Source organism: Guyparkeria sp. SCN-R1 (genome assembly GCF_003932495.1).
Classification (GTDB): Bacteria; Pseudomonadota; Gammaproteobacteria; order Halothiobacillales; family Halothiobacillaceae; genus Guyparkeria.
Map to the genome: position 1 here is coordinate 57,329 of NZ_QZMT01000003.1, position 57,440 is coordinate 114,768.

The following is a 57,440-nucleotide window of genomic DNA, read 5'->3' on the forward strand; positions in this document are numbered from 1 at the left end:
ATGTCCTCGACCCGTTCGCGCAGCGACGGCAGCTTGAGGCGAATGACATTCAGCCGGTGATAAAGATCTTCACGGAAACGCCCCTCCTTGACCAGCTCCTCGAGCCGCTGGTGGGTCGCGGCGATCACGCGCACGTCGCTCTGGATCAGCGAGGTGCCACCGACGCGGTAGAAGTGGCCGTCGGAGAGTACCCGCAGCAGGCGAGTCTGCAATTCCAGGGGCATGTCGCCGATCTCGTCGAGAAACAGCGTGCCCCCCTGGGCCTGCTCGAAGCGTCCGCGCCGCTGGGTGGCCGCGCCGGTGAACGCGCCCTTCTCGTGGCCGAACAGCTCGGATTCCAGCAGGTCCTTGGGGATGGCGGCGGTGTTCAGCGCGACGAACGGCCCCTCGCGACGCTGGCTGTGCCGGTGCAGGGCCCGGGCGACCAGTTCCTTGCCGGTGCCGGACTCGCCGTTGATCAGCACGGTGACCGACGAGCGCGCCAGCCGACCGATGGCGCGGAAGATCTCCTGCATGGCCGGGGCATTGCCGATCAGCTCCGAGCCGGACTCGGCCTCCTCCGGCACGGCGGCGTGCTGCGCACGTTCCCGCGAAGCGTCATAGGCCCGCTCGGCCAGGCGCACCGCCTCGTCGATATCGAACGGCTTGGCAAGATAATCGAACGCGCCTTTCTCGAAGGCGCCCACCGCGCTCTCGAGGTCCGAGTGCGCGGTCATGATCACCACCGGGATGGCCGCGTGCTCGACGGCCAGCCGGGTAAGGAAGCTCAGGCCGTCCTCGCCGGGCATGCGGATATCCGAGAAAATCACGTCCGGCAGATCGCCGCGATCGAGTCGCGCCTGGGCGCTCGCCACCTCGTCGAAGGACTCCACGGCGAAGTCGGTGGTGGCCAGCGCCCGCTCGAGCACCCAGCGGATGGCCTGATCGTCGTCGATCACCCACAGGCGGGGGATGGGACGTCCATTGTTCGGCTTGTCGGCGGCTTGCATGGTCGGCTCACTCAGTCGGAGAAAGAGATGTTTTCCGCCCCGGGGCGTGGTCGCCGTCGGGGTGGATGGGCAGGATCAGGGAAAACCGGGTCAGGCCGCGCTTGGGCACGAACTCGATCATGCCCTGGTGGCGCTCGGCGATGGTCTGCGCCAGCGACAGACCCAACCCGCTGCCACCGGCCCGGCCGCTGACCATCGGCAGGAACAGGGTCTCGACCAGGTCCTCGGGCACGCCGGGGCCGTTGTCCTCCACGTCGATGCGCACGGCCAGACGGTGGCGCTTGCCGTGGATGGTGAACTGGCGCAACACGCGGGTGCGGAAGGTCAGCCGCGGTTCGGGCGTGTTGCCCTCGCGCATGGCCTGGACGGCGTTGCGGGCGAGATTGAGCAGCACCTGAACCAACTGGTCGCGGTCGGCCCAGACGTCCGGGATCGACGGGTCGTAATCCAGCTGCCAGTCGAGTGGCTTGTCGCCCGCCTCGATCCTCAGCAGCTGGCGGACCTGCTCGAGCGGCTCGTGGACGTTCACCCAATGGCAGTCCGGCCGGTCAATCGGCCCGAGCATGCGGTCGATCAGCCCGCGCAGGCGATCGGTCTCCTGCAGGATGATGCGGGTGTATTCGGTCAGGCGCTCGTCGGGCAGCTCGCGTTCCAGCAGCTGCGCTGCCCCGCGCAGGCCGCCCAGCGGATTCTTTAGCTCATGGGCCAGTCCGCGCATCATCTGCCGGGTGGTCATCTGCAGCGAGTTGATGCGCGCGTCACGTGAGATGCGCAGGTGGCGTTCGATGTCGTTGAATTCCAGCATCACCCGGGCACGGGGGTAGTCCGGTCGCGGCGTGATCGCGCAGTCGGCCACGCGCGTGGACTCGTGGGCCAGCACCAGCTCGATCTCGCGCAGGGTCATGACCTGCTGCGAGACCAGCGCCTCGCGGATGGTCTCGGCGAGCAGGGGATTGGCGGCGAACACCGTGTCGAAGCCCGATTTGAGCGCGGCGCTGTAGCTGGTGCCGAGAAACTGCTCGGCCGCCGAGTTGAGATAGATCGGCCGATTGCGCTCGTCGAGCACCACGATCGCGGTGTTCAGGGTGTCGGCAAGCCGGGGCTCGGATCTCGGGTTCATGCACTGCTCCACCAGGCGCGAAACGGTCGACAGGACAAGCCTGCCGGGCGGCTGACGATTTTGGTGCAAGTAGCGTGCCCGACCGAGAACCGGTGGACGGACCATGGCGGATCGCATGGTGACGGGGTTTGCCCTGATTGCCAGCCCGAGCCGGGACGTTCGGCCAGCAAACGATTGCACCAGGTCAGTGCATGAGAATAGACGATCGCACCGTTATTGGGAGGGCGTCATCAATTGAAAGCGCACCGGCGCACTCTCCTTGACCACCTCCCCGTCGCGGTGGATCTGCGCCACCAGCACGTGCTCGCCGGGTGCAAGCCCGTTGATCAGGTGACGACGACCGGAGGAGTCACGCACGCGCGGCTCGCCATCGACGAGGATGCGTATTCGATCGCCGCCCTGCAGGTTCGGCTGCATCACCAGCGCGACGGTGATACTGCCCTGCAGCCGGCTGGCCACCTCGCCATCGGCCGGCTCGACGATGGCCAGGTGCTGGTAGCCCGCGGGTTCGTCGCCTGCCTCGCGCGATGCGGCATCCTTGCCAGCCTCCGCGCCCGTCGTCTCGCCCGATCCTGCCGGGGCGTCGCGGGGTACATCGGCAGACGGCTCGGGACGGTCCGTCGGGGTGGACTCGCCCTGGCGGGGCTCGGGCACGTCCACCGGCGTCATGGGAATTACCGGGGCATCCTCGACCTCGTGGACGGCCGCGCCCTCGACCGGCTCATCGGTGAATACCGTCTCACCGGCGCTGTTGGTGTACTGGTAGATCTTGGCGGCCGACAGGGGCTGGGCCAGCACCAGCAGCAGGGGCCAGAGCAGGTGGACGCGACGCGGCGATCTTCCAGTGACGACTCGCATGGATGCTCCCTCGATGATTAGCGGCGGGTTACGCCTCGGGCGGCTGGATCACGGCGCGCAGGCGATCCAGCCGGGACTCGAGCGCGGTACGATCCGGCGCGGTGACCGTGACATGACCGAGCTTGCGCCCCGGACGGGGCGTCTTGCCGTAGTCGTGCCACTGGGTGCCCGGCACGGCCAGCACCACTGCCGGGTCGGGCAAGCTGCCGACCAGGTTGAGCATGGCGACCTCGCCAATCGGGTCGGTCTCGCCCAGCGGCCAGCCGATCACCGCGCGGATGTGGTTCTCGAACTGCGAGGTGCGCGCCCCGCCCAGGCTCCAGTGACCGCTGTTGTGCACGCGCGGTGCCATTTCGTTGATCACCAGCCGACCATCCACGACAAAGAACTCGATCGCCAGCACACCGACGTAATCGAGCTTTTCCATCACCAGCCGAGCCGCGCGTTCGGCATCCGCCTGCAGCGGGTCGCTGGTGTGGGCGGTGGTCTGCCAGAGGATGCCGTGGCGATGTTCGTTGGTCACCAACGGGTAGACCCGCGCCTCGCCGTTGCGGCCGCGCACGGCGACGATCGATACCTCGCGCTCGAAGTGCTGCATCTTCTCCAGCACCGCCGAGGCACCCGCCAGCGCCTCCCAGGCGGAGGCCGCCTCGCCGGGGTTGCCCGGCCCGCCCTCATGGGCGGCATGGGCGGGATCGGCCAGGCGCACCTGCCCCTTGCCGTCGTAACCGAAGCGTCGCGTCTTGAGGATCGAGGCACCACCGAGGTGCGCCACGCCCTGGACGATGTCACGGACCGAGTCGACTTGCACCCATGGCGCGACCGACAACCCCAGCCCCTCGAAGAACTGCTTTTCCTCGACGCGATCCTGCGCCACGGCCAGCGCCTGCGGATTGGGCATCAGGCAATTGCGCGCGGCGACCAACTCGGCGGAAGCCTGCGGCACGTTCTCGAACTCGAGCGTGACCAGATCACACTCGACGGCCAAGCGCTCGAGGGCCTCGGCGTCATCGAACTCGGCGCGCAGGTGGCGGCCGACCGAGGCGGCCGGCGGCTCCATGGCCGGATCGAGGAAGGTAAAGCGATGCCCCATCGCCACCCCGGCAAGGCCCAGCATTTGGCCGAGCTGGCCACCACCGATCACGCCGATGTGCAGCCCGGCCGGCTCGCCGGTGCGCCCCTCGACACGCGGCACCTCGCACTGATCCTGAACGCCGCCCATCGGCTCAGCCCTCGCCCGGCTCGGGCTTGTCGAGCACCATTTGCGTCTGGCGCTCGCGCCAGGCATCGAGTCGCTCGGCCAGCGCCTCGTCGTGGGTCGCCAAGGTAGCGGCGGCCAGCAACGCGGCGTTGATGGCGCCGGAACGGCCGATCGCCAGCGTGCCCACCGGCACGCCGGCCGGCATCTGCACGATCGACAGCAGCGAGTCCATCCCCGAGAGGGCCTTGGACTGCACCGGCACGCCGAATACCGGCAGCCGCGTCTTGGACGCGACCATGCCCGGCAGGTGGGCCGCGCCACCGGCCCCGGCGATGATCACCTTAAGCCCCCGGCCGACGGCCGTATCGGCGTAGTCGAACAGCTTGTCGGGGGTGCGGTGCGCGGAGACCACCTCCTTCTCGAAGGGGATGCCCAGCGCCTCGAGCGTTTCGCAGGCATGGCTCATGGTCTCCCAGTCCGACAGCGAGCCCATGATCACGCCAACCAGCGGTTGCGCACTCATACGCCCGTCACCATGGCCGGCAGAACGTCCTGCAATTGCGGGTGCGTGTTCGCCACGCCCACGGCGGCGACGTACAGGAAGACCAGGATGGCCAGCACCCAGGCGCTGGCGCGCAGACCGCGGGTCTTGCCGAAGCGCATCGCCACCAGGCCCAGGCCGATGTAGACGATCAGCCCGACGATCTTGACGGTCAGGAAGTCGGGGTGGACGCCATTACCCCAGAACAGCAGCCAGGCGGCGACCAGGGCGCTGACCAGCAGCACGGTGTCGACCACGTGCGGGGTGATCTTCACCCATTTCCTGCTCAACATCGGCGAGCCGGAGAACATCCAGATGCCGCGCACGACGAAGCCGATCAGCGAGAGCACGGCCGCCAGGCCGTGCAGGTGAATCCAGAGGGAGGCGTTGGCCATGGGGTATCTTCCCGATTGATGTGTCCGTGTGACCGCGGGGGAAATTTCCCCGGATGCGGAAAAGGCCAAAGCATAAATCATCGGCGCCCACCCCCCAAGGTCGCTACACTGGCCTGCCTCGAACGCCTTGAGGTGACGCCATGCAGCTACCCAACCACCTGGTCTCCCTGCCGATTGGCGGGATCGGCTGGCTGATCGCGCTGACGAGTCTCGCCTGGGCGGTGCGCATTGCACCCTGGCCGGCCCTGCGCGCCGAGCCGATGCGGATTCACCTGGTCCTCCTGGCCGTCGTCTTTCTGACCGGCATGTGGACGCTCTCGGCCACGCTGATGCCGGGACTGACCCTGCATTTTCTCGGCGTAGCGACGGTCACGCTGGTCATCGGGCTGGAACTGACCCTGATTGCCGGCCTGATCGCGGCCATTCTCTCGGCATTGCTATTCGGCCATGGCCTGGCCATCACCGGCTGGACGTTTCTGCTGAGCGCCGCCCTGCCCGCCGCGATCACCTACGGCATCACGCGCGCCTCGCAACGCTTTCTGCCGCCGAACTTCTTCATTTACCTGTTCATCGGCGTGTTCCTCTCCGCGGTACTGGGCGTGCTGGCCCACGGTGGCGGCACCGCGTTGCTGGTGATGGCGCTGGGGTTGTACGACGGCGACATCGTCTGGAACAACTACTTGCGGATCCTGCCGCTGCTGGCGTTCTCGGAAGGGGTGATCAACGGCATGCTGATGACGGCCCTGGCACTGGTCAGCCCGCAGTTGGTGATCTCCTTCGACGACCACCATTACATCGACGGCCGGTGAACCGAACGATCCGGGTGGCCCAGGCCGGCGGTGCTGACGGATTGCGTCCTGATGTCTCGCATTTGCAAGATGCAACTCCCGCCGCTGTCATCAGTCGAACCGGACTGGGGTAAGCGTTTGTTTATGAACAGACGCCGACCCGCGCGCGGGTGGCATGGAACCTGCTTTACCAAGCCCTAGCCGAGCAGGAGTGAGCTCGGGTAACTAAATGACACGAGATATCAGGAGTTCCTCATGAAAAAACTGACCGCGATCGCATTCGCCTCCGGTCTGGCCGTTGCCTCCGGGCAGGCCATGGCCGCCGACGTGGACGCTGGCAAGAAGCTCTACGAGCAAAGCTGCGCCTCCTGCCACGGCCAGAAGGCCCAGGGCCAGGGCATGTTCCCGGCGCTGGCCGGCAAGGGCGCTGACCACATCGTCACCGCGCTGGGCCACTACAAGGACGGCAACCAGGACGCCCTCAAGGAAATGGGTGATCTGGGCGGCTCGAACTTCGCCATCATGGCCCCGAACGCTGCCGGCCTGTCCGACGGCGACATGGAGAACCTGGGCGCCTACATCGAGAGCCTCTAAGCTCCCGCGCCCGACACCCGGGGACACCCCGGGGCAAACGAAAACCCGGACCGCATGGTCCGGGTTTTTTTGTGGTCGACGCCGGCGACAAAAGGCCGGATGCAAGATCGGGCTCGGTCGCCTGACCACGCCCACGACGCTTCGCGGCGTAGGCGACCGGGTGGTTTCAGCGCCCGCTGCGCAGGCGGTCGAGCCGCAGGCGGTCACGCGCGTCGAACAGGCGCCGTGCGCCCAACTGCACGGCCACCAGCGAGCCGAAGCCCGTCGCCGCGGTGATCAGGAACATGATCAGGATCTGGTACTTGACCGCCTCGATCGGCGGCGAGCCGGCCAGGATCTGGCCGGTCATCATCCCCGGCAGACTAATCACGCCGGCGGCGGCCAGCATGTTGAGCGTCGGGATCAGGCCGGCGCGCATCGAATCCGATCGCAGCTCGGAGGTGGCATCACGCACCGTGTGACCCAGCACCAGCCGCGCCTCGATCTCGACGCGGGTCTGCCAGGCCGTCTGCGTCAGGTTGTTCAGTGCCAGCCCGATGCCCGTCATGGTGTTGCCGAGGATCATCCCCAGCAGCGGGATGGCGTATTGCGGCTCGTACCAGGGATCGGTCTCGATCATCAGCGTCAGGGCCAGCACGGTAACGATCAGTGCGGTCACGCTCATCGACGCCAGGCCAATGCCGTAGCCATGCCAGCCACGGATGGCCCGCTTCTGCCGCGCGACCACCTCGTAACCGGCCAGCCCCATCATCACCAGCGCGATCAGCACGATCCACGGCAGCGTGGCCGCGTCGAACACCGCCTTGAGGATCACGCCCACCAGCAGCAGCTGCAGCACCATGCGCACGCTGTTCAGGGCCAGGGTGCGGAACAGGCCCAAGCCGAGCAGTATCTGCACCACCCCGAGGGCCAGCACCAGACTGGCCGCCACGACCAGGTCGACCGGCGTCAGGCTATACAGATCCATGCAGCACCCCTCCCTCGGACGTCATTTCCAGCCAGCGATCGCCGTGGGCGTCGATCTCGCGCGGATCGTGACTGATCCACACGGCGGCTGCGCCCTGATCGCGCAGGTAGTCGAGCAGCAGGCCCGCCATCGCCTCGGCGTTGTCACGGTCGAGGTTCGCGGTCGGCTCGTCGAGCAACAGCACGCGCGGCTCGAGCGCAAGGGCCCGCAATACCGCCAGCCGCTGACGCTCACCGGAGGACAGCCTCTCGACGGGCGAGTCCCACAAGGCCGCCCGCAGGCGCAAGCGTTCCCACCAGGCCTCGGACGGCCGGGCCGGGAAGTGCTCGGCGACCGTGTCGGCCCACCAGCCGGACTCCGCCGGCACCAGGGCCACCTGGCGGCGCCAGTCGGTCGCCGGCATGGATTGCTGCTCGACGCCCTCCAGGCTGATTTCGCCCTCGTGCGGAGACAGATCGGCCAAGGCGCGCAGCATCTGGCTCTTGCCCACGCCCGACTCGCCGCGCACCGGCAGCACCTCGCCGGCGGCAAGCGCGAACGAGACCGGCGGCACATTGGGCCCGCACAGCCCCCTCACCTCGAACAACATGCAGTTCCCCTGTCGAAAAACGCGCCACACAAACAAAACGCCGGCCCTCGGGCCGGCGTCGTTGCTGCTAGCGGGCCGGCGAAACGGCCCGTCTTGCGACCTTACTGGGCCGCGGCACCTGCCGGTGCCTCACCGCCGGACTCGGCCGGGAGTTCTTCCTCGTCCATGACCGCGATGTAGGCACCCAGGGCCTCGATGTCATCATCGGTCAGACCCTTGGCCTGCGGGATCATCGCGTAGGAGTTCGGGCCCATCTCCTGCCCCTTGCGGTAGATCTTCAGCAGGTTGATGGTCTGGTCCATCTTGGTACCGGCCAGCTTGGGCGCGTTGAACAGCTCTTGGCCCTCACCCTCGGCGCCGTGGCAGATGGCGCAGGAGGAGTACAGCGCGCGACCGCGGTTGATCACCGACTCGCTGACGATACGCGGCTCGGCCGGCTTCTCTTCCTTCTTGGCCTCGTCACCCTCGGACTTGGCCTCGTCACCACCTTCGCTGGCGCCGGCATCGCCGCCACCGCCATTGGTGCCACCGAACTCGTCGGCGATGTAGACCGACAGGTTGGCGATCTGCTCGTCGGAGAGGCTGGAGGCGTTCGGTGCCATGGTGCCGAAGCGGTCACCCAGACCCTGCTCCTTGAGGTAGTCCTGATCGCCTTCACGGTAGGCGACCAGCTTCTTCTGCACGTCGGCTGCGTCCATCTCGGTGAGAACCGGGAAGGCGCCACCCTGACCGCTGCCGTCGGCACCGTGGCAGGCCGCGCAGGAGGCGTAGGCTTCCTTGCCGGCTGCAACGTCACCATCAACGGCACCACCGTTGCCCCCGTCAGAGCCGCCGTCACTCTCGCTGTCGCCAGCGTCGGCCGAACCACCGGCACCACCACCGAATTCGTCACCGATGTAGGCAGCCAGGTCAGCGATGTCCTCGTCGGACAGCCCGGAAGCGTTCGGCGCCATGGTGCCGTAACGGTCGCCCAGGCCCTGCTCCTTGAGGTAATCCTGATCGCCATCGCGGTAGGCAGCCAGCTTCTTCTCGGCCTCGTCAGCCGGGATGCCGGTCAGCACCGGGAAAGCGCCGCCCTGACCCTTGCCGTCCGCGCCGTGACAGGCGGCACAGGAAGCGTACTTTTCCTTGCCGGCCGCGATGTCACCACCGGAGCCGCCAGCAGAGGACTTCTCGTCGCCGCCCGACTTCTCGTCAGCCGAGGCGGTCTTGGTTTCCTCTTCCTTGGTTTCCGGCTTCTCGACCACCTGCCCCTCGAGCGAGTTCTCGCCCGCGGTGTTGAAGAGCGCGTTCACGAGATAGAACACGGCAACCAGCAGGACCAGCGCCGAGACGAAGCCAACCAGCTTCGACATCGGATCGACCTTGGGGGTATGTTGAGCCACGAGAGTCCTCCAGAATCTTTATCGTTTTAGCATGCGCAACGGCGCGTAGTATATCGGCAAAAATCCTCGTTTGACAGAACCGGCGCCCGCATGTCTCGCCCCGTATCCAGAAAAAACCACACATCCGGCAAGAGTACTACCTCGGGGCGCGCCAGAAAGCCGCCTCCGGGACTCTCATCGCCCGTGGCGGACCTACCGGGCGTCGGCCCGAAGGTAGCTGAAAAGCTCGCGCGCCTGCACATCGAGGCCGTCGAGGACCTGCTCTGGCATCAGCCATTGCGCTACGAGGACCGCGGCACCAAGCAACCGCTCTCACCGGAACACATCCACGAAGCGGCCCTGTTCGAGGTGCGCATCACCGAGGTGCGTCCGCTGTTTCGCGGCAAGGCTCGCCTGGTCTGCCAAGCCGTTGGGGAGGGGCCGTCGGGCCCGATACCCCTGACCGTCTGGTTCTTCGGCCGTTTCGGCCCCACCCCCCAGGCCGGACGGACCTACCTGCTGTTCGGCGAATTGCAGCATGGACCGCACGGGCTAGAGATGGCCCAGCCCGAACTCGTGGCACCCAACCAGATTGGCCAGATTCGCCCGGTGTACCCGGCCACCGAAGGTGTCGCCCAGCCCAAGCTGCGCCAGTTGGTCGAGGCGGCACTGGAAGTGGCCGTGCGCGACCTGCGCGACCCGTTGCCCGTCACGATTCGCGAGGCGCGTGACTGGCCGCCGCTGATGCGCGCCCTGCAACGCATCCACCTGCCCAAACGCAACGACGGTGTGCCCGATCGGACCGAGCCGGCACTGCAACGCCTGATCACCGAGGAACTGGCGACCCACATCCTCGCCCTGCGCCAGCGCCGCGCGGTCACCCGCCAGGTTGCCGCGCCGGCCATCCCGCCGCAGGAACACCTGTTCGAACAACTGCTCGGGCATCTGGGCTTCACGCCCACCGGCGCGCAAAAGCGAGTGATCGGCGAGATCAAGACGGACCTAGCACAGCGCCTGCCGATGCTGCGTCTGGTGCAGGGCGACGTCGGCTCGGGCAAGACCCTGGTCGCCGCGGCCGCGGCACTGGACGTGATCGACGCGGGCTACCAGGTCGCGCTGATGGCGCCCACCGCCCTGCTCGCCGAGCAGCATGCGCGCAACTTCGCGCAGTGGTTCGAACCGCTGGGGCTGTCGGTGCTGCTGCTCTCCGGCCAGCAGTCGGCGGCAAGCCGACGCGAGGGACTGGCGCAACTGGCCGACGGGCGCGCCCAGATCGTCATCGGCACCCACGCCCTGTTCCAGGAATCGGTGGCCTTCGATCAACTGGGGCTGGTGATCGTCGACGAGCAGCACCGCTTCGGCGTGCACCAGCGCCTGGCGCTGACCGACAAGGGCGCAAGTCAGGACGGTGGTGCGCGCCGACCACACCAGCTGATCATGACCGCCACCCCCATTCCGCGCACGCTCGCCATGACACAGTTCGCGGACCTCGACGTGTCGATCATCGACGAGTTACCGCCGGGGCGCACGCCGGTGACCACGGTGGTGGTACGCGCCGACCGCCGCGGCGAGGTGATCGAGCGCATCAGCCAGGTGTGCGCCGAAGGTCGGCAGGCCTACTGGGTCTGCCCGCTGATCGAGGAAGGCCAGATCGAGGCGCAGGCGGCCGAGTCCACCTTCGCCATGCTGGGCGAGGAGTTGCCGCACTTGAACATCGGCATGGTCCACGGCCGGATGTCTGCGGCGGAAAAGCAGCGCGAGATGGCCCGCTTCAAGGCCGGTGACTATCACCTGTTGGTGGCGACCACCGTGATCGAGGTGGGCGTGGACGTGCCGAATGCCTCGCTGATGATCATCGAGAACGCCGAGCGCATGGGACTGGCGCAACTGCACCAGCTGCGTGGGCGGGTCGGGCGTGGCGCGACGGCCAGCCACTGCGTGCTGCTGTTCGACGAGCCGCTCTCCGATCGCGCCCGGGCGCGGCTGGGCCTGATGCGCGAGACCGAGGACGGTTTCCGCCTGGCCGAGGCCGACCTCGAACAGCGCGGTCCCGGCGAGGTGCTGGGCACCCGCCAGGCCGGCATCGCCAAGCTCAAGATCGCCAACCTGCTGGAAGACCAGGGCAGGCTCGAAGAAGCGGGGCAACTGGCGGACGAGTTGCTGGATCGCTTCCCCGAGTCGGTCAACCCGCTGATCGCCCGATGGGTCGGAGCGGCCGGCCAGTACGGGCAGGTGTAGCGCCGCCCGGAGCAACCCTTGCTCGTATCCGGCCGCTGACATACAGTTTTCCTTATACCCCGATTCGGGCGACATCGACCCGGCACCCCGAACGGACCACAAGGACGACCACGCCACCCGACCGCGACGGTCGGAACGACCCCGCCCCAGGCACTGACGGAACCACGCGCCGGCCATGAAGCGACTCTGCCTTTCTTTACTCGGGACCTGGTTCCTGCTGATCGCCCCCGTGATTGCTCAAGGCGCCATTGCCGAGGGCGCATCGGCCGCGCCCCTCAGCGCTGAAGAAAAGGCATTCCTCGAAGAACACCGGACCGTCAGCATCGCCATGATGGTCGAGCACCCACCGTTCACCATCCTCGGCGATGGCTCGGGCAACGGCTTCGAACACGACATCCTGCACCTGATCGCCAGCAAGACCGGGCTCAGGTTCGAGAAGAGCTTCGGCACCTGGGTGGACTCGTACCGTCGCTTCCGCGAGGGCGAGGTCGACGTGATCTCCAGCATCTCCTACCACGAGGATCGCACCGCCTTCACGCTGTTCACCGAGCCGTACTACGAGTTGCCGATCTTCGTCTTCGTCCGCGACGATTTCGGCGACTACTCGGGCATCGCGGACCTGGCCGGGCACAAGGTCGGGGTGATCGAGGAGATCTTCTACGTCAACGACCTCGAGGCCGCCGACGGCATGGACCTGCGGCGCTACGGCACCTACCAGGAAATGACCCGCGCGCTGGTGCTGGGCGAGATCGATGCGCTGGTGCAGAACCTCACCAACATCAACGAGGTCATCAAGCGCCGCGCCTACACCAACATCCGCATCGCCGGCGAGCTGGCGCTACCCGGCGTGGACGAGGAAGACCTGCGCTTCGGCATCACGCCGGACAAGCCCGAGCTGCGCTCGATCATGCAGAAGGGCCTGGACGCCATCACCCCGGCCGAGTGGGGCACCCTGACCGGACGCTGGCTGGGCGTGCGCGGCGAGGGGGCGCGTCAGGGCCGAGCAGCGGCCATTCCACTGACGGACGCCGAACGCACCTACCTCGACGACGCGGGCCATATCGACATCTGTATCGACCCGAACTGGATGCCCTTCGAGCGCTTCGACGAAAACGGCCAACACGATGGCATCAGCGCCGATTACTTCGCCCTGTTCGAACAGGCCCTTGGGGTCGATTTCCGCCCCCTGCCGGTCGAGACCTGGTCCGAGTCGGTCGAACACCTCAAGGCGGGCGACTGCGACCTGCTCAGCCTGGCCATGCGCACCCCGGAACGCGAGACCTACGCCGAGTTCACCGACAGCTACATCCAGACCCCACTGGTCATCGCCACCAAGGCCGACGTCGCCTTCATCAATGACCTGGGTGACCTCAGCGGACGACCGATCGCGATCCCGGTGCTGTACGCCTTCGCCGAATTGCTCCGCGAGGGCTACCCCGATCTGGACCTGGTCGAAGTGACCGACATCGACGCCGGCCTGGCGATGGTGAGAAGCGGCGAGGTCTTCGGCTACATCGGCACGCTCGCCACCATCGGCTACAAACTGCAAACCGAATACGGCGGCGAGCTGCGCATCACCGGCGATACCGGCAAGTCCTGGGACATGGGCGTGGCCGTGCGCGAGGACCGGCCGGTGCTGCACGGCATCATGGAAAAGGCGGTCGCCAGCATCACCGAGGAGCAGCGACGGGACATCAACAACAAGTGGATCTCCATTCGCTACGACCAGCGGGTCGACTACACCCTGCTCTGGCAGGTCAGCGCGGTCTTCGTCCTGCTGCTGGTCGCCGGCGGGTTCGTCTACCTAAAGCAGGTCAACCTCAAGCGCCAGCTCGAAGCCGCCTACCGACAGACCGAACGGCTGGCCGTGACCGACAAGCTCACCGGGGTGTACAACCGCCACCGGCTCGACCAGGTCCTCGGGGAAGAGACGCGCCAGGCCGATCGCTACGGCGATGCCTTCGGCGTGATCATCCTGGACATCGACCACTTCAAGGCCATCAACGACCGATTCGGCCACCGCGCCGGCGACGCCGTCCTGCGCGAGTTCGTCGACGTGCTGCGCCGCAACTGCCGCCAGACCGACATCCTCGGACGCTGGGGCGGCGAGGAATTCCTCATCATCGCCCCACATGCCGACAAGGCGACCCTCCTCACACTGGCCGAAAAGCTGCGCACCGCCATCGAGGCAACGACCTTCCGTGACGTCGAACGAGTCACCACCAGCATCGGCGCGAGCGTCTACCAGCGCGGCGACAACCCCGACACCCTGATAAAGCGGGCCGACGACGCGCTCTACGACGCCAAGCGGCAGGGGCGCAATACCGTGGCGTTTCGCTAGGACGACAATCGCGTCGTTGACCGGCCGCTCCACTTTGCCGCAGATTTACACTATCTTTTGAATTGGCAATCTTTGCCATACGATGGCTTCACTTTCCGCGAGGTGCCCCGCCATGGCGACCATGAACGTTTCCCTTCCCGATGGAATGAAGACATGGGTCGAGCAACAAACTCGATCCGACCGCTACAGCAATGCCAGCGATTACGTGCGCGACTTGATCCGACAGGATCAGCAACGGGCGCTGAGAATCGCCCATATGCAGAAACTGGTCACCGAAGGCATCGAAAGTGGTGCAGGTGACCGGTCAATGGACCAGTTGCTCGACGCCGCCCGCCAGCAAACACCCGCCGGCTGACGCATGGCTTACCGACTAAGCCGCAAAGTAGAAGAGGACATCATCGGGATCTTCGTCAGCGGCACGTTGGAGTTCGGCCCGGCACAAGCGGAGCGGTATCACAAAGAACTCGAACGGACCTTCCGCTTCCTCGACGACAACCCGCTCGCGGCTCGTCTGCGAGAAGAAATCTCCCCGCCCGTCCGGGTTCACCCCGTCGGCTCACACCTGATCGTCTACACACAAGAACCGGACGGGCATATCTTCATCGTCCGGGTACGGCACAGCCACGAGGATTGGCAGAGTCATACGGGCAGATGAATCCCCTTCGTTCCTCTGTCAAACGGCCCCACCTCACAACTCGTGCCAGCTACGAGGCCCTGGCTTGTTCCGTGTCGGGTTCCAGTGGATTGCCATCCGCGTCGAGAAGCTGGCTATCGTAGGCTGCTTGGAGGCCGGTTTCGCGCTCGCCCTCCTCGGACTCTTCGCCGATGGTGCGCGGGTACAGGGGAGAGAGGATGGCGACCACCACCCCGATCGCGGCGAATATCGCAAACGCCTCGGCGTAGCCGAATGCCTTTATCAGCGTGCCGACAACGGGCGAACCGACCGCCTGCCCAAGCGAGACCGCGACAAACGGCAGCACCGGCCCCATCGACAGGCGCCCCGGCAACAGGCGGATGCCGGTCATCAGGTAGAGCCCCGTCAGACTCATGTAGGCCAGGCCGAACACCAGCGCTGAAAAGGCCGCCAGAAACAGGTTCTCGGGGCTGGCGGCGAGCAATGCCAGGCTAGTCGACAGCATCATCAGCATCAGCGCCTGGGTGATGGGCGGGTTGTTGCGATCGGCCAGATCAGCCACCACCGCCCCACCGAGGCCGGCAATGCCCACCGCCAACCACAGCCAACCCGTGGCCCCGGGCGGCAGTTCACCCAGGGTGACCACCAGGTCGGGCGCGAAGATCCAGTAGGCGGCGGAGACGAAGCCCATCAGGAAAGCGAACACCGAGAGCCGACCAAGACGCCACCACTGCAGGGAGCTGATCGGCGCCGGGGGTGCGGCGTCCGATGGCGTGACCCGCGACACCGACGGAATCAAGCGCCACGTGGCGACCACACCGATGACGGCCAGCACGGCAAAGGAGCCGTAGGCCAAACGCCAGGCGTCAGCCAGGAACAGCACCGCCGGCACAGCAACGGCCACGCCCACGCTGGTGCCCGCGTTCATGATCGAGCTCACCCGGCCGTGCATCGAGCGCTCGACTACCGCCTGCATCGCGCCCGAGAGCGCCGGCATCATCAGGCCGGTGGAGACGCCGCAGGCGAACACCCCCACGCCCAGCGACATCGCATCCGGGGACTGGCTGATCACCAGCAGCCCACTGGCCGCGAGCGTGCCCGAGAGCATCGCGGTATAGCGGGCACCCATCCGCTTGGCGAGAACCGGCGCGGCGAAGGAGGCGAGGATGAAGCTGATCAGCGGCAGCGCGCCGATCACACCGACCACGTCCGGAGACAGCCCCAGATCGGCACGGATCGGCGGCACGAACAGGCCGAAGGCGAAGCGCGCGAGACCGTAGGTGATGGCGATCAGCCCGGCACCGAACAGCGCGAACCTCATGCTCGAAGGGAATTGCATACCACCCCGCCAGACTCGCATCGAGAAGTGTGGCCCTCGGCGGCATGTGCACGCCGGAGGCCGAACCATCAGAGCCTAGGATTCTCCCCCGCCAGGTTCAAGCAAGCTTTCTGCTGCCCCCTTTCCCCACGGCCCGGAAGGATCGGCAATCGCGGCATTAGCCGATGCCGGCCACTTGCAAGCTCGTCAGCCGGTTTACGATCGGCGCCCTTTCACCCGGTACATTTCGTCATCCGCATGGCTCAGCAGGGTATCGGCATCCGCACCGTCCGCCGGATAACAGGCGACACCGATACTGCAGGACACGGCCTTCAGCCCACCGAACTCGGCGCCCAGCGGCTCGGCCAGGACCGCGACAATCTCGTCGACCTTCATGGAAACGGCATCCGCCGACTGGATGTCCGTCAACAAGACAGTGAATTCATCACCGCCCATCCGGGCCACCGTATCCGTCTCGCGTACGCAGCTTTCCAGCCGTCGTGCAATCGTGCACAGCATGCGATCACCCATCGCATGGCCATGGGTGTCATTGATGGATTTGAAGTCATTGACGTCCACGAACAGCAAGGCCAGCTTGCTCCGGTGACGATGGGCCGCGCGCAAGGCTGAGTCCAGGCGGTCGTTGAACAGCGACCGATTGGTCAGCCCGGTCAGCGGATCGTGATGCGCGAGGAAGCGCAACTTGTCCTCGGCCAGCCTAAGTGCCGTCACGTCCCGCGCCACACCGATGCGCACACCGTCCTCCTCGGACCAGCGGGCCGACCACAGGATGTCGACGATCGAGCCATCCTTGCGGACATAGCGGTTGTGGAAATCACTGTGCGACTGACCGCTCATGACCCGGACAATCGAGTCACGTGTCGCCTCCAGATCGTCGGGATGCATGTAGTCGGTGATCGGCGTGCCAATCAACTCCTCGGCGCGGTACCCAAGGAGTGCCTCGCAGGCATCGCTCACGAAGACGATCTGGTTGTCCGCGTCGACCACGAAGACCGCGTCCATCATCAGGTGGATCAGCTTCGGGTACAGCGCTTTGATATCCACGGGCATGGTTTAGGGCTTCGGCTGGTTCATATGGCGGTCAGTGTAGCCCCAGGGGGCAGAGCCCTTCGCCCCGTGTGTTTGGCTGTTGGTGTGAGCGCGGGGCGCCCTGTCGTGGAGGTGGTACGGTTTCGGGCGTTTGTCTCGCGTGGCGGTTTCGATCGCGGCGCGCTGCCAACGCCCGAGGCACTTTCTATTGCTTGTCCAATAGAAAGTCCCCAAAGACAAAGACACCCCGGCGCCTTGGCCCTTCGGGCTCCCCTCGTCACCGCCGGGTTGCGGCCGGGTCGGTTCGACGCGACTTCCTGTCGCGCAGAACCTCGGAGCGACCTTCCTGTCGCGCAGAACCTCGGAGCGACTTCCCTGTCGCTCCGACCCTGCAACCCGGCGGCAACGATGCAAGGCGCAGGGGCCCCGTGCGCGCCAGCCGTAAAGCTCCTTCTTCGATAACTACCCTTGGCAAACCGACAGCAGGACAGCCGCACCGCGGCTTTCGCGGCCAAGGGCCGCTACCACACATCCACCAGATCCCCCGTGGGAGCGAGCCCCGCTCGCGAAACGCGCCACCGGCAGCGTGCCCCACCAGCAACCCCACAACCAAATCAATCGCGCCTAAAGACGCTCCTACAACATTCTCCACCCCGTAGGAGCGCCTTCAGGCGCGAAGGTCCATCCAGGGCAACGCATCATCAGCCGGCCAGTTCCCCTTCGCCCTTGCCGAGCGGGCGAAAACCCAGTTGATCGAAAAGGGTTCTGACCCCTTTTCCGGTGTCAGCGCCGAGCTGGCCGACGGGTCGAATTGACGCAGGAAACCGATCAGGTTGGCAAACGGGACTCTCGTCTATTCGGCCACGTCTTCGATGCGTCGGGAGAGGTCTTCCGGAACGATAAAAACCCACGCACGACCACGCTTGGTCTTGTCCAGCAGACCGGCGTCAGCGAGTTTGAGCAGATCAGAGCGCGCCGTTGCGTAGGACACGTCATGAGACCGTTGGTGGCCCTCGATCAGGTAGTCGTATCCCGGATGTTTCAGGGCATGAGACAGCAGGGCTAGTTGTCGGTGATTCAGCTGCCCCCGGAAAGCCCGGGAGCCGCGTAGCCGCTTCTCCGTATCCTGCTGCTCCTTGCTCTTCCGGGCCAGATAATGATGAAGCGAGTCGATCGCCTCCCGGATGACCCTCAGCTGATGCAGGATGAAATAGGTGGTGTCGTTGCGATCCGTCTCGCAGTAAAGAAAAGCGCGCGCATACTTGGACGGAGCCCGCTTGATGATATGAGAGATGGACAGGTATTCCATTAGCCAGTAACCCTGTCGCGCCATACTCCAGTAGAACAGAGCCCTGGCCGCCCGGCCATTGCCATCCACAAACGGGTGGTCATACCCAATCATGAAGTGCAGCAGAATCGCCCGAAGCACCGGCGGCACGAATGGCTCATCCTCCTCGGAGCCATTGGCAAAGGCACAGAGCCACTCCACCCTCTCTGGCAATTCGGAGGCGAGCGGCGGCTGATGCAAAACTATCTGATCTCGATGATCGACGACACGGACATCATCTCTCTTCCTCAGCCGTCCGGCATCTTCAGGTGTTTCGAGTGTCCCCTCGGTCACGATTCGGTGAAGATCGAGCAACAGCTCGGGAGTGAGCGGCTTATTTTTGTGTTCCCTCACCCACTCCATCGCCCGGTAATTATTGAAGATCATGAGCTCGCCGCGGTCTTCGGGATCGCGCCCCTCGCGCAACATCTCCTCCGCCACCACCCGGGTAGTGCAAGCCCCTTCCAATTGGCTGGACGTGATGGCCTCTTCGATCAAGGAGTTGACGATGTACCGATCACGATCACTGCTGTTGGCCACCTGCTCGGGAAACAGGATCTCGCCCGCCGCCCCCTTATCGATGGGGCTCAAATGTCGCAAAACGGGTTCCGGCATGGAAAACCGAATCGGGGAACCATGCGTGTCGACCAGCGGCAATGATCTCAACTGAGCCTGACGCGCCGTGCGCACCATCGCCCACCACGTTTCATGATCCAATCCTTCCGGCGGACCACGATGACGCAGTTCATCCCAATGAAGGTAGCGCCCCTCTACCAGGGGCCCCTCCTGAGCCTGCATGGCATGAATGATCTCGTCAGCCGAAAGACGACTCAGGACTTGCGAGATATCGGGGGGCGAGAGAGGCTTTTTCATGACGAACTATCAACTCATGACAATTTGATACTTGAGTGATAGTTCCACAGCGCAATGGCACGAGTCAACAAACTATCAATTTGATATACACTAATAGTTAACTGATATCAACTCGTGGCTTGACTCCCCGACCGCTCGAGAAGCCTGAGGGAAGCTCCCAAGCGGATTGACTTGCTACTGCTACCAGGTCACTCGTCCACCAAAAGGGGCAGACCCGTTTTCGGCGCCCCTCAGTCCTCACTCTTAGCATCTGCACCCGCAAACAACTCCTCAACCAACGGCTCAATCTTGCTCCGCGTCGGCCCAAACTTGTCCATGCGCCCACCACCATTCCGCGCATCGTAGGTCGCACGCCCTTCGAGCCCATCCTGATCAAACACCTTGAGATCCGCATAAGACAGGTACATCGCCATGTCCCAGCGCCAGTTGGCGGTGTACTCGAGGTAGTGGGAGCAACCGACCGGCCGCTCGCCCTGGTACACCTCGGTATACAGCCCCTGCTCCTCGATCAATTCGCAGACGGCCGGCTCGAAGCCGTCCATCAGCACATCGGGGTTGTGCTCGACGCAGATACGCTCGATATCGTTGTCGGCGACCGGCTGGACGTTCTGGGTGATGGAGCAGCCGCTCAGCCCGAGCAGCAGGCCGAGGCCGGCAATGAGTTTCGCTTGTGGTGACATGAGACCTCCTTGGTCATTGTTATTCCCTGCGGGGCGTTGCACCCCGAATTCGCATGGTCGCATGTTTACGTGACGTCGTGCGCACCCGGCTTGATCGAGCACACAAACAAAAGGCCAGCGACCGGCGGGGGCATCCCCACTCGGCGCGCTGGCCTTGCTTCGAGCTTGCCGTTGTCAGCTTTAGGCTAGCCTGTCTTCGGCCCCACCCACACCTGCTGGGCGTTGACGAACATCTTGATCCCATGCGGACCGAGTTCGCGGCCGTAGCCGGAGCGCTTGACGCCGCCGCTGGGCAGGCGCGGGTCGGTCTTGACGATGCCGTTGATCGATACCTGGCCGGCCTCGAGATCGCGGGCCATGTGGATGGCGCGGGCGGTGTCCGCCGTCCAGACGGCGGCGCCCAGGCCGTACTGGGTGCTGTTGGCGATCTCGAGGGCGTGGTCGGCATCGCGCGCGGACATGGCCACCGCGATGGGACCGAAGGTCTCCTCGCAGAAGGCGACCATCGAGTCGTCGACATCGGCGAGCAGGGTGACCGGGTAGAAGAAGCCATCGCCCTCGGGCATCTCGCCGCCCATCAGGCAGTGCGCGCCGGCCTCCACCGAAGCCTGCACCTGCCGATGCAGCCCCTCGCGCAGATCCGCGCGGGCGATGGGGCCGACGTCGGTGGATTCCTCGTGCGGGTCGCCCATCGTCAGTTTCTCGAGACGGGTTTTCATCATGTCGAGGAAGCGCTCGTAGATCGACTCCTCGATGATGATGCGCTTGGCCGCGATGCAGGACTGCCCGGCGTTGATGATCCGCGAGAGCACCACGGTGTCGGCGGCGGCCTCGAGATCGGCGTCCGCCAGCACGATCACCGGGTCGGAACCGCCCAGCTCCAGCACGGCGGGCTTGATCTGCCGGGCGGCGGTGGCCGCGACGATCGCGCCGGCACGGTCGGAGCCGGTGAACGAGACGGCGCGCACGCACTCGGTCTCGATCGCGCCCTGGATGTCGTCGGTCTCCAGCGGCAGGTTCTGGAACACGCCCTGCGGGAAGCCCGCCTTCTCGAAGGACTCGGCGATGCCCGCCGCGCAGGCCGGCACGTGCGCATCATGTTTCATCACGCAGGTGTTGCCGGCCATCAGCGCCGGCGCGGCGAAGCGGAAGGCGAGCCAGAACGGCGCGTTCCACGGCAGGATGCCCAGCACCGTGCCGATCGGCAGGTACTGCACGTAGCTGACCGTGGCGTCCGAACCGAGCATCTCGCTGGCGAGATATTCCTCGGCGTGATCGGCGTAGTGCTCGGCGCACCAGGCAGCCTTGTCGACCTCGCCGCGCGCCTCGCGGATGGGCTTGCCCATCTCGTCGGTCATCAGCAGCGCCAGCCGCTCGCGGTCCTCGCGCATCACCTGTGCCACGCGCCGCAGCAGGCCGGCGCGCTCGGCAAAGCTGGTCTTGCGCCACTCGCGGTAGGCGACGTCGGAACGCTCGAGCACCGCGTCGCGCTGGGACGGGTCCATCACCGGGAAGTCGTGCAGGGTCTTGCCCGTGGTCGGGTTGATGACGGTCTGGCTCATGAGGCGCGCGACTCCTTGGGGTTCTTCTGGGAATGCTTCTGAGATTTCTTGTGTTCCTGCTTGTGGTGGGACTTGGAGTCCGCCTTGTCACTCTCGCGCGAGGCGAGCAGCTCGATCACCGGCTGCTGCTCCTGGATCTCGCGCTTGGCCTCCTCGCGCTTGACGGTGAAGTCTTGGTCGAGGGTGAAGAATGACTCGCAGCCATCCTTGGTGATGTAGATGGTGTCGGAGATGCCGCAGGTCTTGTCACCGTCAACGCCCCAGGCCCAGGGGATGATGTGGAAGGTCATGCCCTCGCGCAGTACGGTCTTGTCGCCGTGCATCAGGCTCAGGATGTAGCCCTCGTCCCAGCTGGGCGGGAAGGCGATGCCGATGGAATAGCCCGAGCGGGTGATCAGCTTCCCGTGGGCATCGTCGACGGTCATGATCGAGCGGACCAGGTTGTCGGCATCGGAGACGGTCACGCCCGGGCGGATCAGTGCCTTGACGCGTTCGAGTGCCTCTTTCATGCGCTCCTGCGCCTTCCACATCAGCTCGGTGGGCTCGCCCAGCACGGCGGTGCGCATCATCGCGGTGTGGTAACGGCGATAGCAGCCCCCTACCTCGATGAAGACGTGCTCACCGGGTTTGACCACGCGGCCCTCCCAGGTGGCATGGCCGATCATGGTGCGCGGACCGGAGGTGACGTAGGGCATCACCGCGGGCGGCTCGCCACCGGCGCGGAACATGCCGGCGCTGATCTCGGCACCGATCTCGTTCTCGGTCACGCCAGCCATGCAGGCCTCCAGACCCGCCTTCATGCCCGCCTCGGTAGCGATGGCGGCGCGGCGCATGATCTCGATCTCGTGCTTGGATTTAGTGCGTCGACCGCACTCAACGATGCCGAAGCAGTCAAGCAACTTCGCTCCGGTCAGCGTGGTGTGCAGTGCATCCTGCTGGTAGGCGGGGAAGAAGTAGCTGTTGCGCTCGTAGCCGATGTACTTGTTCGCCAGCCCGAATTCCTTCAACGAGGAAACTAGCATCTGGATGGCATCACCGGTGTCCGGGTAGGGCCGGGTGATCTCCACCCAGGTCCGTGCGTGGACGTTGGATTCCTCCATCGTCCGCGTGATCATGAACGGCTTGTCGTCGAGCGGCACCACCAGCGCCTGGAAGAACGAGTACCCCGTGGTCTGGTAGTCGGTGAGGTACATCAGGTTCTCGGGGTCGGTGATGATCACCGCGTCGAGCAGCCGCTCGGCCATGCGCATGCGCAGTTCGCCGAGCCGGCGCTCGTACTCTTCCATCGGGAAGGTCATGTCGTCGCGTTGGCGCATGGTTCAGCCCTCCACCTGTGCATCGACGGCCTGCTCGAAGAGATTCAGCCCTTCCTCGAGGTCGTCGTCGGGAATGGTCAGTGGCGGGATCAGCTTGATCACCTGCCCCTTCGAGCCGCAGACCGCCGCCAGCAGGCCGCGATCGAAGCACTCGCGCGCCACGCGCTTGGAGAGATCGCCGTCGATGAAATCCAGCGCCTGCATCATGCCGCGACCACGCACGGCAAAGCGCGGGTACTTTTCCGCGATCTTTTCCAGGCGCTTTCTGATCACCTCGCCCTTGCGGCGGGTCTCCTGCATGAAGGCCGGGTCGTCGAAGTAGCCCAGCGCCACGGTGCCGGCGATGAACGACAGGTCCTGGCCGCGGAAGGTGCCGGTGTGCTCGCCCGGCGCCCAGTGCTTGTCGTGCTCGGGTTTGTTGAGGTTCATGGCGATGGGCGTGCCGAAACCGCCAAGCCCCTTGGCCAGGGTGATGATGTCCGGGTCGAGTTCCATGTCGTCGAAGCTGAAGTACGAGCCGGTGCGCCCGGAACCCATCTGGATGTCATCGACGATGAACAACGCGCCGGTCTCGCGGGCCAGGTCCTGGATGCCCTTGAGCCATTCCTCGGAGGCAACACGCACGCCACCCTCGGCCTGGACGGTTTCCACCAGGAACGCCGCCGGCGGGGCATAGCCGGAAGACGGGTCGGCATAGATGTCGCGCAGGCGCTCGAGCGAGGGCATGCCGCAACCCAGCGTGCAGTTGGGGCACTGGGTCTCGCAGCCGAACGCCTGGTGGACGACGTTATCCAGTGGGACACCGGCGGCGTTGCGGAAGTGCGCATTGGTGGTCGCGGCCAGCGCGCCCAGCGTCATGCCGTGGAAGGCGTGGTGGAAGGAGACCACCTGCTGCCGGCCGGTGACACGACGGGCCAGCTTGAGCGCCGCCTCGACGGCGTTGGTGCCGGTCGGGCCGACGAACTGCAGCCGGTAGTCCATGTCGCGCGGCTTTAGGATCGTCTCGACGAACTTGGTGATGAAGGCGCGCTTGGCGGTGGTGTACATGTCCAGGCTGTGGGCGACACCGTCGTTCTGGATGTAGTCGATCAGCGCGTCCTTCATCTTCGGGTCGTTGTGCCCGAAGTTCAGCACCCCCGCGCCCGCATAGAAATCGAGATAACTTCGGCCCTGCTCGTCGGTCTGGCGGGCGTTGCTCGCCGAATGAAAGACGGTGGGTGCGGCACGGCAGTACGCGCGGATCTCGGATTCCCACTGCTCGAACACCTGCATGTGCATTGACGCTATCTCCCCTGGTTGCGGGTGTAATCGGGCCCACCGCCGGGCGACGGGCCTTTGTGCCGGTTCGTCCGGCACGTATGTCGGTCGACAGGCCAGGCCTGTCGTCGTTCAGTCCGCCGCGGTCTCGACCGGGGCGCCGACCAGGTCGGCGAAGATGCGCCCCACCGGGTCGATCAGCCGGTCGTTGAAGTCGTAGCGCGGGCTGTGACAGGGCTCGTGATGCCCCTGCCCGTCATCGGCGCCGATCAGGGCGAAGGCGCCGGGGACTTCCCGAAGGTAGTAGCTGAAATCCTCCGACGCCATGATCGGCACCGGCAGGGTGGTATCACGCCAGTCCACGCCCAGGGCTCGCGCCAGCGCGCCGCGGTAGTGCGCCGCCGCCTCCGGGTGGTTGACGGTGGCGTGGTAACGGGGAGTGAAGGTGAAGCGTGCCTCGACGCCGTAGGCCGCCGCGGTATCGCGGGCGATCTGGTCGAGATGCTCGGCCACCGCGTCGCGCTGGTCGGTACGCTCGACACGCACGGAACCGGCCAGGCGGGCGGTGTCGGGGATCGCGGTGATCGCCCCGCCGGCCTCGAAGGTGGTGACGCTGACCACCGCGGCGGTCTGCGGCGCCAGCCGGCGCGAGACGATCTGCTGGATGGATTGGACCAGCGCGGAGCCGGCGAGCACCGGGTCGCGGCAGGCCTCGGGCTGGCTGGCGTGACCGCCGCTGCCGGTCAGCCGGATCTCGAAGGTGCCGTTCGCCCCCATCACCGGGCCGTCGGGGCAAACGGCCTGGCCGAAGGGAATCGCCGGCCAGTTGTGCCAGCCGAATACCCAGTCCACGCCCTCGAGCGCACCGTCTCGGATCATCTCGCGCGCGCCGTGCCCGCCTTCCTCGGCCGGCTGGAACAGCAGGGTGACCGGGCCGGGCAGGTGGTCCTCGCAGGTCTTGAGCCAGCGGGCGACCGCCAGCAGCGTGGCGGTGTGCCCGTCGTGACCGCAGGCATGCATGATGCCCGGCGTGCCCGAGGCCCACTCGGCGCCGGTAATCTCGTCGATGGGCAGGGCATCGATGTCGGCGCGCAGGGCGATATGCCGGCCGCGCGCCTCGGGGGCTAGTCGCCCCACCGTGCCGGTGCCGGCACAGGCGCGCCAGGGGATGCCAAGGTGATCGAGCTCCGTGCGGATCGCCCCGGCGGTAGCGTGCTCCTGCCAGGTCAGCTCCGGGGCCTGGTGCAGGCGACGGCGAAAGTCGGTGGCCTGGGTGGCAATGTCGGTCCAGATCGAGGGCACCGGGGCCTCCTATCGGCGACCGGCACGAGCCGGGCGCGGGTGGTTCAAGCGGATAACGGGGCGCATCCACCAGTGGGAAACGGGCGACCCGATGGCTTCGAGCTAAGCACAGGTGTTGGCCCGGACGCAACAAGCCGCTTACCCCACTGTGGCGCCAGCGCCACGCCAGCCGGATACACGCCCGGCGAGGCCACGCCGATTGGCAAAAATGTCGGGCGGGGGGTTGAGAAACTCTTGCCCCATCCCTAGGTCCGAACGTCAGTCAACAGAATATCTGATAGATTCCCAAGCCACGCTTATTCACTTTCATTCCTGGGGAGTATCCATGCTGTTCGAAGCGTTCGAAGAGACTGGCCTGTCACAACTGAGCTATGCCGTCGGCTGCCAGCAGAGCAAGGAGCTGGCGATCGTCGACCCGCGCCGCGACATCGACATCTACCTCGATTTCGCCGAGGAAGAGGGGTACGTGATCCGGCACGTCATGGACACCCACATCCACGCGGACTACGCCTCCGGCGCGCGCGAACTGGCCGAGGTGACCGGCGCGAAGCTGCACCTGTCGGCCTACGACGACAACGAGGTCTTCGAGGTGGGCTTCGACCACCTGCCGATGCAGGAAGGCGACTCGGTGCAGATGGGCAACGTCCGCATCGAGGCGCTGCACACACCGGGCCACACCCCGGAGCACATCTCGTTCCTGGTCTACGATGGCGCCCGCTCGCCGGACGTCCCGGCCGTCGCCCTGACCGGCGATTTCCTGTTCGTCGGCAGCCTCGGCCGCCCCGACCTGCTGGGCGAAGAGGCCACCCGCGGGCTGGCCAAGCAGGCGTTCCACAGCGTGCGCGAGAAGCTCCACGGCCTGCCCGACGGCCTGGAGATCCGCCCGGGGCACGGCGCGGGCTCGGCCTGTGGTGCCGGCATGTCGGGGCGCACCGTCTCGACGCTGGGCTATGAGCGCGCCGCCAACCCGCTGCTCGACCCGTCACTGACGGAAGACGAGTTCATCGACACGCTGCTCGGCAACCTGCCGCCGGCGCCGGATTTCTATCCGCGCAACAAGGTCACCAACTCCGAGGGCCCCAAGCCGGTGCAGGGCATGGTCGACCTGCTGGCCGAGGAGATTGAGGTGTTCGACATCGACGATCTCAAGGCCCAGATCGACGCCGGCGCGGTGGTCATCGACATCCGCGACCGACTGGCCTTCAACGCCGCGCACATCAAGGGCTCGCTGGGCATCGAGTACGGCGACAATCTCAGCACCTGGGCCGGCTGGGTCGCTCCGCCGGACAAGCCGCTGATCCTGGTCGACCACGACGGTGACGACGAGCTGATCAGCGAGGCGATCCGCGCACTGGTACGCGTCGGGCAGGACAACGTGGCCGGCTTTCTCGACGGCGGCTTCGATGCCTGGCTCAAGGCCGGTGAGGCGTTCGAGAACATCCCGCTGGTCGACGCCGAAACCGCCAAGACCGACCTCGACCACGACCGCCGCGCGCTGTGGGACGTGCGCGAGACCAGCGAATGGGACGAAGGCCACGCGCTGGGCGCGCGGCACACCCCGGCCCACGACGCCCGCGACGGGCTCGACGGCATCAGCAAGGACGAGCCGGTCACGCTGGTCTGCGGCTCGGGCATGCGCTCGACCGTCGCCGCCAGCCTGCTGCGACGCGCCGGCTACACCAACGTCGCCAACCTCATGGGCGGCATGGACGCCTGGGAAGAGGCCGGCCTGCCGGTGGTCGCGAAGGATTAACTTCAGCAAGGCCGAAACGAAAAAGCCCCGCTCGTCGACGAGCGGGGCTTTTTATTGAGTAAGGGCCAGAAACAGCAAACCCCGTCCGAAGACGGGGTCTGCCTAATTCGATCGAGGCCAGCAATTCCTCAGAACGGAATGTCGTCTTCACCAAAGCCATCGTCGATCGACTTGGCCGGACGCTGGTCCTGGCTCGGCGGCGGGGGCGGTGCGCCGTAGTCGGACTGGCCACCGCCGTAACCCGCGCCGGCACCACCAGCCGCGGCACCACCGCCGTAACCGCCGCCATAGCCACCTTGACCACCCTGGCTGGCCTGACCACCGCCGTAGCCGCCGCCCTGGCCGCCACCAGCACCCGGACGGCCGCCGAGCATCTGCATCTCGTTGGCGACGATCTCGGTGGTGTAGCGGTCCTGGCCATCCTGGCCCTGCCACTTGCGGGTCTGCAGGCGGCCTTCGATGTAGACCTGGCTGCCCTTCTTCAGGTATTCGCCGGCGATCTCGGCAAGCTTGCCGAAGAAGACGATGCGGTGCCACTCGGTGTTCTCGCGGTTCTCACCGGTGGTCTTGTCGCGCCACTGCTCGGAGGTGGCCACGCGGATATTGGTGACCTGGCCGCCGGACGGCAGGTAGCGCACGTCCGGGTCGACCCCGAGGTTGCCGATGATGATTGCCTTGTTCACACCGCGGCTCGCCATATTCACACTCCTTCTGGTTCCTGCCGGACCGGTCGAGTCGCCGGCCAAACCAACACTATAAAGCATCGGGGAAGAGGGGCACCACTCGCCTTGGTGATCCGCTTAACCGCTTGGCAGGTCAATGAGATCTCCCCCCTTTCGACTACAATGACCGGTTCCGCTCGCGGCGGGGAGCAAGCCTCTTCGCCGCGAGCGACGTCCATTCAATCGAGCGACAATCGCACACCATGGCCGATCCATTTATCCGCATTCGCGGTGCCCGCACGCACAACCTCAAGAATATCGATGTCGACCTGCCGCGCGAGAAGCTGATCGTATTCACCGGGCTGTCGGGCTCGGGCAAGTCGTCGCTCGCCTTCGACACGATCTTCGCCGAGGGCCAGCGGCGCTACGTCGAGTCGCTGTCGGCCTACGCGCGCCAGTTCCTGTCGATGATGGACAAGCCCGACGTCGACACCATCGAGGGGCTGTCGCCGGCGATCTCGATCGAGCAGAAGACCACCTCGCACAACCCGCGCTCGACGGTGGGCACGGTCACCGAGATCTACGACTACCTGCGCCTCTTATACGCCCGCGCCGGCATCCCGCGCTGCCCGGATCACGACATCGACCTGACCGCGCAGACGGTCTCGCAGATGGTCGACCACGTGATGGACCTGCCCGAGGGCTCGAAATGGCTGCTGCTCGCGCCGGTGATCGAGAACCGCAAGGGCGAGCACCACAAGCTGTTCCAGGAATGGCAGTCGCAGGGCTTTCTGCGGGTGCGCATCAACGGCACCGTCTACGAGATCGACGAGATCCCGACCCTCGATCCCAAGACCAAGAACACCATCGAGGTGGTGGTCGACCGCTTCAAGGTGCGAGACGACCTACAACTGCGGCTGGCCGAATCCTTCGAGACCGCGCTGCGGCTGGCCGACGGTCAGGCGATGGTCGTCTCGATGGATTCCGACGAGGAGCATGTCTTCTCCTCGAAGCACGCCTGCCCCAAGTGCGGCTACTCGCTGGGCGAGCTCGAGCCGCGGCTGTTCTCCTTCAACAACCCGGTCGGCGCCTGCCCAAGCTGTGACGGGCTGGGGGTGAAGCAGTTCTTCGACCCGCAGAAGGTGATCATCAACCCCGAGCTGTCGCTGGCCGCCGGCGCGGTGCGCGGTTGGGACCGGCGCAATGCCTACTATCACGCACTGCTCTCCTCGCTGGCGCGGCACTACGACTTCGACCTCGAGACCCCGTGGGAGGAGCTGACCGACGAGTTGCGCGAGGTGATCCTGCACGGCTCGGGCAAGGAGAAGATCGCGTTCACCTACATCGGCCCGCGCGGCCGGGCGAAGGAGCGCACGCATCCCTGGGAGGGCGTGCTGCCCAACATGTCGCGGCGCTACCGCGAGACCGAGTCGCAGGCGGTGCGCGAGGAACTGGCGCGCTACATCTCCGAGCAGGCCTGCCCGAGCTGTCACGGCACCCGCCTGAACCGCGCCGCGCGGCACGTGTTCATCGAGGGGCACAACCTGCCGACGATCACCCGCTGGTCGATCGGCCACTCGGCCGCCTTCTTCGCCGAGCTGGAACTGGAAGGGGCGCGCGGCGAGATCGCCACGCCGATCGTGCGCGAGATCCGCTCGCGGCTGAAGTTCCTCAACGACGTCGGCCTGAACTACCTGTCGCTCGACCGCAGCGCCGAGACCCTCTCGGGTGGCGAGGCCCAACGCATCCGCCTGGCGAGCCAGATCGGCTCGGGGCTGGTGGGCGTGTCCTACATCCTCGACGAGCCGTCGATCGGCCTGCACCAGCGCGACAACGACCGCCTGCTGGGAACGCTCACCCACCTGCGCGACCTCGGCAACACGGTGATCGTGGTCGAGCACGACGAGGACGCCATCCGCGCCGCGGATTTCGTGCTCGACATCGGGCCCGGGGCCGGTGCGCACGGCGGCCAGGTGGTCGCGCAGGGCACGCCCAAGCAGATCGAGGCCAACAAGGACTCGCTCACCGGCCAGTACTTATCCGGCAAGCGGGAGATCGAGGTGCCAACGCGCAATCGCGCGGATGCCGAGAAGATGCTCACACTCGAGGGGGCGACCGGGCACAACCTGCAGGGTGATCCGTTGCACATCCCGCTGGGGTTGTTCACCTGCATCACCGGCGTGTCCGGCTCGGGCAAGTCGACGCTGATCAACGACACCCTGTTCAAGATCAGCGCCCACCAGCTCAATCGCGCCAGCGCGACCGCCGCGCCGCACAAGAACATCCACGGGCTCGACCAGCTCGATAAGGTCATCGACATCGACCAGTCACCGATCGGGCGCACGCCACGCTCGAACCCGGCGACCTACACCGGACTGTTCACCACCATCCGCGAGTTGTTCGCCGGCACGCAGGAGGCCCGCTCGCGCGGCTACACGCCGGGGCGGTTCTCCTTCAACGTCAAGGGGGGGCGCTGCGAGGCCTGCCAGGGCGACGGGGTGATCAAGGTCGAGATGCACTTCCTACCGGACGTCTACGTGCCCTGTGATGTCTGCGGCGGGTCGCGCTACAACCGCGAGACGCTCGACATCCACTACAAGGGCAAGACCATCACGGACGTGCTGGAGATGACCATCGAGGAGGCCGCCGAATTCTTCGAGGCGGTGCCCAGCCTGCACCGCAAGCTGACCACCCTGATGGACGTCGGCCTGGGCTACGTGAAGCTGGGGCAGAACGCCACCACGCTCTCCGGCGGCGAGGCCCAGCGGGTCAAGCTCTCCCGCGAGCTCGCCAAGCGCGATACCGGCCACACGCTCTACATCCTCGACGAGCCGACCACCGGCCTGCACTTCGAGGACGTCGCGCAACTGCTCAAGGTGCTCTACCGCCTGCGCGATCACGGCAACACCGTGATCGTGATCGAGCACAACCTCGACGTGATCAAGACGGCCGACTGGATCGTCGACCTGGGTCCGGAGGGCGGCTCCGGCGGCGGACGCATTATCGCCTCGGGCACGCCCGAGCAGGTCGCCGAGGTCGAGGGTTCGTACACCGGGTATTACCTCAAGCGGATGCTGACACCGACCAAGGCGTAGGGGCGCCCCATCGGCGCGCGGCCGGGCCTCAGATTGTAGGAGCGCCTTCAGGCGCGATTCGCTAATCCGGACTCCGTGCGGCGCCAAACCGTTTCGCGGCTAAAGCCGCTCCTACCGTAGCGATCTACTCCAGGGTGCGCTGCAGGCTCTCGAGCACGTCGCGGGTCTTTTCCTTGGTCTTGTCGATGACGTTGGAGGTGGTGTCCTTGGTCGCCTGCCAGGCGCTCGATGCGCCAGATTTGGTGCTTGACCAGATGTCGGCAGCGGCTTCCTTGGTCTGGGCCCACCAGTCGTTGTCGACGCGCGGATAGTCGCGCACCTGGTCGAGGTCGTCGTTGAGGAACACCGCGTAGGAAACGCGATCAAGTCGGTCGCCGGAGCGGGTCGCCACCGAGAACTGCTGCACCTCGACGAATCGGTAATCGTCGCCAGTCACGCCATCGATGGCATCGTCGAGCTCGATTACCAGGCCGTGGACCTTCATGTTCTCGGCCACCAGGACGTCCTCGACCTCACCCACCTCGCGATTGCGATCGGCGGCCAGAAAGACGTCCGCCCCGATCAGGGCATCCATCGAATACAGCCCTTCCGGCGCGTTTTCCGCCAACACGGACTGGGACAGCGTTACGGCAATGGCTCCAGCCAACAGGGTGTTCATGCGCTTCATAGGATCTCTCCTGATTGGTTGTTATTCACTCTCGGCGCACTCGACGCAGCGCGTCACGCTGGGATCGTTTTGGAGTCGACGGACGGGAATGGGTTCCCCGCAGACGAAGCAGTCGCCATACTCCTCGTTTTCCATCCGCCGCAGGGCGCCGTCGACGCGGCCGAGTTCGCGTTTCCAACGGGCGCGGAGCGCCCGAGCCATTTCCCGAACCTGCGCTGAATCGATGCGCGACAGCTGACTCTCCTTGCTCTGGCACGCGCTGTCGATTTCCACCCGCTCGGTGGATTCGTCACTGCCGCTCAGCAGCTCTCGCAGCGATTCGCGCCTCTCGAGCAACTGGACGCGGAGTGCCTCGCGCAGCGCGTCATCCACGGGCGGTCAGTCGATCTTGATCTTGGCGTAGCCCCGCTGGGCGTAGGCCGCGGCAGTGACGAATGTGTTGCCCACCTCGACCAACGGCTCGACCAGGTCGGCCTGGGTGATACCCGAGCGGCGACTGGCGATCGAGCAGACCTCCATGCGCTCGACACCCGCCAGGGCGTGCAGCTCGGCGAGCTTCGAGTGGATCTGCAGAATCGTCTGGGCGTGCTCGATGTTCCGGTCCGGGGCATCACGGGTCAGCAATCGAACCGATCCGCCACGAAAACCGAACACCATGCGCGGCGTCACGCCCTGGCGTTCGAGATCCCGGTAGGTCTGTTCGATCACGCCCAGCCGCGCGAGCAGGGCACCCGGGTCGGATGCCGTCACGTCCCAGAGGATGCGCGCCTCCTCGAGCCCCTGCAGGGCACGCGAGTCGTCCGGCCGCGGCACGTCATTGGCGACCGCCAGTCCCGGCAGCAACATGAACATCAGACCCAGCATCACTCGGCGCATGGCCCCTTCCTCCTTGTGCTCAATGGCGACACGTCCAACCAGTAAAGCCGATCGGGGCGGCAATGCAAGCAATTGATTTTCGGTCGGCGCGGGCCTGTCGGTGGAGAGTCACGCGATCCGATTCGACCAACCCCCACAGGCGGGCACAAAAAAACCGCCCGCGGATTGCTCCGGGGCGGCCTGACGGAACGGTGACTCGTCAGTCGATCAGAACTCGAATTCCATCTTCTGGAAGACGCGCCCGGCGTTCTGGCCGGCGAGTTCGTCGTAAGTGTGCCAGTGCGAGAACTGGCTCTGGTCAAGCTCGTAGGCATCCTGCAGGCTGCCGCCCTCGTCGATGATCTTGCCGATCTCGGTGCGCAGGAACGTAAGGTAGTCAGCGGTGTAGTGCTGGACCGTTTCCATGTCGGTCGGCCCACCGTGGCCCGGGATGATGGTCTTGCCCTCGGCGACCTCGACGAACTTCGGCCATGTCTCCAACCAGGCGGCCGTGTCGGTGTACTCGAAGATCGGCAGCATGCGGATGTTGAAGGCCATGTCGCCGGCGATCACCACGTCACGCTCGGGGATGACCACCGAGATATCGCCCGGGGAATGGGCCTCGCCGAAGTAGATCACCTCGGCGGTCATGCCGCCGAGGTCGAGTTCAATGCGGTCCTCGAAGGTGCGGCTGACGGAGACCGCCTCGTCGGTGCCTTCGGCCTTTTCCTCGGCGATGCGCTTGAGCGTGTCGAGGTAGTCGGCCTTGTGGCTGTCGTAGTACTCGGCGGCATCGACGTGGGCGATGACCTCCGCACCCTGGTCAATCCAGTAGCCGGTCGCCAGGGACGAGTGCAGCTGACCGTTCTCGTTCACCACGTACTTGACCGGCACGTCGGTGCGCTTCTTGATTTCCTCGTGCAGGGCCTCGGCGAGCTGGTAGGAGGCGCCGGCATTCATGACCAGCACCGCGTCCTCGCCGATCACGAACGAGAGGTTGTTGTTATGCAACGAGTTCTCGTAGGTGTAGGGCTGGGTCGCACCGATCGCCGACCAGACGTCATCGGTGACCTTCTGCGGCATGTCGTAGAGCATCGAATCCGGCGCCTTATCGGGCGGATTGTCATCTTCGGCCATCGCCGGACCGGCGACCAGGCCGGTGGTCGCCATCGCCAAAAGCGCACTACCGGCCAGGTTGCGCGTGCCTCTCATCCATTCGGTCAACATACGGTTCCACTCCTTGCCTTGGGCAATACCCACAAGCATTTTGGGTTTAACTATTAGCGAGCTAACCATCTCGCCGTTCACGCGAGAAAACAACCCCACGAACCATTCGGGTTTTTGATTCGAAAGAACATACGTTAATCAGCATTCAATCAACCAGTTGATCGATTCAGGCTGAAATGTCTGGGGGCTAGTTCCAGTCTAGTCCGCCGCGCGTCGCCCAGTACGACTCGGGACGCTCGGCAAGCGCAGCCAACGCCTCTCGGTCCGCCGGCGCGAGGGTGACGTCCAGCGCCCGTAGGTTGGACGCCAGCTGTGCCTCGTTACCGGCCCCGGACAGCACCATGTCCACGCACGCCTGATCCAGCAGCCAGCCGATCGCCATTGCGTCACGCCCAACCCCGTGCCGCCCGGCCACGGCATCCAGCGCCTCCATCGCGCCCGCGTCCTCCGGCCGGTCGTTGCGCGCGGTCAATCGGCCGTTGGCGACTGCCTCCTTGATGATCACGGCCATGCCGGCCTGGGAGGCCTGTTCGAGCTGGCCCAGCACCGACGGTTCGAGCAGGTTGACGGTCGCCTGCACGGCGTCGAACAGGGGCCGACCGTCGATCTCGACCTCCATCGCCCGGGCCAGGGTCTCGGCCTGCGCCGGGCCGCTGGTGGTCAGGCCGATGGCCACACCCTGGTCGCGCAGTTCGCCCAAACGCTCGAGCACCGACCCGTTCTCCAGCACACCGGAGTCGAGCGTGGCCGAGTGAATCTGGTAGAGCGCGGGCGCAAAGCCGAGCGCCCCCACGGTTTCGCCCCACTGGCGGTCGAGCACCTCGAGGCTGTGCTCCTTGACCTCGTGGACGTCGGCATCCACCTGCCAGCCGGCGGTGTAGGTGTAGCCCCATTTCGAGCCCACCGTGGGGCGCTCGTCGGCCGACCGATGGGCCAACCAGTCACCCAGGAACGCCTCGGCCCGGCCGTAGGAGCGCGCGGCATCGACGTAGCGGAGGCCATGCCGCCAGGCGCTCTCGAGCATGGCGTGGCAGTGCGCGCGCATGGCCTCGACATCGCGACCGTCGGGCATGTCCTCGCCGTGGCCGAGGTTGATGTAGCCGGGGCGGCCGAGGGCGGCCAGCCCCAGGCCGACGCGGGGTCGGGGAAGGGTCAATCGCTTCTCCGGCATGGTGAACGATCTCTCGTGGCTGAATGGTCAAGAAGGGATATACAGTAGGCAAAAGACAACGACGGGCCAACACGACGGCCCGGCATCAAATGGAGAGGCTAGCATGCAGCAATTTCGTCTGGGTCCACCGGTACACCGCGTCGTTCGTGGCCTGGAACTCGTCGGCCTAGTGGTGATCCTGATCGCCACCTTCATCGCTGCCGGGCAGGACATCGCCGAGATGATCGAGGCGCGGCGCGTCACGCTCGCCGACTTGCTGCTCCTGTTCCTCTACCTCGAGGTGCTGGCGATGATCGGCGCCTACCTGCAGACCGGCCGGCTGCCGATCCGGTTCCCGATCTACATCGGTATCATCGCGCTGGCGCGATTCCTGGTACTGGAAGTGAAGGATCTGGAGGCCTGGAAGATGCTGGCCGTCGGCGCGACCATGCTGATCCTGGCCGGCACGGTGCTGCTGTTGCGCTACGGGCACCTCAAGCTGCCCTACCCGGAGAACGAGGCCGAGACCATTACCGGCGACGTCGACGACTCAAGGCGACGAGGTGTGGAGCACGACGGCAGCTGAACGCAAAACGGGCCGGCATGATGCCGGCCCGTCTCGTTCCCGCCCGTCGCGCGGGCTGGCGCGCTTTTGAATCTACGTGCTAGATCTGCGTGCGTTCCTTGTCGTCACCGCGGCTCTGCCGGCAGACGCCCACGCCGCGCTGCTGGAAGATGACGTATTCGGCGATGTTGGCGCAGTGATCGCCGATGCGCTCGATCGCGCGCATGCAGTAGAGCATCCGCAGGCTGAGATCGACGTTCTGCGGGTTGTTCGCCATGTAATCGAGCAGTACCTCGTGGACGGCGTTGTACTCGTGGTTGACGTGCGTGTCGCGGCGAATGATCTCCTCGGCGGCGACGCAATCCTGGCGAACGAAGGCGTCGAGCGCGTCGTGGAGCATGCCCTTGACGATCCGGCCCATCACGCGGAAGTGGGTGGAAAACGCCGTCTGTTGCAGCGTCGGCCCGACTTCCTCGGCAATGCGCGCGAGCTTCTCGGACTTGTCGCCGATGCGCTCGAGATCGGTGATCGCCTTGACGATCGCCATGATGGCGCGCAGGTCGCTGGCGGTGGGCGCGTAGCGGGCGATGATGTGGATCGCCAGCTCGTCGATGGAGGTCTCGAGTCGGTCGATCTCGTAGTCCTGTTCCATGGCCACGCGGCCACGCTCGGCGTCCCCGTCGAGCAAGTAGGCCAGCGCGTCGTCGAAATGCTGTTCGGCCACGCCGCCCATGTTCATCAGCAGCGAACGCAGCGCGCCGAGATCATCGTCGTAACGGGTCAGGGTGTGCGGCGTGAGGTTGGGCGTGTCTTTGTCGCTCATTTGTTCGGGATCTCCTTAAGGCGGCTTGTCTCGACCCGGTTGCTAGGGTTTACTCGTGGCATGAGGGCTTAACATGCCTGTCATGCCCGGCGGGCAGACTGGACGACCCGCATGACACCGGGGCTGGCCGCCCAAATACGCGTACTCTAACCGACTTTACGTTGCGAAATAATGACAAGCACCGACGAGAAATCCCTGCCGTTCATCAACCGCGAGCTGAGCCTGCTCGGTTTCAACCGCCGCGTGCTCGAACTGGCACAGGACCGCAACGTCCCGCTGCTCGAACGGCTCAAGTTCCTCTGCATATCCTCCGCCAACCTCGACGAATTCTTCGAGGTGCGCGTCGGCACACTTACCCAGCAGATTCGGGCCGGCATCTCCCGCCCGGACGACGCCGGGCTTTCCCCGCAGACACAGCTGGATCTCGTGCTCGAGCAGGCGCATGCCCTGGTCCACGACCAGTACGAGACGCTCAACCGCGAGGTCATCCCCGCGCTGGCCAAGGAGAATATCCACTTCCTGCGCCGTACGCATTGGACCGAGGCGCAGGCGCTGTGGGTCAAGCAGTACTTCCGCCGCGAGCTGCTGCCGCTGCTGACGCCGCTGGGCTTGGACCCGTCGCATCCCTTCCCGCGGATTCTCAACAAGTCGCTCAACTTCATCGTCTCGCTGGAAGGCAACGACGACTTTGGCCGCGAGGCGTGGCTGGCGATCGTGCAGGCACCACGCGCCCTGCCGCGCATCATCCAGATGGCCGAGGAAGCCGCCGAGGGCCCGGCCGCCTTCGTCTTCCTCAGTTCGATCATCCACGCCCACGTCCATGAACTGTTTCCCGGGATGACCGTCACCGGCTGCTACCAGTTCCGCGTGACGCGCAACAGCGACCTGTCCGTGGACGTCGACGACGATGACGACCTGCTGCAGACCCTGCAGGGCGGCCTGTTCGAGCGCAACTACGGCGACGCCCTGCGCCTCGAGGTGGCCGACAACTGCCCGGCGGACATGATCGACTTTCTCTGCGAGCGCTTCGCCCTCGACGACCGCCAGGTGTTCCAGGTCCACGGCCCGGTCAACCTGCACCGCCTGATGGCGCTGCCCGGCCTGATCGACCGCCCCGAGCTCAAGGATCCGCCGTTCACGCCGCGCCTCGAGGCGGACTTCGACCCGGACCGCAACATCTTCGAGACCATCGAGCAGCAGGGCAGTGTGTTGCTGCACCACCCCTACCAGTCATTCATGCCGGTGGTGGAATTCATCCGCCAGGCGGCCACCGACCCGCGGGTGGTGGCGATCAAGATGACGCTCTACCGCACCGGCAAGGACTCCGCCATCGTCGACGCCCTCGAGGCGGCCGCGCGCACCGGCAAGGAGGTCACCGCGGTGGTCGAGCTGCGGGCGCGCTTCGACGAGGAAGCGAACATCAACATCACGACGAGGCTGCAGAAGGCCGGCGCCTACGTCGCCTACGGCATCGTCGGCTACAAGACCCACGCCAAGATGGCGCTGGTGGTCCGTCGCGACGGCAACCGCCTCAAGCGCTTCGTGCACCTGGGCACCGGCAACTATCACCCGGGCACCGCGCGGCTGTACACCGATTTCGGCCTGATGACCGACGACCGCTTCGTCGGCGAGGACGTCAACAAGCTGTTCATGCAGCTGACCGGCCTGGGCCGCGGCATCCGGCTCAAGCGCCTGCTGCAGTCGCCGTTCACCCTGCACGACGGCATGCTCGAGCGCATCCGCCGTGAAACGGCGCACGCCCGCAACGGCCGGCCGGCGCGCATCCGCGCCAAGATGAACGCCCTGATCGAGAAACGCGTGATCGAGGCGCTCTACGAGGCCTCCCAGGCCGGGGTAACCATCGAGCTGGTGATCCGCGGGGTCTGCTGCCTCAAGCCGGGTATCCCGGGCGTGTCCGAGAACATCCATGTCCGCTCGGTGATGGGACGGTTCCTCGAGCATCCCCGCGTCTTCTATTTCCACAACGACGGCGAGGAGGAACTGTTCCTCTCGAGTGCCGACTGGATGCCGCGCAACTTCTTTGCCCGAGTGGAGACCGCCTTCCCGGTCGAGACGCCGGAAATCCGCGCCCGGGTGATCGACGAGGCGTTCGACCGGTATCTCGCCGACAACACCGGCGCCTGGGAACTCACCGCGGCCGGCGAGTACCGCCGCATCACGCCGGCCAAGGGCGAGAAACCGTTCAATGCCCAGCAATCGCTGATCACCGATCTGGGCAAGGCCTGACCGGCTCGTCGGATCGCGACCCGGCCCGCCTGCGGGCTGGAGGACGGTCCGACGTGCGATACTCTCGACCGTCGTCATCCCGATCACGGTAACCACCCGCCCATGCTCAAGCTGCTGTTCTGGCTCATCGTCGCCCTGGTCATCGGGCTGTTCTTCGCCATCCGCCAGGCCAATCGCCTGCGTGCGGAACAACAGGACGATTCGCCCCAGACCCGCTCGCTGGAGTCCGTGCGCTGCGCCCACTGCGGGGTGTTCGTGCCCGAGGACAAGGCGGTGCGGCGCGACGGGCAGGACTTCTGCAGCTGGGAGCATGCCGAGGCGTGGCACCGGGAGCAGGGATGATCCAGCCGGCCGGCACGGAGAACTGGCGCGGGCTGCGGCTCGCCAACGCCTATCGCCTGCTGCTGGCCCTCGCCCTGACCGCCGCGGCACTGACCGATCGCGGCCCGGCGGTCTTCGGCCAAGCCAATGCCTCGCTGTTCATGGTCACCGCCTGGGCCTACCTGTTCCTGGCCATGGCCTTCGAATGGCTGCTGGAACTGCGCATCCTGCCGTTCCGCCCGCAGGCCCACCTGCACACCGCGGGCGATCTCGCCTGCCTGATGCTGATTGCACACGCCTCGGGCGGGCCGGAAGGCCCGATCGCGCTAGCGCTGGTGATCGCCATCGGCATCGCGGCGGTGTTGCATGGCGGACGGGCGGCGATCGGCTACGCCGCGATCGGCGTGCTGCTGGTCCTCGGTGAGGCGATCTACGCCTCGTGGACACAGACGGATGCCAACCACCTGACCAACTCCGGTTTTCTCGGCGCCGCCCTGCTGTTGATCACCGTGCTGGTGATCGCCTTCGAGCGCCGCGCGGCTATCTGGGAACACCAGAGCCACGCGCGCGAGCGCGAGGTACGCTACCTCTCGGAACTCGCCCTGCGGGTCATCGAGCAGACCGACAACGGCATTGTCGTTTCCGACCCTGAGGGGAGGATCGAGTACATCAACGCCGCCGCGCGCCAGATGCTCGGCGAGCGCGGCGCGGCCGACCTGGCGGACGACCACCGCCTGCCGGACCTGCACCCCGGGGTCTGCGATGCCCTGCGGGCCTGGCACGCCGGCAACGGCGGCCAACAGCAGGACTTCGACCAACCACGCCGACTGCGCGCGCAGTTCCACCGCATCGAGACCGCGCTGGGTCCACGTGCCCTGATCGTGCTGCTGGACCTGTCGGCCGAGGACGAACGGGTACGGCGCGACAAGCTCGCCGCGCTGGGCCGTCTGATCGCCTCGATCGCCCACGAGGTGAGAAACCCGCTGTCTTCGATCCGCCAGGCCGCCGAACTGCTGCCGGAATCCGATACCCCGGAAGAGCGCGAGCAGCTGACCCAGATCATCACGCGCCACAGCGACCGCATCAATCGACTGGTCGAGGACGTGCTCGGCGCGGCCCGCTCACCGGCAGTCAACGCCCAGAACGTCGAGCTGGGAGACTGGCTGGAGCGATTCGCCGAGACCCGTCGCCAGGCCTGGAAAACGGCCGGCAAGCCGTACGTGATGGCGCTCACCGCCCCGATCGAACCGGCATTTGCCCGGGTAGACACGACCCACCTCTGGCAGGTCATCGACAATCTCTGTGACAATGCCGAACGCCATGCTCGGCCCGACGACGGGCGACTCAGGCTCCGCCTGCGCCTCGAAGCAGCAACGCGCGGCGGCTGGCAGATCCGGGTATGCGACAACGGCCCACGCATTGCGGCCGAGGACCGTAGCGCCCTGTTCGAACCGTTCTTCACCACGCATTCGCAGGGAACGGGGCTAGGACTGTTCGTTTCGCGCGAGCTGGCACTGGCCAATCGCGGCGAACTGGTTCTCGAGGAACCCGACGCGTCCCGGGAGACGGGCAACTGCTTCCGCCTGTGCCTGCCGGCGGCGGACGAGGCGATCGAGACGGCAACGACACAAGCAAGGGAATGAAGTCATGGCGTACTGCCTGATCGTGGACGACGAGCCGGACATCCGCACGCTGGTCGCCCTGTTCATGAAGCGCGAAGGAGTCACCACCCTCGAGGCCGCCGACCTAGCCGAGGCGCGTGAGCGGCTGGCGGCAAACGAGGAGATCGACCTGTGTCTGGCCGACATGCGCCTGCCCGACGGCAACGGGCTGGACCTGGTCGACGAGATCCGCCAACAGCGTCCCGATCTGCCGGTGGCGGTGATCACTGCCCACGGCCAGGTCGAGGCCGCCGTCCGGGCGCTCAAGGCCGGGGCCTTCGACTTCATCAACAAGCCGATCGAGCAGGACACCCTACGCCGCCTGCTGCGCGACGCGCGCAACCTGCAGCCCGGCCGGCCGACGACAAATGCCCCCGCCGAGACGGATGGCGGTGACTCGCCCCTGATCGGCCAGTCGCGCGCCATGCGCCAGTTGCGCGAGATGATCGGCCGGCTGGCGCGCTCGCAGGCGCCGATCTTCATCCAGGGCGAGTCCGGCACCGGCAAGGAGCTGGTCGCCCGCGAGATACACAACCACAGCAGCCGCGCGGGCGGCCCGTTCGTGCCGGTCAACTGCGGCGCGATCCCCGGCGAGCTGATCGAGTCCGAACTGTTCGGCCACCACAAGGGATCGTTCACCGGCGCGACCCGCGACAAGCCCGGCCTGTTCCGGGCGGCCGAGGGCGGCACCCTGTTTCTCGACGAGATCGCCGAACTGCCGCTGCCCCTGCAGGTCAGCCTGCTGCGGGTGCTGCAGGAGCGTCGCGTACGGCCGGTGGGTGGCACCGAGGAGGTGCCCATCGACGTGCGGATCGTCTCGGCCTCGCACCAGGATCTCAACCAGGCGGTGACCGATGGCCGATTCCGCCAGGACCTGTTCTTCCGCCTGAACGTGATCGGCCTGCGCGTACCGCCGCTGCGCGAACGCCTCGACGACCTGCCGGCGCTCGCCTCGGCGATCGTCGCCCGGCTGGCCGCACGCGACCAGCGCCCGGTGCCCGGCATCGATCCCGCCGTGCTGCAGACCCTGGCCAGCCAGCCCTTCCCGGGCAACGTGCGGGAACTGGAAAACCTGCTCGAACGCGCCATGGCCCTGACCGACGGCGAGCGGATCACCGACCAGGCCGTCGCGCCGCACCCGATGATGACCGGCGAGGAGGAGCCCGGCTCGGCCCTGGGTGCCTGTCCCGGCTTCATCCCGGAGACCGACGAACAGCACGACGTGCTTGCCGCCCTGCAGCAGACCCGCTGGAATCGCAGCGAGGCCGCCCGCCGACTGGGCATGACCCTGCGCCAGTTGCGTTATCGGTTGCAGAAGTGGGGAGTCGAATAAAAGGCGGCAGAAATCAGAACGCAGATTTCGGAAAGACAGTGCCTAACCGCTGACCTCTTCGATCAATCCGCCAACGCGCGCAACACGGCCGGCGGCAGGGCCCAGACCAGCTTGCCATTGCCGTAACCGACGGCGTTGTCGAAACGAATCAGGATCATGCCGCCCTTTTTCATCGGCATGTTGCCGGACGGCCGCCCGGCGAGCAGGCATTTGGCCAGTTGCCCGAGGCTCGGTTCGTGCCCGACCACGGCCATGCCCTCCACGCGGGGCTGCTTGCGCAACCACTCCACCGCCGCCCCGATGGGAGCCTCGGGGGCGAACACCCCCTCCTGCTCGACCCGGCGTTGCTCGACAGCCGGCGCGACGATCTCGGCGGTCTGCACGGCGCGCACGGCCGGGCTGGTCACCAGGCGTTCGATCGGCAAGGCCATGGTGGTCAGGCCGCGGGCCGCCATCTGCATGCGCTCGATACCGCGCTTGGTCAGCGGGCGCTCGGCATCGGGACGCCCCTCGCGGGCAAAGGCCTCGCGGTCCTGAGCGGCGGCGTGTCGGATGATCAACAGGTCCATGATGGGTCTCGCGGGTTTCGATAGCGGCATCCTGACGCCGCCAAGCTACCGGATTGTGACAATGTGACTGACCGGAGGTGGACCGTGATCCGGCGGGTTGGTTCACGGGCCGGGCACCTCTGGTAACCGCGGCGCTCTGGGCTATGATGATGGGCCCAGCTACCGTCACATCGCGAGGAGACGACATGGAAGGCCGCGACGCGCAGGATGCCCGCTCCACCCCCCATACCCATCACCGCCCGAGCCGCTCGGCCGGCCCGCAGGGCACCATGCTCTTCCAGGCCGACGAGATGCGCCGACAGGCCGAGGCCGCCGAACCGCAGGGCAACGAGCGCGCCTCGGTCGCCGAGCCGATCCTCGAAGGGGTCAGCGGCGGCATCGAGGGGCGACGATTCACCCTGCGGGCCGGTCGGCAGACCATCGGTCGTCGCGAGGACAACGACATCGTCCTCGACGAACCCAGCGTCTCCTCCTCGCACGCGTGGATCCTCAACCAGCAGGGCCACCACGTGGTCATGAACATGCTGTCCACCAACGGCACCTTCGTCAACGACCAGCGGGTGCACGAGGCCACCCTCAAGCACGGCGATCGCGTGCGGCTCGGCCAGGCAGAGTTCGTGTTTCTCACCCGCGAGGCCGGCGACGGCAAGGTCGGGCCGCGTCACTGGCTGGTGGGAGCGCTGCTGCTCGCGGCCATGGGGCTGGCCTTCTACCTGATCTGGAACTGAGCCGGTCGTGACAGTCCGCGAGACGCCGAAGACGATTGGCCGCTACCGCATCGAGGGGGTTCTCGGCGAGGGGGCGATGTCGATCATTTATGCCGGCTTCGACCCCAGCATCAACCGCCACCTGGCGATCAAGTGCCTGCGAGACGAGGTGGCCCGCGACGATGCCTACCGGCGCCGCTTTCTCACCGAGGCCCGCGCCGCCGGCACGCTAAACCACCCCAACATCGTCACCATCTACGACGTCGGCGAGGCCGACGGCCAGCCCTACATCGCGATGGAACGGCTGCACGGCGAGACCCTGGCCGATCGCGTCGCCCGCGAGGGTTTTCCCCCGATACCGGTCGTCATCGACCTGGTCGGACAGATCGCCGCCGCCCTGGAATTCGCCCACCGTCATGGCGTGATCCACCAGGACATCAAGCCCGACAACATCATCCTGGTGGAAGGCTGGACCCACGCCAAGGTCAACGATTTCGGCGTGGCGCGCCTGCCCGAGGGCGACGAGCACCATGACGGCATGGTCGCCGGCACCCCCGCCTACATGTCACCCGAACAATTGCGTGGCGCGGCGACCGACGGGCGCAGCGACCTGTTTTCACTGGGCGTGCTGCTGTTCTGGCTGCTGACCGGGAACAAGCCGTGGCAGGAGTCGGAGATCGACCGACTGATGGCCGAACGCCACGACAACCCCCAGCCGTCCCTGCTCCCGCGCGAGCCGGCCACGCCCGAGGTGCTGTTGGAGATTACCCGCAGCCTGCTGCAGTCCGACGCCAACCAGCGCTACCAGCACGCCCACGAGGTGATCGATGACCTGCGGCACGCCCGGCGCGAGCTCGAGCGCCTGCGGGCCGACCCGATCGCCACCCGGATCCTGCCGATGCGGGTGCGCTGGGCGGCGATCCTCGGCACCATCCTCACCGTCACCCTGCTGACCGGCCTGGCCTCGGTCTACGTCAAACAGGATCAGGCGCTGACCGGCCTGGCCCTGGACTTCGGCGCGTCCTTGGGACGCACCATCGCGCATGAAACCGCCGAAGACCTGCTGCTCAACGACGATGTCGCCGTGCGCGCCCTGGTCGAGGACATGCGGCGCAATGACCAGATCCGCTACCTGGCCGTCGCCAACCGCGAGCGCCAGGTAATCGCCAGTGCCCGCGACGACGAAGTCGGCGCGCTGCTGCCGGCCCTGCCCGACACCCGCCGACGCGACCTCGACGACGGCATCGTCAGCCATCACGGCACACTGCCGGCGACGGACACGGACGAGACCCTGCTGCTGTTCGACGTACCCATTCGCTACCAGTCGCATCCGATCGGCACATTGCGGCTCGGGGTCGAGAGCGAGCCGTTGGCCGCGGCGAACCGCACGACGCTGATGGCAATGATCACGGCGCTGCTGGCGACACTCGTGGTGGTGCTGGGCGCGGCCTGGTGGCTGTTCCGTCGCCTACTCGCCCCACTCGACGTTCTGCGCGACGCGCTGATGCGTGTTGCCCGCGGCGAGACCAGTCATCGCATCCGACTGGTGCGGCGCGACGAATTCGCACGCCTGTTCACGGCCTTCAACCTGATGAGCGAATCACTCTCGCGGCGCGAGGCCACCCCATCGACCAACCAGCCGAACCCGGCCACCGACACCGAGCCGACGCGCGTGATCGAACCGGGTGATGCCTCAGGCGACGAGCCGACCGAGCCACCGCGATAGCTCAGCGGCCCACCGTCACCCGCTTGGGTCACAACTGGTCGACGCGACGCTGCAGTTCGCGGGCACGCGCCCGGTAGGTGCGGGCAGGCTCGAAGGTCGGATCGATCGCCAGCAGGCGATCCCACAGGGCAATCGCCTCGTCCAGATCCTGGTTGCGATAGCGCAGGATCGCCCGCTCGTGGTACTCGTCCACCAGCCGTTCGCGCAACGCGGGCGCCCGAGTGGCTGCCGGCTCGATACCCTCGTCCTCGGCCAGCGCGGCCTCGAACCGCTTGAGCGCCGCCCCAGGCCGGTCGTCGGCCAGCAGGGACATCGCCTCCTTCTGCAGCTGTTCGGCGCGTGTTCCAGTCTCGTTCGACGATGATCCCGACGACGCAGCATCGCGATCGGCGGCAGCGGACTGGAACGACGGCAGCGGCGCGTCCGGCAAGGCCAGTGCCGCGGCCGTCTGCCGCGAGGGAATGGGGGCACGCTCGAGCTGCCGACGCGCCGGCTGCCCCTCGTCCGCCAGTGCGGTCGGCCCGGCATCGCTTGAGCGCGGCGGCCCCGGCAGGCGCAGGCTCTCGCCGACACGCAGGTCGGAGGGGTTTTCGGAGTCGTTGTAGCGGGCGAGGATCAGGAACAACCCGGCATCGCCGAGGTGACGGGCGGCCAGCGCGCTGTAGGAATCGCCCGGGCGCACCGTGTACTCGTGCGACTGGCGACCGAGCACCTCCTCGGGATCGGCGGTCAGCTGACGCATGACGGCCCGGGCCACCATGTCGCCCGGGTGTCGTTCCAGGTACCGGGCGAGATCCCGGCGACCCGGCGCGTAGCCACCGCGCTGGAGATCATCGAGGATCGCATCCAGCGAGCGGCGGTCGGCCGGCGGGGCAACGGCCGATTCCTCCACCGGAGTGGCTTCGGCCTGCTTGCCATCACCGCCGGCCAGCCCCTGCAGTCGGGCGTCGAGCTCGCCGAGCTGGGCACAGCCGGCCAGGACGGTCGAGCCCACCAGCAGGGCGACGACCGGGGCGAGTCGGATTGGGGAGTCGGAACGTCCACCGAAATTCATCATGGTTCGGTTGCCGTGATTCAAGAAAATGGATTCAGGTGATCGACAGTCGCCCCGCCAGCCGGCCCAGCCACGAGGCGGGGCGATCGGAGCGCGCGAGGATCAGACCGAGGTTGTCACCCGTCGCGCCACCGCGCTCGGCCCCGAGGGCGAGTCCTTCGTGCAGGGCGTCGAACAGGTCGGGCGCACGCAGCAGGCCGGCCAGTTCCGCGCGACTCAGGGTCTCCCAGATGCCGTCACTGCACAGCGCGAAGCCGTCACCGGGTCGCACGACGGCATAGCCATGCTCGACCTCGGGCGGTTCGCTGCCACCCAGCCCCCGTAGCAGCACGTGCTGGTCGGGGTCATGGGCCAGGTCGGCCTCGCGGATCTCGCCGCGATCGAGCTTGAGCCGGGCCAGGCTGTGGTCCCGGGTAACGCTCAGGCAGCGCCGGCCCCGGAAATGGTAGAGACGGCTGTCGCCGACATGGGCCCAGTAGGCCTGCCCGTCACGCAGCAAGAGCGCGACGATGGTGGAATGCGGCTCGGCGGCCACCCAGGCGTTGCGCCGGCGGATCTCGTCATGCGCCGCCTGGCAAAGGGTTTCGAGGAACAGCGCGCCGGGCTGGTCGCGCCAGGCCCGCTCGTCCCACAACTCGCGGGCGGCGTGGATGACACCACCCGAGGCGAGCTCGCCGGCGCCGTCACCGCCCATGCCGTCGGCCAGCACCATCAGCGAGGTCGACTCGCGCGCGTCGTGCAGGCAGATCAGGTCATCCTGCTGCGAGGGCCGGCCGCCCGGCGCGCGGCCCCCGACCATGCCCGGGGCCTCGCGAATGTCGAACTCACCGTCCCTGTCCATGCCTGCGAGCGCTCCTGGTTCGCCTGTCCCGTGTGCCAGCCGGCAGTCCGCCACCGGCCGCGATCGACATCACCTCGATCGGTCGGGGCAGTATAGACCCGCCACCAACGACCCGGAAACGGATTCAGACCTCTTCCTTGGCTATCTCCCCGAGCCCGCTTCCTGGGCCTCGAGCCATGTGGTTTCTGCTACCTCGAGCCGAGCGCCGATCTCGCCGCGCTCGGCCTGCAGGCGCGTGATTTCTGCCTCCTTCTGGCCGTCGTACAACGCCGGATCGGCCAGCGCCGCGTCGATCTCGGCCAGCTGCTTGCCGAGGCGCTCGACCTCGGCCTCGAGGCGATCGAGGCGTTTTTTCTGCTCCTTGGCCTTCGCCCGCGAGGCCTTGTCGCGCGGTTTGCCCCAGCTGGACGGGTCGGCCGGCGCCTTCTTGTTGGCCTTCCCCTTCGGCTTGTCGGCCGCCTGCTCTCGATTGTGGGCGCGTCGCCGCTCGGTGACCGCCTCGCGGTAGTCGTCCAGGTCGCCATCGAACGGCAGGGCGGCACCGTCACGCACCCACCAGAACCGGTCGCAGACCAGTTCGATCAGGCTCTTGTCGTGCGAGACCACCAGGATCGCCCCCTCGAAGGTCTGCAATGCCTCGGCCAGCGCCTCGCGCATGGCGAGATCCAGGTGGTTGGTCGGCTCGTCGAGGATCAGCAGGTTGGGCGCCTTCCAGACCAGCAGGGCCAGCGCCAGGCGCGCCTTCTCGCCACCCGAGAACGGCTCGATCGGCTCGAAGATGCGATCGCCGACGAAACCGAACCGGCCGAGAAAATCGCGCAGCTTCTGGGTGGAGCCCGTCTTGCCGGCGACCCGCTCGAGTGCGATCAGCGGCGTGTCGCGCGGGTCGAGCTGATCGAGCTGGTGCTGGGTGTAGTAGCCCACCTGCACGCCCGGGGCGACGAAACGGTCACCCGACAGCCAGGTCTCACCGCCGTCGGCGATCACGCGGATCAGGGTGGTCTTGCCCGCGCCGTTCGCGCCCAGCACGCCGATGCGATCGCCGGCACGGATCTGCAGCGAGACGTCCTCGATCAGCGGCGTGCCGTCGTAGCCGATGGAGACGTCCTCGAGGGTGACCATCGGGTCCGGCGCGCGCTTGGGCGTCGGGAAGTAGAAGGAGAAATCGTCGCGGTCGGCGTGACTCGCGGCGATGGTCGGCAGGCGCTCGAGGGCCTTGACCCGGCTCTGCGCGGCGCGCGCCTTGGTCGCCTTGGCGCGGAAACGATCGATGAAGCCCTGCAGGCGCTCGCGCTCCTTGGCGATCTTGTCGGCCAACGCGGCGTTCTGCGCCAGGCGCTCGGCTCGCATCGCCTCGAAGTCGCTGTAGTGCCCGGTGTAGAGATTGAGCTTCTGGTTCTCGATATGCGCGATGTGCGTGCAGACGTGATCGAGAAAGTCGCGGTCGTGCGAGACCACGATGAGGGTGCCGGGGTAGTTGACCAGCCAGTCGGCCAGCCAGAACACCGCGTCGAGATCGAGGTGGTTGGTCGGCTCGTCGAGCAGCAGGATGTCGGAGGGCGCGATCAGGGCACGCGCCAGATTCAGCCGCATGCGCCAGCCGCCCGAGAAACTCGAGACCGGGTTGTCGATCGACGCGGGCGCGAAGCCCAGTCCGTCGAGCAGGCGGGCGGCGCGCGCCCGGGCGGTGAACCCGCCGATCGCCTCGAACTCGGGGTAGATCTCCGCCATCCGCATGCCGTCGTTCTCGGCCTCGGCCTCGAGCAGCGCGGCATTCAGCCGGGCGTAGTCACGATCGCCATCGAGGACGTAGTCGACCGCCGAGGCCTCCAGCGCCGGGGTTTCCTGCTCCACGGTGGCCATGCGCTGACCACCGGCCCACTCGATGTCCCCCGAATCCGGGGCGATCTCGCCCTCGAACATCGCCAGCAGGCTGGACTTGCCGGTGCCGTTCTTGCCCACCAGGCCCATGCGCTGCCCCGGCAGCAGGGTGAGATCGGCATCCTCGAGCAGCAACTGCGTGCCGCGACGAAGGGAGACAGACTTCAACTGGATCATGTGGTCTCCAATCGGAATCGACGCCGTAAAGATTGGCGGCGCCGCAAATGAGCGTGGCAAGGGGCGCCGAGAGATCGAAACCCCTCAAAGCGCCCCGGCATGACAACGGAGGGCGGATTACCCCTTGTGCCTTGCCTCGCGAGCGAGGGGTTGCAGGGTCTGGCCGGCATGGACGCCGGCCAGAGGTTCGTCGCGACAGGATGTCGCGACGAACCGACCCGTCCGCAATCCCTCGTTCGCGAGGCTGATCGTCGCGGATGGAATCCGCGGCGATCAGGCCCGCAGGGCCAAGGCACCGGGGTGTCTTCTTTTCGTCGGTTTTCTTGGACAAGCAAGAAAATCGACTCGCGCGCTACCAACGCGGTCACGCTCAAAGCACCCATCTAACAAGGCGCGCGAAACCTGGCTAACCGCCTATTCGACGCCGCAACCTCACGATCAGGTCAACGCGGGTCGTTTTCGCACGCCTGGCAGGGCTTGCCAACTGACTCACCACCCGGTGCCGGGCGTGCGAGCCCCTTTTCTTGCTTGCCCAAGAAAAGGGGCGAAAAGAAGGGCACCCTGTGTCTTGGTCCTGCGGACCCGGGAGCCTCACAAGGAGGCTCCCGGCCTCGCAAGCGCCGAGCGGCTATCCGGGTCCGGTTCGACGCGACTTCCTGTCGCGGCGAACCTCGAAGCGACGTCCCTGTCGCTTCGCCCCGGCCGCCCGACGCTCGCGAGGCAAGACACCAAGGGGAACATCCCTCCGATTCGCCTCGGTAGATCAAGTCATCGACCCGACCAACAAAACTTCGTGCCCAAAACCAAAAAGGCCGGGACCCCAAACGGGGCCCCGGCCGGGGAATTTGGTCGGAGTGGCAGGATTCGAACCTACGACCCCTACGTCCCGAACGTAGTGCTCTACCAGGCTGAGCTACACTCCGAAAGACCGTCGACGCCTGAGACGTCAGTGGTCGCGCTGAACGCTGATGTCCGCCAGGGCGGCCATCGCTCGGGAATAGTCACTGTCGGGCAGAACCCCCAGTGCCTGCTTGGCCGCATCGGCCTCGCGTTCAGCGAGCGCCGAAGTATACGAGAGTGCGTCGGTCCGTTCAACTACTTCGAGCACCTCGTCGATCCGATCGGCCGACTGCGACTCGATCGCCTCGCGCACCAACTCGGCGCTGGCCGCGTCCGCCCGCGCCATGGCGATGATCAGGGGCAGGGTGGGCTTGCCCTCGGCGAGGTCGTCACCGACGTGTTTGCCGGTCTGCGCCTCGTCGCCGCGGTAGTCGAGTACGTCGTCGATCAGCTGGAAGGCCACACCCAGTCGATAGCCGTAGTCGCCCAGCGCCCGCTCGGTGACCTCGTCGCGGTCGTCGAGCACGGCGGCGAGACGGCAAGCGGCCTCGAACAGGGTGGCCGTCTTGCGCCCGATCACGTCCATGTACAGCGCCTCGGAGACCGTCGCGTCGCCGATGTTCATCAGCTGCATCACCTCGCCCTCGGCGATGCGGTTGGTGGCATCGGCAAGAATGCTCATCACGCGCGGTCGCTCGACCTCGACCATCATCTGGAAGGCGCGCGAGTAGAGGAAATCGCCGGTGAGCACCGAGGCGGCGTTGCCGAAGCGGGCATTGGCGGTATCGCGGCCACGCCGCAGCGTCGACTCGTCGACCACGTCGTCGTGCAGCAGGGTCGCGGTGTGAATGAACTCCACCACGGCCGCCATCTGCGCCGAACCCGGCAGGTCCGCCCCCTCGCCGCGCAATGCCCGACTGGCGAGCATGTGCAGCAACGGGCGGAAGCGCTTGCCGCCGGAGTGGACGATGTAGCTGCCCAGCTGGTTGATCAGGGCGACGTCCGAGCCGAGCCGATGCATGATCACGCGGTCGACGGCCTGCATGTCGTCGGCCATCAATGCGCGGATCTCGTTCAACTGCATGCTCATCGTCTCGCTGTTCGCTCGGTAGTTGGGGATGCCCGACGGGCCGCCGCCAACCTTACACCAAGGCCCGGTAGGCGACTACCGGAACCACCCAGCCGGCAGGGATCGGGCCAGGGTCTCGCGCGACGCCCGGAATGCCTCCTCGTCGGCTTCGTCACCGGCAAAGCGCAGGCGCTCAAGGGTCGAACGCGCCTCCAGCCACTCCGTTGGTGCCCCGCGCGCCAGCAACGCCGAGCGCACCGAGCTCACCATCGGCTGAGGCAAGGCGGCCAGCACGCGACCCAACCGCTCACGCAGGGCCTGCGGATCCGCGGCCGAGCGCAATTCCTGCTGGGCGCGGCGCCAGTCGCGGCGGGCACTCCACCAACGCCATCCCGCCCGAGCGATCAGCCCCAGCAGCACCAGGCCGACCAGACCGGCGAGCACCCAGGGCAAGGCGGCACGGATGGCATCGAGCCGCTGCTCGGCCGGCTCGGCCTGCCAACGGACCGTTTGGGCCTCGCTGCGAGCGAAACCGATCGTCGTTCCCGGCTTGTCGGCCGCCGGGTCGATGTAGGGCAGCTCGACTGCCGGCAAGCGGGCCTTGCGGGCGCCATCGCCGCCGCCCGTCACCGCCGGCAGGATCGAGAACCGCACCTCCCAGGCATCGGCCAACGGCCCCATCGATTCCGCCCGCGCCTGGTCGGGGGCCGGACGAATCGCCGGCTCGTCGATGCGCAGGCCCGTCGGGGCAATCAGCTGCGCCCGCAGCAGTTGCTCGAGCGCCTTCTCGGAGAGGCCCTCGCCGAACACCACGAAACGCCATTCACCCGGTTCGCCGGCAACCAGCTCACCGACCTGCATCTCCCGCAGTTCCAACGCCGGCGTAACCGGCAGGTATTCGGGCAGGTGGGCAGGCAACGGCTCGACCGCTAGGCGCCGGGCGACCGGCACCCAGGCAAATTCACTCTGGGCCGTGCCGACCACATCGAAATCGATACGCTGGAATTCGAGCGTCACCTCGCCGCCACGCAGCGCCTGCACGGCCCAGCGGTAGTGACGCCGGACCACGCGCCGCCCGTCGATCTCGACGGTGTCCTGCGTCGCAGCCAGCACCTGCGTGTCGATACCCTGACCCTCCGGGCGATGCACCTCCACGCCACGCAACTGCCGGGCCGGGTCGAGGATGGTCTGCGTGACCAGGAAAGTCTGGCGCTGCACCGGATCGATCGCGGCCACCTCGGTCTCGACGATCACCCCGCGCGGCGCACGCCCCGCGCCGTCCTGGCTGACCCGCTCGGTTATCGCCGGGAGCGGGTCGATCGGCCCCAGTTCCGCCTGTTCGGCAAAGCCGTCACGGTCCCGATCGCGATCCGGTCGCGGGATGTCCGCGATAGCCGGTAGCGTTCCGCCCACGGCGAGCAGGGCCGCCAGCAATGGCGCCGAGAACCGGCGTGCGATTCGCATTGCGCTCATTGCCCTGCCTCCGTCTCGTCACCGGCCAGTCCCTGACGGACCACCGACTTGTAGGGCTGCTGGCGGAGCAGGCCGTCGATCGGCGGGACAGGGCGATCCTCGATGCGCTCGAGCTTTTTGCGCGCGCCACCGAGCAGGCCCTCGTCGAGCGCGAAGGCCTCGCCCTCATCCGGTGCCTGATCGGCCACCGCACCGCCCTGGCCGCTGCCCTCGGCCTCGAGCATCTCCTCGGCCATTTCCGCACCGTCGTCCTCGACGATCTCGCGGCGCAGCTGCGATTCGTAACCCTGGAATTCCGGCGTTGGCTCGAGGGACTCCTCCTGGGCCCCGCCGCGCAACGCCTCGACCAGATCCCGGTTGGTACGGGCATCGTCATGCTCCGGATCAATCCTCAGCGCGGCATCGAAGGCATCCACCGCCCCGCCATAACGACGGGCGAGCGTCAGGGCATTGCCCAGATTGAACAGCGCCAGCAACCGTTGCTGATCGGTGTCGGCCAACCAGGACGCCGCCTGCAGGCGCTCGACGGCGTGCGGGTAGTCGGCGCGACGAAACGCCGCCATCCCGCTGCCCAGACGGGCGTTGAATCCCGCCACGCGATCGAACTCGCTCTGCGCACGAGCAAACTCGCCGGCCTCGAATGCCTGCCAAGCCTGTTCGAGATGGGTCTCGCGCTCCGACTCGTCGATCAGCGGGGAGGCCCCGGCGATCGTGAACACCACCGGGGTGAACACGGCGAACAGCACTACCAGCCCAAACCGCCAGCCACGCCCCCGCCCGGGCGTCGCGCCCCACTCGAGCACCAGGTGGATGATCAACGCGACCATCGCCACCCACAGGGCCAGCACCGCCACCGAGCGATAGCCGTCGACGGTCTCGGCCGAACGGGCAGGCGCGGGCAGGGCGTCGATACGTTCGCGCAGGAAGGCGACGTCGTCCTGCAACACGCCGGTCCGCCGCGCCTCGCCGCCGGCAAGCTCGGCCAGTTCGGTGACGCGCTCGAAGGCAGGCTCGGAAACGATCACCTCGTTGTCGTCATTGCGCCGCGGCTGGCCATCCTTGAACAAGGGCGTGCGCTCGCGCGCCATGCTCAGGGCGAACAGCGGAATGCCACGCTCGGCCAGGTCCTCGGCGCCCGCCAGAACGCGGCTGCCGAGCTCGCCGCCGAACTGTCGGCCGTCGGCCGAGGTCAGCCAGATCACCGCCCCGCCCTCCAGTGCCTGCATCTCGGCGGCCAGGGAGAAGGCTCGATCCGGGCGCGCGACCAGGCGATCATCCACCAGGCCGGGCAGATGACCGGCGTAGAACTCAAGCAGGTTGGCATCCGGTCCCGGCGGCAGCATCACGCCGGCGGTATCCACCGAGCGCAACAGGCCCATGGGCCGCCCCGACTGCGACTCGGCCAGCAACTCGATCAGCAGCACCGCGCGCTCGATGCGGTTGGGTTCGACATCCCGGCCGGTCATGGCGGCGGTGCCGTCGACCACGAACAGCAGCGGGGCCCGGACCTCTTCCTGCGATTCGCGATCCTGCGCCACGCGCGGGTCGGCCAGTGCCAGGACGGCAAACAGCCAGAACAGCACCCACAACAGACGGGCGGCCAAGGCACCCCCCTTGCGACGACGCCCGCCACTGGTCGTGCCGGCAAAGGCCCAGTCGTGCAGTTCCGGGTCGGCGTAGGCATCCAGCCGAGCGCGCCGCTGTTGACGCCACAACGCCAACGCGAGCGGCAAGACGAGCAACCATAGCGCCTCCGGCCGGGCCAGCACGGGCCAGGTCTCGGCACCGAGCAACAGCTGCCAGAGGTCGATCAGGCTGTAGCGGGAACCGTCCATTCGCACCTCAGGCCGTCAACCGGACTTTCAGGAACTGGGCGACGAGCAGCACGGCAAGCCCCAGTGCCAGGAACCAGCCCAGCAGGGAATGACGCTCCCGGCGGGTGTCCTGGGCCTCCGCCTTCGGCTCGTGCCGCTCGATGACGTCGGTAACCGACAGCAGGGCCTCGCGATCACCGGCGGCAATCGCCTCGCCACCGGACAGTCGTGCCAGATCCTCAAGGGTCGGGTCACCGCTTGCCGGGCCGGCACCGCCGGGGGCGAGATTGATGGTGAACAGCTCGATGTTCTCGGCGCGCGCCAGGGTCAGGGCCTCGGCCGGGCTCATCTCGCCGCCGGTATTGACCCCATCAGTCCAGACCAGCAACTGCGGTGGCGCCTCGCCACGCTCGCGGCGCTCGGCGATCGATTCCATCGCCACGGCCAGGCCGTCGCCCAGCGCGGTGGCGCTGCCGTCGAGACCCGGTTCGAGCTGCTCGATCCAGAAACGCAGCGCGCCGTGATCGTCGGTCTCGGGCACCAGCGTGCCGGCCGAGTCGGTTACCACCATCAGGGAAAAGCGATCCTGCGGGTGGGCGGCGATGAATGCGTCCAGTGCCTCGCGCATCACGCCCATGCGCGAGACCGGCTGCCCCTCGGCGTCGCGGAAATCGCGGGTCGACATGCTGGGACTGGCGTCCACCAGCAGCACGATCGACCGGGCCGGCTCGTCGACCTGCAGCGACTCGCCCACCCAGACCGGGCGGGCCAGCGCCACGACCAGGCTGGCCAACGCGAGCAACAGCAGGGCCAGCAACCAGCGCTGCCCGCCACGGGGGCCACCCTCGGCCGGATCGCGCCCAAGCGCCGGATGGCGCAACAGGCGCGAGGGTGCGCGATCACGCACCCGGCGCGCCCAGGCCGGGTAAATCAGCGGCAGGGCGACCAGCAGCAACAAGACCCAGGGCGAATCGAAGCCGATCATGCCGTCGGCCTCCGCCACAGCGCGCGGCGCATCGCGCGCAGTCGTTCGACGACCGCCGTCCGCCAGGAGTCGGGGGCCGGCCTCGAATGTACCGACTGCCGACCGAAGCGGGCGTGATCGATCTCACGCACCCAGGCGGACCACGGCTCGGCCAGCCGCTCGCGCCACGGGGCCCGGCCGCCGTGCTGCCAACGGCCAATCGCCCGGATCACCTCATCCTGCAGCGCGCGCTCTCCGGCCGCATCGATGACGCGCGCCGACTGGCGCTCCAGCTGCCACAGGGCCCACCACAAACGCAGATCACCCCGATGGCGCCAGAGCCACCAGCCGGCCAGCAACAGTAGCGCGATGGCCACAACCATCAGCCACGCCAACGAGCCCTCGTCGGCAGGCGCCGATGCATCGCCGGCACGTTGCACCAGCCAGGGAGCGGTGTAGATATCGACCAATCCCTCGGGCGCCTGCTCGGGCAGGCCGCCGCTGGGGTGCGCCCAATCGCGGTAGCCTTCACTCATGCCGCAGACCCCGCTGCACGCGCCAGGGCCACCGGGGCTTCGGCAAGCCACTCGGCCGGTTCGGCCTCGGCGGGCAACGCCAGGAAGGCCGCACCCAGTGCCTCGGCCGATTGTCGCCAGGCCTCCAGGCGTTCGTGCTGCCGGCTGGCGAATGCCTCGCGCCAGCGGCGATTGCCGGTATCCAGCCAGCGAGCCCGATTGCCCGCTTCGAACGCGACCAGTCCCAGGTCGGGCATATTGAGCTCGACCCGGTCGGCCACCGAGACGAAAATCAGGTGATGGGCGGCGGCCAGCGGTGCCCAGTCGATGACCCGACCGGGACCGCTATCGGACAGGCAATCGGAGAAGACCATGACCACCGAGCCGGCGGGGAGACGCTGCAAGAGGCGTTGGCGCAGACCCGGCCAGTCGACCGGTTGGGCCTCCTCGCAGGTCTCGCCGGCCGCCTCGGCCAGCTCGGCGAGGCGCTGCAGGATCGCCCCCTGACCGGTCACCGGCCCGGCGGCATGGTGACCGGGGCAAAGCTGCTCGCCGATGCCGTGGATCTCGACGGCCAGGTTCTGCCGTAGCGCACCGGCGGCGAAGGCATGGGCGGCGAGCAGTGCCTGGGTGAGCTTGAGCCGCCGACGGGTACCGAAGCGCATCGCGGCACCGCAGTCGACCACCAGGTGGGCCTGGCGCTGGGCCGGCTCGCGGTGCACCCGCACCACCGGCTCGTTGGCCCGTGCCGAGATGCGCCAGTCGATGCGGGCAGCCGGCTCGCCCGGCTGGTAGGCACGCAGTTGTTCGAAATCCAGCCCCTCGCCCAACCGGCGCGCGAGCTGGTCACCGGACAGACGGGTGGCCGTGGGGAAGCTTTCCTGCACCAAGGCGGGCAGGCGCTCTCCGTCCGCCCAGGCAACAGCGATCTCCTCGGTCGACGGGGCGACGCCAACCCGCGGGCCGGGCGCCTGATCGCGGGCCTGCCGACGGCCGATCGCGCCCCGCAGGGCGGCCGCCGCCCGGCCGATCAGTCCCTGAATCACGGTGTGGGTCACGGCGCCGGGATCAGCTCGAGCAGGCGATCGATTACCGCGTCGCGGGTCAGGCCGCTGACCATGGCGCGCGGGCCGAGGATGATGCGGTGACGCAGGGCGTCGGCCGCCAGCTTGATCAGGTCGTCGGGGACGATGTAGTCACGCCCCTCCAGGTAGGCGGCGGCGCGGGCGGCCTGCACCCAGGCCAGCGCGCCACGCGGCGAGGCGCCGACCAACACCTGGTCGGCGAGATCCGGATCGAGCTCGCCGACCTTTCGGGTGCCCGCGACCACGTCGACCACCCAGTGCTGCAGGGCCTCGTCGCAACGCACCTGGCGCACCGAATCGCGCGCGGCCAGCACCTGATCGACGGTGATGTTCTTCGCCTCGCCCACCGGGTTGCTCCCGAGCGTGCCGTCGAGGGTGCGCTTGAGGATGTCATATTCGTCCTCGCGCTCGGGGTAGTCGAGCGACACGTGCAACATGAAGCGATCCATCTGCGCCTCGGGCAGCGGATAGGTGCCCGACTGCTCGAGCGGGTTCTGCGTGGCCATGACCAGGAACAGCTCGGGCAGATCACGGCTGTGACCGGCGACGGTGACCTGGCGCTCGGCCATCGCTTCGAGCAGCGCCGACTGCACCTTGGCCGGGGCGCGGTTGATCTCGTCGGCCAGCACGATCTCGTTGAACAGCGGGCCCGGCTCGAAGGTGAACTCGCGCGTCTCGGGGTGGTAGACCTCGTTGCCCAGCAGGTCCGCGGGCAGCAGGTCGGGGGTGAACTGGATGCGCTTGAAATTGGCGTGCACGCCCTCGGCCAGCGCCTTGATCGCGGTGGTCTTGGCCAGGCCCGGCAGGCCCTCGACCAGCAGGTGACCGCCGGTGAGCAGACCGATCAGGAGCCGGTCGACCAGCTCGGTCTGGCCGACGATGTAGTGCCCGAGGTGGGCGCGCAGGTTCTGGATGGGCATCTGTTCGGTCATGGCTCGACTCGGCTTGTCCGCGGTTCGGTTTCGGTGTCGTCAATGCTGGTGGGCAGGCCGGCGAGCTTCCACTCCGGAAAGCCCGATTCCAGCCTCCGGGTTTGGAATCCCGCCTCGCGCAGGCGGGCGA

General features: G+C 66.9%; 51 protein-coding genes and 1 tRNA gene (2 of these 52 running past the window's edge). 15 read left to right on the forward strand and 37 right to left on the reverse strand.

Annotated features, from left to right (window positions below; translation table 11 throughout):
• The 6 genes from ntrC to D5687_RS02505 form a co-directional block, all read right to left on the reverse strand.
• On the reverse strand, positions 1–989 hold the 5' portion of the coding sequence (ntrC, locus tag D5687_RS02480; RefSeq protein ID WP_125198184.1) for a nitrogen regulation protein NR(I). 466 nt of this gene lie to the left of the window's left edge; only the first 989 of its 1,455 coding nucleotides appear in the window; it begins with the start codon at positions 987–989; its stop codon lies off the left edge, out of view.
• Positions 990–996: 7 nt separating this feature from the next.
• Positions 997–2,109: a nitrogen regulation protein NR(II) gene (gene glnL, locus D5687_RS02485; RefSeq protein ID WP_125198185.1), complete on the reverse strand. Its 1,113-nt coding sequence runs from the start codon at positions 2,107–2,109 to the stop codon at positions 997–999.
• Positions 2,110–2,322: 213 nt separating this feature from the next.
• Entirely contained in the window at positions 2,323–2,967 is a 645-nt protein-coding gene (locus D5687_RS02490; protein ID WP_125198186.1) for a DUF4124 domain-containing protein, read from the reverse strand.
• A 28-nt stretch (positions 2,968–2,995) separates the two neighbouring features.
• Complete coding sequence (locus D5687_RS02495) at positions 2,996–4,189, reverse strand: 5-(carboxyamino)imidazole ribonucleotide synthase (RefSeq protein ID WP_204742110.1); 1,194 nt, start codon at positions 4,187–4,189, stop codon at positions 2,996–2,998.
• A 4-nt stretch (positions 4,190–4,193) separates the two neighbouring features.
• Entirely contained in the window at positions 4,194–4,691 is a 498-nt protein-coding gene (purE, locus tag D5687_RS02500; RefSeq protein WP_125198187.1) for a 5-(carboxyamino)imidazole ribonucleotide mutase, read from the reverse strand.
• Positions 4,688–5,104, reverse strand: coding sequence for a SirB2 family protein (locus D5687_RS02505; protein WP_125198188.1), 417 nt, complete (start codon positions 5,102–5,104; stop codon positions 4,688–4,690). The genes purE and D5687_RS02505 overlap by 4 nt, the downstream gene beginning before the upstream one ends.
• 140 nt (positions 5,105–5,244) lie before the next feature.
• On the opposite strand from D5687_RS02505, the gene D5687_RS02510 reads away from it, so the two are divergent.
• The gene (locus D5687_RS02510) at positions 5,245–5,913 is read left to right on the forward strand and encodes an energy-coupling factor ABC transporter permease (protein WP_125198189.1); all 669 of its coding nucleotides are present in this window, start codon (positions 5,245–5,247) and stop codon (positions 5,911–5,913) included.
• A 234-nt stretch (positions 5,914–6,147) separates the two neighbouring features.
• Positions 6,148–6,486: a c-type cytochrome gene (locus tag D5687_RS02515; protein ID WP_125198190.1), complete on the forward strand. Its 339-nt coding sequence runs from the start codon at positions 6,148–6,150 to the stop codon at positions 6,484–6,486.
• 166 nt (positions 6,487–6,652) lie between these two features.
• Here the strand turns inward: D5687_RS02515 and fetB are convergent, their stop codons facing one another.
• The 3 genes from fetB to D5687_RS02530 form a co-directional block, all read right to left on the reverse strand.
• Positions 6,653–7,453 carry an iron export ABC transporter permease subunit FetB gene (gene fetB, locus D5687_RS02520; protein ID WP_125198191.1) on the reverse strand — a complete coding sequence of 267 codons (801 nt, stop codon included), beginning with the start codon at positions 7,451–7,453 and terminating at the stop codon, positions 6,653–6,655.
• Complete coding sequence (locus D5687_RS02525; protein ID WP_204742111.1) at positions 7,440–8,042, reverse strand: ATP-binding cassette domain-containing protein; 603 nt, start codon at positions 8,040–8,042, stop codon at positions 7,440–7,442. The genes fetB and D5687_RS02525 overlap by 14 nt, the downstream gene beginning before the upstream one ends.
• Before the next feature lie 101 nt (positions 8,043–8,143).
• Positions 8,144–9,427 carry a c-type cytochrome gene (locus D5687_RS02530; protein WP_125198192.1) on the reverse strand — a complete coding sequence of 428 codons (1,284 nt, stop codon included), beginning with the start codon at positions 9,425–9,427 and terminating at the stop codon, positions 8,144–8,146.
• A gap of 90 nt (positions 9,428–9,517) precedes the next feature.
• Here D5687_RS02530 and recG point away from each other — a divergent pair, with 90 nt between their 5' ends.
• From recG to D5687_RS02550, 4 genes are all read left to right on the forward strand, one after another.
• Positions 9,518–11,644: an ATP-dependent DNA helicase RecG gene (gene recG, locus D5687_RS02535; RefSeq protein WP_125198193.1), complete on the forward strand. Its 2,127-nt coding sequence runs from the start codon at positions 9,518–9,520 to the stop codon at positions 11,642–11,644.
• Between the two features lie 175 nt (positions 11,645–11,819).
• Positions 11,820–13,985 (forward strand): transporter substrate-binding domain-containing protein, encoded by a 2,166-nt coding sequence (locus tag D5687_RS02540; protein WP_125198194.1) that lies wholly within the window; start codon positions 11,820–11,822, stop codon positions 13,983–13,985.
• Positions 13,986–14,097: 112 nt separating this feature from the next.
• Positions 14,098–14,340, forward strand: a complete 243-nt coding sequence (locus D5687_RS02545) for a type II toxin-antitoxin system ParD family antitoxin (protein WP_125198195.1) — start codon at positions 14,098–14,100, stop codon at positions 14,338–14,340.
• 3 nt (positions 14,341–14,343) lie between these two features.
• A complete protein-coding gene (locus D5687_RS02550) occupies positions 14,344–14,640 on the forward strand; it encodes a type II toxin-antitoxin system RelE/ParE family toxin (RefSeq protein ID WP_125198196.1) in 297 nt (98 codons plus the stop codon).
• Between the two features lie 49 nt (positions 14,641–14,689).
• Here D5687_RS02550 and D5687_RS02555 read toward each other — a convergent pair whose 3' ends face one another.
• From D5687_RS02555 to doeB2, 8 genes are all read right to left on the reverse strand, one after another.
• A complete protein-coding gene (locus D5687_RS02555) occupies positions 14,690–15,958 on the reverse strand; it encodes an MFS transporter (RefSeq protein ID WP_125198197.1) in 1,269 nt (422 codons plus the stop codon).
• A 195-nt stretch (positions 15,959–16,153) separates the two neighbouring features.
• A complete protein-coding gene (locus D5687_RS02560; RefSeq protein WP_125198198.1) occupies positions 16,154–17,008 on the reverse strand; it encodes a sensor domain-containing diguanylate cyclase in 855 nt (284 codons plus the stop codon).
• Between the two features lie 832 nt (positions 17,009–17,840).
• Positions 17,841–19,187, reverse strand: a complete 1,347-nt coding sequence (locus D5687_RS02565) for a Fic family protein (RefSeq protein ID WP_125198199.1) — start codon at positions 19,185–19,187, stop codon at positions 17,841–17,843.
• A 230-nt stretch (positions 19,188–19,417) separates the two neighbouring features.
• Positions 19,418–19,867 (reverse strand): Sbal_3080 family lipoprotein, encoded by a 450-nt coding sequence (locus tag D5687_RS02570; RefSeq protein ID WP_125198200.1) that lies wholly within the window; start codon positions 19,865–19,867, stop codon positions 19,418–19,420.
• A gap of 185 nt (positions 19,868–20,052) precedes the next feature.
• On the reverse strand, positions 20,053–21,429 hold the full coding sequence (locus D5687_RS02575) for an NAD-dependent succinate-semialdehyde dehydrogenase (RefSeq protein ID WP_125198201.1): 1,377 nt from the start codon (positions 21,427–21,429) through the stop codon (positions 20,053–20,055).
• Complete coding sequence (gene doeA, locus D5687_RS02580; RefSeq protein ID WP_125198202.1) at positions 21,426–22,745, reverse strand: ectoine hydrolase; 1,320 nt, start codon at positions 22,743–22,745, stop codon at positions 21,426–21,428. The genes D5687_RS02575 and doeA overlap by 4 nt, the downstream gene beginning before the upstream one ends.
• A 3-nt stretch (positions 22,746–22,748) precedes the next feature.
• Complete coding sequence (locus D5687_RS02585) at positions 22,749–24,023, reverse strand: aspartate aminotransferase family protein (protein WP_240031396.1); 1,275 nt, start codon at positions 24,021–24,023, stop codon at positions 22,749–22,751.
• 111 nt (positions 24,024–24,134) lie between these two features.
• Entirely contained in the window at positions 24,135–25,304 is a 1,170-nt protein-coding gene (doeB2, locus tag D5687_RS02590; RefSeq protein ID WP_125198203.1) for a N(2)-acetyl-L-2,4-diaminobutanoate deacetylase DoeB2, read from the reverse strand.
• Between the two features lie 325 nt (positions 25,305–25,629).
• Here doeB2 and D5687_RS02595 point away from each other — a divergent pair, with 325 nt between their 5' ends.
• The gene (locus tag D5687_RS02595; RefSeq protein ID WP_125198204.1) at positions 25,630–27,057 is read left to right on the forward strand and encodes a rhodanese-like domain-containing protein; all 1,428 of its coding nucleotides are present in this window, start codon (positions 25,630–25,632) and stop codon (positions 27,055–27,057) included.
• 128 nt (positions 27,058–27,185) lie between these two features.
• Here D5687_RS02595 and ssb read toward each other — a convergent pair whose 3' ends face one another.
• On the reverse strand, positions 27,186–27,755 hold the full coding sequence (gene ssb / locus D5687_RS02600; RefSeq protein ID WP_125198205.1) for a single-stranded DNA-binding protein: 570 nt from the start codon (positions 27,753–27,755) through the stop codon (positions 27,186–27,188).
• 227 nt (positions 27,756–27,982) lie between these two features.
• Between ssb and uvrA the strand changes: the two genes are divergently transcribed.
• Positions 27,983–30,814 carry an excinuclease ABC subunit UvrA gene (uvrA, locus tag D5687_RS02605; RefSeq protein WP_125198206.1) on the forward strand — a complete coding sequence of 944 codons (2,832 nt, stop codon included), beginning with the start codon at positions 27,983–27,985 and terminating at the stop codon, positions 30,812–30,814.
• A 124-nt stretch (positions 30,815–30,938) separates the two neighbouring features.
• On the opposite strand, the gene D5687_RS02610 is transcribed toward uvrA, so the two are convergent.
• From D5687_RS02610 to D5687_RS02630, 5 genes are all read right to left on the reverse strand, one after another.
• A complete protein-coding gene (locus tag D5687_RS02610; RefSeq protein WP_125198207.1) occupies positions 30,939–31,481 on the reverse strand; it encodes a PRC-barrel domain containing protein in 543 nt (180 codons plus the stop codon).
• 21 nt (positions 31,482–31,502) lie between these two features.
• On the reverse strand, positions 31,503–31,853 hold the full coding sequence (locus D5687_RS02615; RefSeq protein WP_125198208.1) for a TraR/DksA family transcriptional regulator: 351 nt from the start codon (positions 31,851–31,853) through the stop codon (positions 31,503–31,505).
• Positions 31,854–31,859: 6 nt separating this feature from the next.
• Positions 31,860–32,357, reverse strand: a complete 498-nt coding sequence (locus tag D5687_RS02620) for a hypothetical protein (protein WP_125198209.1) — start codon at positions 32,355–32,357, stop codon at positions 31,860–31,862.
• 207 nt (positions 32,358–32,564) lie between these two features.
• The gene (locus D5687_RS02625; protein ID WP_240031397.1) at positions 32,565–33,563 is read right to left on the reverse strand and encodes an MBL fold metallo-hydrolase; all 999 of its coding nucleotides are present in this window, start codon (positions 33,561–33,563) and stop codon (positions 32,565–32,567) included.
• A 187-nt stretch (positions 33,564–33,750) separates the two neighbouring features.
• Positions 33,751–34,734, reverse strand: coding sequence for an aldo/keto reductase (locus D5687_RS02630; protein WP_125198210.1), 984 nt, complete (start codon positions 34,732–34,734; stop codon positions 33,751–33,753).
• 103 nt (positions 34,735–34,837) lie between these two features.
• On the opposite strand from D5687_RS02630, the gene D5687_RS02635 reads away from it, so the two are divergent.
• Entirely contained in the window at positions 34,838–35,299 is a 462-nt protein-coding gene (locus tag D5687_RS02635; RefSeq protein WP_125198211.1) for a phosphate-starvation-inducible protein PsiE, read from the forward strand.
• Positions 35,300–35,378: 79 nt separating this feature from the next.
• On the opposite strand, the gene phoU is transcribed toward D5687_RS02635, so the two are convergent.
• Complete coding sequence (gene phoU / locus D5687_RS02640; RefSeq protein WP_125198212.1) at positions 35,379–36,101, reverse strand: phosphate signaling complex protein PhoU; 723 nt, start codon at positions 36,099–36,101, stop codon at positions 35,379–35,381.
• Between the two features lie 171 nt (positions 36,102–36,272).
• Here phoU and ppk1 point away from each other — a divergent pair, with 171 nt between their 5' ends.
• The 4 genes from ppk1 (at position 36,273) to D5687_RS02660 (ending at position 41,663) form a co-directional block, all read left to right on the forward strand.
• Positions 36,273–38,348: a polyphosphate kinase 1 gene (ppk1, locus tag D5687_RS02645; protein ID WP_125198213.1), complete on the forward strand. Its 2,076-nt coding sequence runs from the start codon at positions 36,273–36,275 to the stop codon at positions 38,346–38,348.
• Positions 38,349–38,450: 102 nt separating this feature from the next.
• Entirely contained in the window at positions 38,451–38,690 is a 240-nt protein-coding gene (locus D5687_RS02650; protein WP_125198214.1) for a PP0621 family protein, read from the forward strand.
• Positions 38,687–40,312: a PAS domain-containing sensor histidine kinase gene (locus D5687_RS02655; RefSeq protein ID WP_125198215.1), complete on the forward strand. Its 1,626-nt coding sequence runs from the start codon at positions 38,687–38,689 to the stop codon at positions 40,310–40,312. Before D5687_RS02650 ends, D5687_RS02655 begins: the two co-directional genes overlap by 4 nt.
• 4 nt (positions 40,313–40,316) lie before the next feature.
• Positions 40,317–41,663, forward strand: coding sequence for a sigma-54 dependent transcriptional regulator (locus D5687_RS02660; protein ID WP_125198216.1), 1,347 nt, complete (start codon positions 40,317–40,319; stop codon positions 41,661–41,663).
• 62 nt (positions 41,664–41,725) lie between these two features.
• On the opposite strand, the gene sixA is transcribed toward D5687_RS02660, so the two are convergent.
• Positions 41,726–42,232: a phosphohistidine phosphatase SixA gene (gene sixA, locus D5687_RS02665; RefSeq protein ID WP_158611720.1), complete on the reverse strand. Its 507-nt coding sequence runs from the start codon at positions 42,230–42,232 to the stop codon at positions 41,726–41,728.
• A gap of 185 nt (positions 42,233–42,417) precedes the next feature.
• Between sixA and D5687_RS02670 the strand changes: the two genes are divergently transcribed.
• Complete coding sequence (locus D5687_RS02670) at positions 42,418–42,960, forward strand: FHA domain-containing protein (protein ID WP_240031398.1); 543 nt, start codon at positions 42,418–42,420, stop codon at positions 42,958–42,960.
• Between the two features lie 7 nt (positions 42,961–42,967).
• Entirely contained in the window at positions 42,968–44,665 is a 1,698-nt protein-coding gene (locus D5687_RS02675) for a serine/threonine-protein kinase (RefSeq protein WP_204742113.1), read from the forward strand.
• 28 nt (positions 44,666–44,693) lie between these two features.
• Here the strand turns inward: D5687_RS02675 and D5687_RS02680 are convergent, their stop codons facing one another.
• The 12 genes from D5687_RS02680 to D5687_RS02735 form a co-directional block, all read right to left on the reverse strand.
• Positions 44,694–45,722: a hypothetical protein gene (locus D5687_RS02680; RefSeq protein ID WP_204742114.1), complete on the reverse strand. Its 1,029-nt coding sequence runs from the start codon at positions 45,720–45,722 to the stop codon at positions 44,694–44,696.
• A gap of 31 nt (positions 45,723–45,753) precedes the next feature.
• Positions 45,754–46,560, reverse strand: a complete 807-nt coding sequence (locus D5687_RS02685; protein WP_125198218.1) for a PP2C family serine/threonine-protein phosphatase — start codon at positions 46,558–46,560, stop codon at positions 45,754–45,756.
• Between the two features lie 141 nt (positions 46,561–46,701).
• The gene (locus D5687_RS02690) at positions 46,702–48,618 is read right to left on the reverse strand and encodes an ABC-F family ATP-binding cassette domain-containing protein (RefSeq protein ID WP_125198219.1); all 1,917 of its coding nucleotides are present in this window, start codon (positions 48,616–48,618) and stop codon (positions 46,702–46,704) included.
• Between the two features lie 846 nt (positions 48,619–49,464).
• Positions 49,465–49,541 (reverse strand) — tRNA-Pro (locus D5687_RS02695).
• Positions 49,542–49,564: 23 nt separating this feature from the next.
• Positions 49,565–50,542 (reverse strand): polyprenyl synthetase family protein, encoded by a 978-nt coding sequence (locus tag D5687_RS02700; RefSeq protein ID WP_125198276.1) that lies wholly within the window; start codon positions 50,540–50,542, stop codon positions 49,565–49,567.
• Positions 50,543–50,623: 81 nt separating this feature from the next.
• A complete protein-coding gene (locus tag D5687_RS02705; RefSeq protein WP_125198220.1) occupies positions 50,624–52,000 on the reverse strand; it encodes a hypothetical protein in 1,377 nt (458 codons plus the stop codon).
• Positions 51,997–53,835: a tetratricopeptide repeat protein gene (locus D5687_RS02710; RefSeq protein WP_125198221.1), complete on the reverse strand. Its 1,839-nt coding sequence runs from the start codon at positions 53,833–53,835 to the stop codon at positions 51,997–51,999. Before D5687_RS02710 ends, D5687_RS02705 begins: the two co-directional genes overlap by 4 nt.
• 7 nt (positions 53,836–53,842) lie before the next feature.
• Positions 53,843–54,799 (reverse strand): VWA domain-containing protein, encoded by a 957-nt coding sequence (locus tag D5687_RS02715; RefSeq protein WP_125198222.1) that lies wholly within the window; start codon positions 54,797–54,799, stop codon positions 53,843–53,845.
• Entirely contained in the window at positions 54,796–55,314 is a 519-nt protein-coding gene (locus D5687_RS02720) for a hypothetical protein (RefSeq protein ID WP_125198223.1), read from the reverse strand. Before D5687_RS02720 ends, D5687_RS02715 begins: the two co-directional genes overlap by 4 nt.
• Positions 55,311–56,351 carry a DUF58 domain-containing protein gene (locus D5687_RS02725; RefSeq protein WP_125198224.1) on the reverse strand — a complete coding sequence of 347 codons (1,041 nt, stop codon included), beginning with the start codon at positions 56,349–56,351 and terminating at the stop codon, positions 55,311–55,313. The genes D5687_RS02720 and D5687_RS02725 overlap by 4 nt, the downstream gene beginning before the upstream one ends.
• Complete coding sequence (locus tag D5687_RS02730) at positions 56,348–57,310, reverse strand: MoxR family ATPase (RefSeq protein WP_125198225.1); 963 nt, start codon at positions 57,308–57,310, stop codon at positions 56,348–56,350. The genes D5687_RS02725 and D5687_RS02730 overlap by 4 nt, the downstream gene beginning before the upstream one ends.
• Positions 57,307–57,440 carry the final stretch of a metalloregulator ArsR/SmtB family transcription factor gene (locus D5687_RS02735; protein ID WP_125198226.1) on the reverse strand. The gene runs 568 nt beyond the window's last position, so only the last 134 of its 702 coding nucleotides appear in the window; its start codon lies beyond the right edge, outside the window; it ends in the stop codon at positions 57,307–57,309. Before D5687_RS02735 ends, D5687_RS02730 begins: the two co-directional genes overlap by 4 nt.

Excerpts from the sequence above, each read along its gene's own strand:
- glnL (WP_125198185.1), bottom strand. The coding sequence starts at position 2,109 with ATGAACCCGAGATCCGAGCCCCGGCTTGCCGACACCCTGAACACCGCG.
- D5687_RS02490 (WP_125198186.1), bottom strand. The coding sequence starts at position 2,967 with ATGCGAGTCGTCACTGGAAGATCGCCGCGTCGCGTCCACCTGCTCTGG.
- D5687_RS02495 (WP_204742110.1), bottom strand. The coding sequence starts at position 4,189 with ATGGGCGGCGTTCAGGATCAGTGCGAGGTGCCGCGTGTCGAGGGGCGC.
- purE (WP_125198187.1), bottom strand. The coding sequence starts at position 4,691 with ATGAGTGCGCAACCGCTGGTTGGCGTGATCATGGGCTCGCTGTCGGAC.
- D5687_RS02505 (WP_125198188.1), bottom strand. The coding sequence starts at position 5,104 with ATGGCCAACGCCTCCCTCTGGATTCACCTGCACGGCCTGGCGGCCGTG.
- D5687_RS02510 (WP_125198189.1), top strand. The coding sequence starts at position 5,245 with ATGCAGCTACCCAACCACCTGGTCTCCCTGCCGATTGGCGGGATCGGC.
- D5687_RS02515 (WP_125198190.1), top strand. The coding sequence starts at position 6,148 with ATGAAAAAACTGACCGCGATCGCATTCGCCTCCGGTCTGGCCGTTGCC.
- fetB (WP_125198191.1), bottom strand. The coding sequence starts at position 7,453 with ATGGATCTGTATAGCCTGACGCCGGTCGACCTGGTCGTGGCGGCCAGT.
- D5687_RS02525 (WP_204742111.1), bottom strand. The coding sequence starts at position 8,042 with ATGTTGTTCGAGGTGAGGGGGCTGTGCGGGCCCAATGTGCCGCCGGTC.
- recG (WP_125198193.1), top strand. The coding sequence starts at position 9,518 with ATGTCTCGCCCCGTATCCAGAAAAAACCACACATCCGGCAAGAGTACT.
- D5687_RS02540 (WP_125198194.1), top strand. The coding sequence starts at position 11,820 with ATGAAGCGACTCTGCCTTTCTTTACTCGGGACCTGGTTCCTGCTGATC.
- D5687_RS02545 (WP_125198195.1), top strand. The coding sequence starts at position 14,098 with ATGGCGACCATGAACGTTTCCCTTCCCGATGGAATGAAGACATGGGTC.
- D5687_RS02550 (WP_125198196.1), top strand. The coding sequence starts at position 14,344 with ATGGCTTACCGACTAAGCCGCAAAGTAGAAGAGGACATCATCGGGATC.
- D5687_RS02555 (WP_125198197.1), bottom strand. The coding sequence starts at position 15,958 with ATGCAATTCCCTTCGAGCATGAGGTTCGCGCTGTTCGGTGCCGGGCTG.
- D5687_RS02560 (WP_125198198.1), bottom strand. The coding sequence starts at position 17,008 with ATGCCCGTGGATATCAAAGCGCTGTACCCGAAGCTGATCCACCTGATG.
- D5687_RS02565 (WP_125198199.1), bottom strand. The coding sequence starts at position 19,187 with ATGAAAAAGCCTCTCTCGCCCCCCGATATCTCGCAAGTCCTGAGTCGT.
- D5687_RS02570 (WP_125198200.1), bottom strand. The coding sequence starts at position 19,867 with ATGTCACCACAAGCGAAACTCATTGCCGGCCTCGGCCTGCTGCTCGGG.
- D5687_RS02575 (WP_125198201.1), bottom strand. The coding sequence starts at position 21,429 with ATGAGCCAGACCGTCATCAACCCGACCACGGGCAAGACCCTGCACGAC.
- doeA (WP_125198202.1), bottom strand. The coding sequence starts at position 22,745 with ATGCGCCAACGCGACGACATGACCTTCCCGATGGAAGAGTACGAGCGC.
- D5687_RS02585 (WP_240031396.1), bottom strand. The coding sequence starts at position 24,023 with ATGCACATGCAGGTGTTCGAGCAGTGGGAATCCGAGATCCGCGCGTAC.
- D5687_RS02595 (WP_125198204.1), top strand. The coding sequence starts at position 25,630 with ATGCTGTTCGAAGCGTTCGAAGAGACTGGCCTGTCACAACTGAGCTAT.
- ssb (WP_125198205.1), bottom strand. The coding sequence starts at position 27,755 with ATGGCGAGCCGCGGTGTGAACAAGGCAATCATCATCGGCAACCTCGGG.
- uvrA (WP_125198206.1), top strand. The coding sequence starts at position 27,983 with ATGGCCGATCCATTTATCCGCATTCGCGGTGCCCGCACGCACAACCTC.
- D5687_RS02610 (WP_125198207.1), bottom strand. The coding sequence starts at position 31,481 with ATGAAGCGCATGAACACCCTGTTGGCTGGAGCCATTGCCGTAACGCTG.
- D5687_RS02620 (WP_125198209.1), bottom strand. The coding sequence starts at position 32,357 with ATGCGCCGAGTGATGCTGGGTCTGATGTTCATGTTGCTGCCGGGACTG.
- D5687_RS02625 (WP_240031397.1), bottom strand. The coding sequence starts at position 33,563 with ATGTTGACCGAATGGATGAGAGGCACGCGCAACCTGGCCGGTAGTGCG.
- D5687_RS02630 (WP_125198210.1), bottom strand. The coding sequence starts at position 34,734 with ATGCCGGAGAAGCGATTGACCCTTCCCCGACCCCGCGTCGGCCTGGGG.
- D5687_RS02635 (WP_125198211.1), top strand. The coding sequence starts at position 34,838 with ATGCAGCAATTTCGTCTGGGTCCACCGGTACACCGCGTCGTTCGTGGC.
- phoU (WP_125198212.1), bottom strand. The coding sequence starts at position 36,101 with ATGAGCGACAAAGACACGCCCAACCTCACGCCGCACACCCTGACCCGT.
- ppk1 (WP_125198213.1), top strand. The coding sequence starts at position 36,273 with ATGACAAGCACCGACGAGAAATCCCTGCCGTTCATCAACCGCGAGCTG.
- D5687_RS02650 (WP_125198214.1), top strand. The coding sequence starts at position 38,451 with ATGCTCAAGCTGCTGTTCTGGCTCATCGTCGCCCTGGTCATCGGGCTG.
- D5687_RS02655 (WP_125198215.1), top strand. The coding sequence starts at position 38,687 with ATGATCCAGCCGGCCGGCACGGAGAACTGGCGCGGGCTGCGGCTCGCC.
- D5687_RS02660 (WP_125198216.1), top strand. The coding sequence starts at position 40,317 with ATGGCGTACTGCCTGATCGTGGACGACGAGCCGGACATCCGCACGCTG.
- sixA (WP_158611720.1), bottom strand. The coding sequence starts at position 42,232 with ATGGACCTGTTGATCATCCGACACGCCGCCGCTCAGGACCGCGAGGCC.
- D5687_RS02670 (WP_240031398.1), top strand. The coding sequence starts at position 42,418 with ATGGAAGGCCGCGACGCGCAGGATGCCCGCTCCACCCCCCATACCCAT.
- D5687_RS02680 (WP_204742114.1), bottom strand. The coding sequence starts at position 45,722 with ATGATGAATTTCGGTGGACGTTCCGACTCCCCAATCCGACTCGCCCCG.
- D5687_RS02685 (WP_125198218.1), bottom strand. The coding sequence starts at position 46,560 with ATGGACAGGGACGGTGAGTTCGACATTCGCGAGGCCCCGGGCATGGTC.
- D5687_RS02690 (WP_125198219.1), bottom strand. The coding sequence starts at position 48,618 with ATGATCCAGTTGAAGTCTGTCTCCCTTCGTCGCGGCACGCAGTTGCTG.
- D5687_RS02700 (WP_125198276.1), bottom strand. The coding sequence starts at position 50,542 with ATGCAGTTGAACGAGATCCGCGCATTGATGGCCGACGACATGCAGGCC.
- D5687_RS02705 (WP_125198220.1), bottom strand. The coding sequence starts at position 52,000 with ATGAGCGCAATGCGAATCGCACGCCGGTTCTCGGCGCCATTGCTGGCG.
- D5687_RS02710 (WP_125198221.1), bottom strand. The coding sequence starts at position 53,835 with ATGGACGGTTCCCGCTACAGCCTGATCGACCTCTGGCAGCTGTTGCTC.
- D5687_RS02715 (WP_125198222.1), bottom strand. The coding sequence starts at position 54,799 with ATGATCGGCTTCGATTCGCCCTGGGTCTTGTTGCTGCTGGTCGCCCTG.
- D5687_RS02720 (WP_125198223.1), bottom strand. The coding sequence starts at position 55,314 with ATGAGTGAAGGCTACCGCGATTGGGCGCACCCCAGCGGCGGCCTGCCC.
- D5687_RS02730 (WP_125198225.1), bottom strand. The coding sequence starts at position 57,310 with ATGACCGAACAGATGCCCATCCAGAACCTGCGCGCCCACCTCGGGCAC.